This is a genomic window from Gilliamella sp. B2887 (assembly GCF_026537015.1).
Classification (GTDB): Bacteria; Pseudomonadota; Gammaproteobacteria; order Enterobacterales; family Orbaceae; genus Gilliamella.
In genome coordinates, this window is the sequence record NZ_JAFNMX010000007.1 from 1 (window position 1) to 57,671 (window position 57,671).

At 33.5% G+C, this 57,671-nt stretch carries 50 protein-coding genes and 1 pseudogene (1 of these 51 running past the window's edge); 22 read left to right on the forward strand and 29 right to left on the reverse strand.

All coding sequences use genetic code 11. The features are described from left to right. Nucleotides 1-183: 183 nt before the first annotated feature. The 10 genes and pseudogenes from purT to tsaE form a co-directional block, all read right to left on the reverse strand. Nucleotides 184-1,365, reverse strand: a complete 1,182-nt coding sequence (gene purT / locus J3U13_RS06785; RefSeq protein ID WP_267341014.1) for a formate-dependent phosphoribosylglycinamide formyltransferase — start codon at nt 1,363-1,365, stop codon at nt 184-186. Between the two features lie 92 nt (nt 1,366-1,457). Continuing rightward, entirely contained in the window at nt 1,458-2,756 is a 1,299-nt protein-coding gene (locus J3U13_RS06790; protein ID WP_324169963.1) for an adenylosuccinate synthase, read from the reverse strand. Between the two features lie 19 nt (nt 2,757-2,775). Further along, entirely contained in the window at nt 2,776-3,738 is a 963-nt protein-coding gene (gene hflC / locus J3U13_RS06795; RefSeq protein WP_416380654.1) for a protease modulator HflC, read from the reverse strand. A 17-nt stretch (nt 3,739-3,755) separates the two neighbouring features. Further along, on the reverse strand, nt 3,756-4,976 hold the full coding sequence (gene hflK, locus J3U13_RS06800; protein WP_267341017.1) for an FtsH protease activity modulator HflK: 1,221 nt from the start codon (nt 4,974-4,976) through the stop codon (nt 3,756-3,758). 23 nt (nt 4,977-4,999) lie between these two features. Continuing rightward, nucleotides 5,000-6,295 (reverse strand): ribosome rescue GTPase HflX, encoded by a 1,296-nt coding sequence (gene hflX / locus J3U13_RS06805; protein ID WP_267341018.1) that lies wholly within the window; start codon nt 6,293-6,295, stop codon nt 5,000-5,002. Between the two features lie 21 nt (nt 6,296-6,316). Then, on the reverse strand, nt 6,317-6,562 hold the full coding sequence (gene hfq / locus J3U13_RS06810; protein ID WP_267341019.1) for an RNA chaperone Hfq: 246 nt from the start codon (nt 6,560-6,562) through the stop codon (nt 6,317-6,319). 304 nt (nt 6,563-6,866) lie between these two features. Continuing rightward, nucleotides 6,867-7,778 (reverse strand): tRNA (adenosine(37)-N6)-dimethylallyltransferase MiaA, encoded by a 912-nt coding sequence (gene miaA, locus J3U13_RS06815; RefSeq protein WP_267341020.1) that lies wholly within the window; start codon nt 7,776-7,778, stop codon nt 6,867-6,869. Next, entirely contained in the window at nt 7,775-9,634 is a 1,860-nt protein-coding gene (mutL, locus tag J3U13_RS06820) for a DNA mismatch repair endonuclease MutL (protein WP_267341021.1), read from the reverse strand. Before mutL ends, miaA begins: the two co-directional genes overlap by 4 nt. 20 nt (nt 9,635-9,654) lie before the next feature. Next, nucleotides 9,655-10,359, reverse strand: a pseudogene (locus tag J3U13_RS06825) (N-acetylmuramoyl-L-alanine amidase); the annotation flags it as partial. 67 nt (nt 10,360-10,426) lie between these two features. Next, complete coding sequence (gene tsaE / locus J3U13_RS06830) at nt 10,427-10,894, reverse strand: tRNA (adenosine(37)-N6)-threonylcarbamoyltransferase complex ATPase subunit type 1 TsaE (protein ID WP_267341025.1); 468 nt, start codon at nt 10,892-10,894, stop codon at nt 10,427-10,429. Nucleotides 10,895-11,030: 136 nt separating this feature from the next. Between tsaE and tusB the strand changes: the two genes are divergently transcribed. From tusB to J3U13_RS06845, 3 genes are all read left to right on the forward strand, one after another. Beyond that, complete coding sequence (gene tusB, locus J3U13_RS06835; protein WP_267341027.1) at nt 11,031-11,312, forward strand: sulfurtransferase complex subunit TusB; 282 nt, start codon at nt 11,031-11,033, stop codon at nt 11,310-11,312. A 165-nt stretch (nt 11,313-11,477) separates the two neighbouring features. After that, nucleotides 11,478-12,041 carry a Sua5/YciO/YrdC/YwlC family protein gene (locus J3U13_RS06840; RefSeq protein WP_267341028.1) on the forward strand — a complete coding sequence of 188 codons (564 nt, stop codon included), beginning with the start codon at nt 11,478-11,480 and terminating at the stop codon, nt 12,039-12,041. Between the two features lie 4 nt (nt 12,042-12,045). Continuing rightward, a complete protein-coding gene (locus J3U13_RS06845; RefSeq protein WP_267341029.1) occupies nt 12,046-13,152 on the forward strand; it encodes an anhydro-N-acetylmuramic acid kinase in 1,107 nt (368 codons plus the stop codon). A 6-nt stretch (nt 13,153-13,158) separates the two neighbouring features. Here the strand turns inward: J3U13_RS06845 and kdgR are convergent, their stop codons facing one another. The 4 genes from kdgR to J3U13_RS06865 form a co-directional block, all read right to left on the reverse strand. Then, a complete protein-coding gene (gene kdgR, locus J3U13_RS06850; protein ID WP_267341031.1) occupies nt 13,159-13,953 on the reverse strand; it encodes a DNA-binding transcriptional regulator KdgR in 795 nt (264 codons plus the stop codon). 117 nt (nt 13,954-14,070) lie between these two features. After that, the gene (locus J3U13_RS06855; protein WP_065561895.1) at nt 14,071-14,391 is read right to left on the reverse strand and encodes a cupin domain-containing protein; all 321 of its coding nucleotides are present in this window, start codon (nt 14,389-14,391) and stop codon (nt 14,071-14,073) included. A gap of 96 nt (nt 14,392-14,487) precedes the next feature. Continuing rightward, complete coding sequence (locus J3U13_RS06860; protein ID WP_267341032.1) at nt 14,488-15,288, reverse strand: gluconate 5-dehydrogenase; 801 nt, start codon at nt 15,286-15,288, stop codon at nt 14,488-14,490. Between the two features lie 43 nt (nt 15,289-15,331). After that, nucleotides 15,332-16,504 carry an oligogalacturonate lyase family protein gene (locus tag J3U13_RS06865; RefSeq protein WP_267341033.1) on the reverse strand — a complete coding sequence of 391 codons (1,173 nt, stop codon included), beginning with the start codon at nt 16,502-16,504 and terminating at the stop codon, nt 15,332-15,334. Nucleotides 16,505-16,756: 252 nt separating this feature from the next. Here J3U13_RS06865 and J3U13_RS06870 point away from each other — a divergent pair, with 252 nt between their 5' ends. Then, the gene (locus tag J3U13_RS06870; protein ID WP_267341035.1) at nt 16,757-17,392 is read left to right on the forward strand and encodes an RpiB/LacA/LacB family sugar-phosphate isomerase; all 636 of its coding nucleotides are present in this window, start codon (nt 16,757-16,759) and stop codon (nt 17,390-17,392) included. Between the two features lie 273 nt (nt 17,393-17,665). On the opposite strand, the gene J3U13_RS06875 is transcribed toward J3U13_RS06870, so the two are convergent. Genes J3U13_RS06875 through J3U13_RS06890 form a run of 4 tightly spaced genes read right to left on the reverse strand, consistent with a single transcriptional unit; the run spans nt 17,666 to nt 24,301 of the window. Beyond that, nucleotides 17,666-19,909, reverse strand: coding sequence for a right-handed parallel beta-helix repeat-containing protein (locus J3U13_RS06875; protein ID WP_267341036.1), 2,244 nt, complete (start codon nt 19,907-19,909; stop codon nt 17,666-17,668). 35 nt (nt 19,910-19,944) lie between these two features. Further along, on the reverse strand, nt 19,945-21,111 hold the full coding sequence (locus tag J3U13_RS06880) for a pectate lyase family protein (protein ID WP_267341038.1): 1,167 nt from the start codon (nt 21,109-21,111) through the stop codon (nt 19,945-19,947). Between the two features lie 13 nt (nt 21,112-21,124). Further along, nucleotides 21,125-22,696 (reverse strand): SGNH/GDSL hydrolase family protein, encoded by a 1,572-nt coding sequence (locus J3U13_RS06885; protein ID WP_267341039.1) that lies wholly within the window; start codon nt 22,694-22,696, stop codon nt 21,125-21,127. 36 nt (nt 22,697-22,732) lie between these two features. Then, nucleotides 22,733-24,301 (reverse strand): oligogalacturonate-specific porin KdgM family protein, encoded by a 1,569-nt coding sequence (locus J3U13_RS06890; RefSeq protein ID WP_267341040.1) that lies wholly within the window; start codon nt 24,299-24,301, stop codon nt 22,733-22,735. A gap of 287 nt (nt 24,302-24,588) precedes the next feature. On the opposite strand from J3U13_RS06890, the gene J3U13_RS06895 reads away from it, so the two are divergent. Continuing rightward, nucleotides 24,589-26,094, forward strand: a complete 1,506-nt coding sequence (locus tag J3U13_RS06895; protein ID WP_267341041.1) for an MFS transporter — start codon at nt 24,589-24,591, stop codon at nt 26,092-26,094. A 72-nt stretch (nt 26,095-26,166) separates the two neighbouring features. Here J3U13_RS06895 and J3U13_RS06900 read toward each other — a convergent pair whose 3' ends face one another. After that, nucleotides 26,167-26,946 carry a Cof-type HAD-IIB family hydrolase gene (locus J3U13_RS06900; RefSeq protein WP_267341042.1) on the reverse strand — a complete coding sequence of 260 codons (780 nt, stop codon included), beginning with the start codon at nt 26,944-26,946 and terminating at the stop codon, nt 26,167-26,169. A gap of 1 nt (nt 26,947) precedes the next feature. Beyond that, nucleotides 26,948-27,631: a DnaA inactivator Hda gene (hda, locus tag J3U13_RS06905; RefSeq protein ID WP_267341172.1), complete on the reverse strand. Its 684-nt coding sequence runs from the start codon at nt 27,629-27,631 to the stop codon at nt 26,948-26,950. A 950-nt stretch (nt 27,632-28,581) separates the two neighbouring features. Between hda and mnmG the strand changes: the two genes are divergently transcribed. Both mnmG and rsmG read left to right on the forward strand, forming a co-directional pair. Beyond that, entirely contained in the window at nt 28,582-30,474 is a 1,893-nt protein-coding gene (mnmG, locus tag J3U13_RS06910) for a tRNA uridine-5-carboxymethylaminomethyl(34) synthesis enzyme MnmG (RefSeq protein WP_267341044.1), read from the forward strand. Beyond that, complete coding sequence (gene rsmG / locus J3U13_RS06915; RefSeq protein ID WP_267341045.1) at nt 30,452-31,051, forward strand: 16S rRNA (guanine(527)-N(7))-methyltransferase RsmG; 600 nt, start codon at nt 30,452-30,454, stop codon at nt 31,049-31,051. Before mnmG ends, rsmG begins: the two co-directional genes overlap by 23 nt. Nucleotides 31,052-31,095: 44 nt before the next feature. On the opposite strand, the gene J3U13_RS06920 is transcribed toward rsmG, so the two are convergent. Continuing rightward, on the reverse strand, nt 31,096-32,355 hold the full coding sequence (locus J3U13_RS06920; protein ID WP_267341046.1) for an N-acetylmuramoyl-L-alanine amidase: 1,260 nt from the start codon (nt 32,353-32,355) through the stop codon (nt 31,096-31,098). Nucleotides 32,356-32,963: 608 nt separating this feature from the next. On the opposite strand from J3U13_RS06920, the gene miaB reads away from it, so the two are divergent. From miaB to ispC, 12 genes are all read left to right on the forward strand, one after another. After that, nucleotides 32,964-34,391 (forward strand): tRNA (N6-isopentenyl adenosine(37)-C2)-methylthiotransferase MiaB, encoded by a 1,428-nt coding sequence (gene miaB, locus J3U13_RS06925; protein WP_267341048.1) that lies wholly within the window; start codon nt 32,964-32,966, stop codon nt 34,389-34,391. Between the two features lie 518 nt (nt 34,392-34,909). Then, entirely contained in the window at nt 34,910-35,926 is a 1,017-nt protein-coding gene (locus J3U13_RS06930) for a PhoH family protein (protein WP_267341049.1), read from the forward strand. Between the two features lie 18 nt (nt 35,927-35,944). Beyond that, the gene (gene mrdA / locus J3U13_RS06935) at nt 35,945-37,882 is read left to right on the forward strand and encodes a penicillin-binding protein 2 (RefSeq protein ID WP_416380287.1); all 1,938 of its coding nucleotides are present in this window, start codon (nt 35,945-35,947) and stop codon (nt 37,880-37,882) included. A 2-nt stretch (nt 37,883-37,884) separates the two neighbouring features. After that, nucleotides 37,885-38,991: a peptidoglycan glycosyltransferase MrdB gene (mrdB, locus tag J3U13_RS06940; protein WP_267341051.1), complete on the forward strand. Its 1,107-nt coding sequence runs from the start codon at nt 37,885-37,887 to the stop codon at nt 38,989-38,991. A 14-nt stretch (nt 38,992-39,005) separates the two neighbouring features. After that, the gene (locus J3U13_RS06945) at nt 39,006-40,187 is read left to right on the forward strand and encodes a serine hydrolase (protein WP_267341053.1); all 1,182 of its coding nucleotides are present in this window, start codon (nt 39,006-39,008) and stop codon (nt 40,185-40,187) included. 928 nt (nt 40,188-41,115) lie between these two features. Further along, the gene (gene rpsB, locus J3U13_RS06950) at nt 41,116-41,853 is read left to right on the forward strand and encodes a 30S ribosomal protein S2 (protein WP_267341054.1); all 738 of its coding nucleotides are present in this window, start codon (nt 41,116-41,118) and stop codon (nt 41,851-41,853) included. Between the two features lie 85 nt (nt 41,854-41,938). Continuing rightward, nucleotides 41,939-42,799: a translation elongation factor Ts gene (tsf, locus tag J3U13_RS06955; RefSeq protein WP_267341055.1), complete on the forward strand. Its 861-nt coding sequence runs from the start codon at nt 41,939-41,941 to the stop codon at nt 42,797-42,799. A 122-nt stretch (nt 42,800-42,921) separates the two neighbouring features. Next, the gene (pyrH, locus tag J3U13_RS06960) at nt 42,922-43,656 is read left to right on the forward strand and encodes a UMP kinase (RefSeq protein WP_267341057.1); all 735 of its coding nucleotides are present in this window, start codon (nt 42,922-42,924) and stop codon (nt 43,654-43,656) included. Nucleotides 43,657-43,686: 30 nt separating this feature from the next. Beyond that, nucleotides 43,687-44,244 carry a ribosome recycling factor gene (frr, locus tag J3U13_RS06965; RefSeq protein ID WP_324123795.1) on the forward strand — a complete coding sequence of 186 codons (558 nt, stop codon included), beginning with the start codon at nt 43,687-43,689 and terminating at the stop codon, nt 44,242-44,244. Nucleotides 44,245-44,817: 573 nt separating this feature from the next. Beyond that, the gene (gene deoC / locus J3U13_RS06970) at nt 44,818-45,483 is read left to right on the forward strand and encodes a deoxyribose-phosphate aldolase (protein WP_267341059.1); all 666 of its coding nucleotides are present in this window, start codon (nt 44,818-44,820) and stop codon (nt 45,481-45,483) included. A gap of 54 nt (nt 45,484-45,537) precedes the next feature. Continuing rightward, complete coding sequence (gene deoR, locus J3U13_RS06975; protein WP_267341060.1) at nt 45,538-46,299, forward strand: DNA-binding transcriptional repressor DeoR; 762 nt, start codon at nt 45,538-45,540, stop codon at nt 46,297-46,299. 2 nt (nt 46,300-46,301) lie between these two features. Next, nucleotides 46,302-47,486, forward strand: a complete 1,185-nt coding sequence (gene ispC, locus J3U13_RS06980; protein ID WP_267341061.1) for a 1-deoxy-D-xylulose-5-phosphate reductoisomerase — start codon at nt 46,302-46,304, stop codon at nt 47,484-47,486. A gap of 6 nt (nt 47,487-47,492) precedes the next feature. Here ispC and J3U13_RS06985 read toward each other — a convergent pair whose 3' ends face one another. Together J3U13_RS06985 and J3U13_RS06990 are read right to left on the reverse strand one after the other, a co-directional pair. Then, nucleotides 47,493-48,044 carry a sugar O-acetyltransferase gene (locus J3U13_RS06985; protein WP_267341062.1) on the reverse strand — a complete coding sequence of 184 codons (552 nt, stop codon included), beginning with the start codon at nt 48,042-48,044 and terminating at the stop codon, nt 47,493-47,495. A gap of 4 nt (nt 48,045-48,048) precedes the next feature. Continuing rightward, nucleotides 48,049-49,008: an aminoimidazole riboside kinase gene (locus tag J3U13_RS06990; protein WP_267341063.1), complete on the reverse strand. Its 960-nt coding sequence runs from the start codon at nt 49,006-49,008 to the stop codon at nt 48,049-48,051. A gap of 322 nt (nt 49,009-49,330) precedes the next feature. Here J3U13_RS06990 and J3U13_RS06995 point away from each other — a divergent pair, with 322 nt between their 5' ends. Continuing rightward, complete coding sequence (locus tag J3U13_RS06995; protein ID WP_267341064.1) at nt 49,331-50,800, forward strand: glycoside hydrolase family 32 protein; 1,470 nt, start codon at nt 49,331-49,333, stop codon at nt 50,798-50,800. 39 nt (nt 50,801-50,839) lie between these two features. Here J3U13_RS06995 and J3U13_RS07000 read toward each other — a convergent pair whose 3' ends face one another. Further along, on the reverse strand, nt 50,840-51,844 hold the full coding sequence (locus tag J3U13_RS07000) for a LacI family DNA-binding transcriptional regulator (protein ID WP_267341065.1): 1,005 nt from the start codon (nt 51,842-51,844) through the stop codon (nt 50,840-50,842). Between the two features lie 200 nt (nt 51,845-52,044). Between J3U13_RS07000 and J3U13_RS07005 the strand changes: the two genes are divergently transcribed. Both J3U13_RS07005 and cysE read left to right on the forward strand, forming a co-directional pair. Beyond that, entirely contained in the window at nt 52,045-53,280 is a 1,236-nt protein-coding gene (locus J3U13_RS07005; RefSeq protein WP_267341066.1) for an oligosaccharide MFS transporter, read from the forward strand. A gap of 174 nt (nt 53,281-53,454) precedes the next feature. Next, nucleotides 53,455-54,231 carry a serine O-acetyltransferase gene (cysE, locus tag J3U13_RS07010; RefSeq protein WP_416380286.1) on the forward strand — a complete coding sequence of 259 codons (777 nt, stop codon included), beginning with the start codon at nt 53,455-53,457 and terminating at the stop codon, nt 54,229-54,231. A gap of 59 nt (nt 54,232-54,290) precedes the next feature. On the opposite strand, the gene J3U13_RS07015 is transcribed toward cysE, so the two are convergent. The 5 genes in view from J3U13_RS07015 to recN are tightly spaced (at most 60 nt apart) and all read right to left on the reverse strand, a layout consistent with a single transcriptional unit that may run on beyond the window. Beyond that, nucleotides 54,291-55,127 (reverse strand): mechanosensitive ion channel domain-containing protein, encoded by an 837-nt coding sequence (locus J3U13_RS07015; RefSeq protein WP_267341068.1) that lies wholly within the window; start codon nt 55,125-55,127, stop codon nt 54,291-54,293. A gap of 60 nt (nt 55,128-55,187) precedes the next feature. Beyond that, nucleotides 55,188-55,775, reverse strand: a complete 588-nt coding sequence (slmA, locus tag J3U13_RS07020; RefSeq protein ID WP_267341069.1) for a nucleoid occlusion factor SlmA — start codon at nt 55,773-55,775, stop codon at nt 55,188-55,190. A gap of 2 nt (nt 55,776-55,777) precedes the next feature. Beyond that, a complete protein-coding gene (gene dut / locus J3U13_RS07025; protein ID WP_267341174.1) occupies nt 55,778-56,236 on the reverse strand; it encodes a dUTP diphosphatase in 459 nt (152 codons plus the stop codon). After that, complete coding sequence (gene coaBC, locus J3U13_RS07030) at nt 56,220-57,446, reverse strand: bifunctional phosphopantothenoylcysteine decarboxylase/phosphopantothenate--cysteine ligase CoaBC (RefSeq protein ID WP_267341070.1); 1,227 nt, start codon at nt 57,444-57,446, stop codon at nt 56,220-56,222. The genes dut and coaBC overlap by 17 nt, the downstream gene beginning before the upstream one ends. Nucleotides 57,447-57,499: 53 nt before the next feature. Continuing rightward, nucleotides 57,500-57,671: the 3' portion of a DNA repair protein RecN gene (recN, locus tag J3U13_RS07035; RefSeq protein ID WP_267341072.1), read on the reverse strand. It continues 1,490 nt past the right edge of the window; the window shows 172 of its 1,662 coding nt (coding positions 1,491-1,662); its start codon lies off the right edge, out of view; its stop codon occupies nt 57,500-57,502.

Consider the following 57,671-nt stretch of genomic DNA (forward strand, 5'->3'; position numbering starts at 1 on the left):
AGATTGTCTGTTTCTTCTTTTTAAAGAGCTGACAGCTATTTATCTTTCACTAAACATTTTGTTATTCAGTTTGCTGTCTCAAGGGTTGCGTATGTTACTCACTTCACTTGCTCTCGTCAACCCCTATTTAAGAAATTTTATTATTTTTAGATTGATTGACTGCTTTTTACTCAAAATGATGTGTTATAACGTTATTTGGAGTCGTTTAACCGCATTTACGGCTTTATTTACCGCTTCGGAGACCGTTTCGGCTTTTGCCAATGCGACTCCCATTCGCCTTACACCATCTACTTCAGGTTTACCAAATAAACGTATATCTGTATGTGACTCTTGTAATGCTTTTTCTAAATTAGCAAATGTAATTTGCTTTGAACAACCATTTACTAAAATAACCGCAGAAGCAGCAGCACTGTATTGTTCAATCATAGGAATTGGTAATCCCAGTATAGCTCTAGCATGTAATGCAAATTCGGTGAAATTTTGAGATATTAATGTTACCAACCCAGTATCATGCGGACGAGGAGAAACCTCACTAAACCAAACATGATCACCTTTTACAAATAATTCAACACCAAATATACCTCGTCCTCCTAGAGCATCAGTTATTTTAGTTGAAATTTCTTTTGCTAGATTTAAAGCTTGATTAGACATTTGTTGCGGTTGCCAAGATTCTCGATAATCCCCTTTTTCTTGACGATGACCAATAGGTTCACAGAATGAAATACCATTAATATGTTTGACAGTAAGTAAGGTAATTTCGTAATCAAAATTCACTAAGCCTTCTATTATTACTTTTCCTTCACCTGTACGTCCACCTTCTTGAGCATAGATCCATGAGGAATCTATATCAACTTCACTACGTAATAATGACTGACCTTTGCCGGAAGAACTCATAATCGGTTTGACAAAACAGGGAAAACCAATTTCTGTTATTGCTTGTTTAAATTCTGTTTTATTTGAAGCGAAACGGTAAGGTGAAGTAGGTAACTTTAATTTTTCAGCAGCTAGGCGACGAATACCTTCTCTATTCATTGTTAACGCTACTGCATTTGCAGTGGGAATGACCGTAAATCCTTCACTCTCTAATTCAACTAAAGTTTTTATTGCAATGGCTTCTATTTCAGGAACAATATAATCGGGTTTTTCAGTTTCAATGACGTTTCTTAGTTCATTACCATCTAACATATTGATAACATGAGAACGATGTGCAACTTGCATCGCTGGAGCATTAGCATAACGATCAACAGCAATCACTTCACAACCAAATCGCTGTAATTCAATCACAACTTCTTTTGCTAGTTCCCCTGCACCACAAAGTAAAACTTTTGTTGCGCTGGATGATAGTGGTGTCCCTATTTTTGTCATGATATTCTTCTTATATGTTTAATCATTTTATTTTGTTTATAAGCTTAAAATAAAAAATCGGGATAATTATCCCGATTTTTCTTAATTTAAAATTATACTGAATATGGATCACGTAAAATCATAGTTTCACTACGATCCGGACCCGTTGAAATAATATCAACTGGTGTTTCCGTTAATTCTTCAATCCGTTTGATATAAGCTTTTGCTGCTTTTGGTAATGCATCATAACTCTTGATACCAAACGTCGATTCACTCCAACCTGGCATTGTTTCGTAAACTGGTTTTACTAAACTCCAATCTTCAGCAGCAGCCGGTGCATTTTTGATGACATGACCATTTGGTAATTGATAACCAACACAAATTTTAACTTCGTTAAGACCATCGAGAACATCCAGTTTTGTAAGACAAAATCCAGAAACAGAATTTAGTTGTACGGCTTTTCGAACGGCAACTGCATCTAACCATCCTGTACGACGACGACGACCTGTTGTTGCACCGAATTCATTACCCTGTTTACAAAGGTACTCGCCAGTTTCATCAAATAATTCTGTAGGAAAAGGACCAGCTCCAACTCGTGTAGAGTAGGCTTTAACAATTCCTAATACATAACCGACATAACGGGGACCAAAACCAGAACCAGTTGCTACTCCACCAGCAGTCGTATTAGAAGATGTCACATAAGGATACGTACCATGGTCAATATCAAGCAATGTACCTTGTGCACCTTCGAACATAATCCTTTCACCTTTTTTTCGTGCATCTTCTAAAAGTGCAGGTATATCGGCAATCATAGATACTAAAATATCTGCAATTGCTAATGTGTCATTAAGGACTTTCTGATAATCAACAGCTTCAGCTTTATAGTAATTTACTAATTGAAAATTGTGGTATTCCATCACTTCTTTTAATTTTTCAGCAAATGCCAGTCTATCAAGTAAATCCCCAACACGAAGTCCACGACGTGCAACTTTATCTTCATAAGCAGGCCCAATACCTCGACCAGTAGTACCAATAGCTTTATTTCCACGAGCTTTTTCTCGAGCTTGGTCTAATGCAATATGGTAAGGCAAGATTAATGGGCACGATTCAGAGATAAGTAGTCTTTCTTGAACAGGTATACCTTTATTTTCAAGTTCTTTAATCTCTTTCATTAAAGCATCTGGACATAGCACTACACCGTTAGCAATAATACTCATAACATTATTATGTAGAATTCCTGATGGAATTAAGTGTAATACGGTTTTTTCGCCATCAATAACCAACGTGTGACCTGCATTATGCCCGCCTTGATAACGTACCACATATTTTGCTTTTTCAGTAAGTAAATCGACAACTTTACCTTTGCCTTCATCACCCCATTGTGTACCTAGTACAACAACATTATTACTCATAGACTGTTTACTCATTCTGTTATTTATTTGATTTTAATTTCATATACTGGAAAAACTCACTATCAGGACTAATGACCATCACATCATTACCAGTGAAACTTTGTTCATACGCTTTTAAACTACGAATAAAACTAAAAAACATCATATCTTTACCAAAGGCATCAGCGTATAGTTTAGCGGCATTAGCATCGCCTTCACCTCGGATTATACGAGATTGACGCTCTGCTTCTGATAATATTTTGGTTGCTTCTAGCGTAGCTGTCGCTCTTGTTTCTTCGGCTTTTCTAACACCTTCAAAACGTTTATCACGAGCGATCACTTCACGTTCTGCTCGCATTCTTGCATAGATAGAACCAGAAACTTCAGATGGGAAGTTAATCTGTTTAATTCGAACATCAATGACTTCAACACCAAATGCTCTTAAGCTGGTTTTATTGATTTCAGAATCTTTTTGGGTATCAGTAACCAATTTGTCAATTGGTGCAGTATCAATGGAGTCTTGATGATTTCCATTCAAAGCATCTTTAACTCGAATCATTAAAGAATTTCGTGATTTAGTATCAGCGTTAGAATCATTAATAATATCTTTATTGCTTAATTTACCAATTTCAGCTCTTAAACGACCATTTAGACGTGCTAAAAGTAAGTCTTCAACGTTATTTCCGCCAGCTACTGTTTCATAATAACGATTAAAATCAACAATTTTCCACTGTACAAAATAATCAACAATTAATTCTTTCTTTTGTACGTTAAAGAAACGTTGTTCTTTGCTATTATTAGAACTATTAGTTGTTTGAATTTTAGCATCAATAACTTTGATGCTATCCATACCAGGAACTTTAAAATGTAATCCTGGATCAGATAACCCAATAATTTTATTAAATCTTAAAACAACACCACGTGTTCCTTCTTCTATCACATAAGCGCTTGAAAAGAACATACCAATTAAAATTAAAACGATAGGAATCAATAATTTACGCATACTCATCTTTCTCCTTATTATTGTCCCATAGTTCTCATAGTTCTCGCTGTATTGCTAGTAGAAGAACTATTGTTACTTGTTGTGGCACTTTTTTGTGATTCACTTGCTGTTTGAGGTGTACTTTTCATTGCTTCAGAAGAATTTGGCATATTAAAATTATAATCACTACTTTGATTTACTGTTGATGTAGATACTTTTTCGCCTTTATTTTTTAATAAATGTTCTAATGGTAGAACCATTAGATTACCACTTTTATCATTAACGATGACTTTATGAGTCTTCTCTAATATTTTTTCCATCATTTCAATATATAAACGCTCTTTAGTTATTTCAGGAGCAGCTTTATATTGAGGTAAAATTTGCTCAAAACGTGCAACGTCACCTGCAGCTTCAAGCTCTACTCGGACTTTATAGGCATTAGCATCAGCTAAAATTCTTGCCGATTTACCTTCAGCTTGCTGAACTAATTGAACTTTATCTGCTTCTGCTTGCTTGATTTCACGTTCACTATCACCCTGAGCACGAATTGCATCATCGTAAGCATCTTGTACCTCATCCGGTGGACGAGCCACTTGGAAATTTAAATCAACAATATTAATTCCCATATCATAATGGGTGATTACATTAACAAGTTCATCCTTAGTGCTACTTTCAAGAATTGAACGACCATCGGAAATGATAGCATCAATATTAGAGCTACCCACAGCGGTTCTAAGAGCACTATCTGCGGCTTGGCGAAGGCTATCTTCAACATTAGTAACATTGAATAAATATTTTAAAGGATTGCTAATACGATACTGTACATTCATCTCAACAAAGACAAGGTTCTCACCTGTAGTAACAATAAAGCCTTGGACATTGAAATTTCGAGTTCCTTGAGTATCAACAATATAGACCTTATCAATTAAGGTAGGTTTCCAATTTAATCCAGGTTGAACAATTTCTGGTTGAACTTGACCAAAGCGAGTAATCACCCCTCTTTGGCTTTGATTAATGGTATAAAACCCACTTAAACCCCAGATAAATATTAAAGCAATAAATGCTATTACAATAATTTTGTAGGTATTCATCGGTAATTTAGTGTTTGATGAACCGCCATTGTTATTGCCTAACTTACCTTTTTTAAGTAAATTTTTAATTTTATCCAATATATCATTTGTTGAATTGGAAGGTTTTTTGTTATTACTTCCCCATGGATCGTTATCTTGTCCGTTATTTCCGGGCTGATTCCACGCCATATTTTATATGCTCCATTTAACGATTAGTTGTTATTTTGCGTATTAATTAAGTATAACAGATCTGGCTCCTGTTTACAGAGACGATTCCATTCAATGGAAGGCATTCTCACATCTAGTCGAAAACTACCGTCATCATTAATAAACTCACGTTCTACTGCATTTAACTGATAAAAACGACTTCTTAATTTTGCCAAATGAGCAGGTAAATTCAACTGACAAACTTGAATCTGTTTAGCAAGCCTTTCTTTTAATGCTATAAATAAGAGATCTAATCCTAAACCATTTTGAGCAGAAATCCAAACACGAATTGGAATTCCCTCTTCATTACGATCAATGCTCGGTTCTCTACCTTCGATTAAATCAATTTTATTCATTACTAATAGTGTTGGGATATCATGTGCATCAATTTCAAATAATACTTCTTCTACTGCATGTATATTCTCCAACATATTAGGATCAGCAGCATCAATAACATGTAATAATAAAGCTGCTTCTTGTGTTTCTAATAAAGTTGCTTTAAAAGCCGCAATCAGATCATGAGGTAAGTGACGAATAAAACCTACCGTATCAGCTAAAACAACTTCTCCAACATCATCAACTGTAATCCGCCTTAGTGTAGGATCGAGCGTAGCAAATAACTGATCAGCTGCATAAACATCGGCATGAGTTAGAACATTAAATAGTGTTGATTTACCTGCATTGGTATATCCAACTAAAGATGCAGTGGAGAGATCTGCTTTATTTCTTGATTGCCGATTTTGGTTACGCTGTTTTTCTACTTTAGCTAATCTTGATAAAATTAATTGAATTCTATGACGAATCAAACGTCTATCAGTTTCTAACTGTGTTTCCCCCGGTCCTCTTAAACCAATACCACCTTTTTGTCGTTCTAAATGTGTCCATCCACGAACCAAACGAGTAGATAAATATTGCAATTGTGCTAATTCAACTTGTAATTTACCTTCATGAGTTCTCGCTCGTTGTGCAAAAATATCTAAAATTAAACCAGTTCGATCAACAACGCGACATTCACATAGTTTTTCAAGGTTACGTTCTTGAGTAGGCGTCAATGTATGATTAACTAAAATAACGGAAGCTTGTAGTTCTTTAACTTTTTCAGCAATTTCTAGGGCTTTACCTTCACCAATAAAATATTTGGCTTGAGGTGTTTTTCTTGATGTTGTCACAATATCGAGAATCTCTATTTGAGCAGAAGCAACTAATACTTCAAACTCTTTTAGATCCTCGATATCGCTTTCTTGAGGAAGGAAAACATGGACTAATAAGGCAGATTCTCCGCCTTTATATCGATCAAACAATCAGATTCTCCGCTGATTTAATCAGTTTTCATTTTCCTCTTCTGGCTGAGATACTAATCCAGAAATTGATCTTGATGGTACAACTGTTGAGATAGCATGTTTATAAACCATTTGGCTTACAGTATTTTTTAGTAATATAACAAATTGATCAAATGATTCGATTTGACCTTGTAATTTAATACCATTAACCAAATAAATTGATACAGGAATATGCTCGCGACGAAGCAAATTCAAATAAGGATCTTGTAATGACTGCCCTTTTGACATGAGATTATCCTTTAAAATGAAATAATATGAAGATTGAAATTATATTTTCAAAAATAAATATCTATTGTAATTACAATTATAGAATATTTACGTAAGTAAATATCAAAATAACATAAAAAACACGGTACTTGAACCGATCAATTGCAATTTATGCACAAATAACTAAATTTTTAATAACTTTACATTAACTAGACAAAATAATATACGAAACCGCCTCATTAATCTAAAATATTTTAACAAAACTAAATAAACTATCAATAAATAAAAAGACCAAGTAATAAGCAATGAAAATATCTATTTGAAATTAAAAGAGATGATTTAAAATATTTTCCATATTATTTCTATTTAACCATGTGACAGGTTGCTTCCAACCACGAAGCCAGGTAATTTGCCGTTTTGCTAATTGACGAGTAGCACAAATACCTTTGAATACCATTTCATCATAACTGGTATCGCCACTTAAATATTCCCACATTTGGCGATAACCAACGCAGCGAATAGAAGGTAGATTTAAATGAAGATCGGAGCGCTGCATAAGTTTTTTCACTTCATCTTCAAAACCTTGATCTAACATCTGTAAAAAACGTTGCTCAATATGCTTATGAAGTTCAGCTCTATCATCTGGCATTATAGCAAATTGCATAATATCATATGGTAAAGCTTTACCACTTTCTTGAGTTAGCTCGGTTAAACTTTTACCTGTGATAAGATAAACTTCTAAAGCACGATTTAGACGCTGTGGATCATTAGGATGAATACGCTCAGCCGATATAGGATCAATTTTTTGCAATTCTTCATGAATCGCTTGCCACCCCATTTTATTAGCTTTTTCTTCTATTTGTTTACGTATTTCCATGTTGGCAACAGGAAGCGGAGATAGCCCTTCAATTAGCGCTTTAAAATATAACATGGTGCCACCTACTAACAATGGAATGCGTCCTTTGTTTAGGGTTTTTTCAATTTCGACAATCGCATCATGCCGAAAATTAGCTGCTGAATAACTTTGTGCTGGATCACAAATATCAATCAATTTATGCGGATATTTATGTTGTTCTTTTTTAGTTGGTTTTGCCGTCCCAATATCCATTCCGCGATAAATTAGTGCGGAATCAACACTAATGATATCAATAGGATAACGATCATAAAGAGCCATTGCAAATGCCGTTTTACCCGATGCTGTGGGTCCCATTAATGAAATAATTTTTGGTTTGTTCATGATAAAATCGATTGAGTAAATAATTGTATATCAATTGGATATAAAAAAGTTTGTTGCTGTAACAAATTAATATCTATCTGTTCTAACTGAGCCAATAACTGAATCACTTTAGCTACACTCCAACATACTGTATGACTGTCATCATACTGATTTGCTAACCAATTAGCTATCTGTGTTGGATTTAAAACTTCCTGTTCTGATTCTGATATAAAACTAATTAATGCTGGCAAAGTTTGTTGCCAATTCATAGCCCGCAACATTTTAGGCACATTTTCTAAGTACAATTTAGCTTTATCTATATAAAAATCAAAACCTAAAAATTGTAATTGTTTTTGATAATTAGTAATCACTTGCTGTTCTTTATGATCTATTAATATCGTTAAAGGTATCAATAATTTTTCCGATTCTTGAAATAATAATTTAATTGTGGTCACTTTTTTTTGGGCCACAGGTAATTTCATTAACATTAATTTTTGCTGATTATCTTCAAACTTTTCAAGCAACGCCATATCAGATTGAATGATAGTTAATACTCGACCAAATTGCACTAATGATGAACTATCAAGTTGCTGTTGTAATGATTGTAATGGCATATTTCGTTTAGGAAATAATGCTTCAATAACTGCTTGTTGAGGTGCAGTTATTAAACCATCATCTTCTGTTGGCTGAAATGATTGAGGCTGAGTTTTTTCTATTTCTGTTTTTGGATTAATTTCAACTAATTGACCATAAATTGCATTTTCTTTAATGTGATTGATCGGTTTTTTAGTTAACGAGCTCATTGTTGGATAATTTTTATGCTCAGTTTCTATTTGTTGATTAAAGATATTTTCACCGGCAGCTTGTCGATTCGGAGCCATTATCACTTTTTCTTTATATGTGAACGGTTGATTTGATTCAAGAGCCATGACAATTGCTTGATAAACAAAATCATGTACTAATCTCGCTTCATGAAAACGAACTTCGTGTTTCGCGGGATGCACATTAACATCAACTTGTTTAGGATCAATTTGTAAAAATACAACATAACTTTGTTGCTCATTAGTACGGCTATTGTATGCTTGTCGCAATGCATGATTGAGCAATTTGTCCTTGATGACACGGCCATTAACATAAAAGTATTGCAGTTCACTGCTTTCACTGCTGGTGACCCAACCTTGAATCACTAAATCATCGTGTTGCCAATCAAGTTTCACTGCTTTTTGCATAAATGCTCGACCGCAAACTAATTCCACTCTTTTTTTTAATTCAGATGCTCGATACTGTTTAACCAATTTACCATTATGTTGCAAATTAAATGAGACATCAGGACGAGCCAGCGCAATGCGTCGCACAAATTCCTCAATATGCATAAATTCGGTTTTTTCCGTTTTTAAAAAACGGCGCCTTGCAGGAGTATTATAGAATAGATCAAGAACTTCAACTGTTGAACCAATAGGATGCGCAGCGGGTTTAATAGTTGGCGTCATATCTCGACCTTCTGCATAAACTTGCCATGCTTCAGTCTGTTCTACTGTTCTCGAAGTTAAAGTTAATCTTGAAACAGAACTAATACTTGCTAGTGCTTCACCACGAAATCCGAGACTAATAATTGCATTGAGATCATCTAACGTACTGATTTTACTGGTTGCATGACGTGCTAAAGCAAGTGCTAATTCATCTTTAGTAATACCACAACCATTATCACGAATACGAATTAATTTACAGCCGCCTTGCTCAATATCTATATCAATTTGAGTACTACCCGCATCAAGGCTATTTTCAACTAATTCTTTAATAACTGATGCGGGGCGCTCTACTACCTCACCTGCCGCAATTTGATTCGCTAATTGGGGAGATAGAATATGGATTGCCATTAATGTTGTGCTCCAAATTTAGGATTCTGTTTTACATAGTTTTTTATACCTTGATAAATGGCTTTAGCAATCTTATCTTGATGGGCATTACTGCTTAACAGACGTTCTTCGTCTAAATTAGAAATAAAACCAACTTCAATCAAAATCGACGGAATATCAGGTGAACGTAAAACACCTAAACTTGCATATTCTGGCTGATTTTTATGAAGCTTAGTTACACTTTTTATTGACGTTAAAACTTGCATTGCTAATTCATAACCTACTCGCTGAGAATAAGAAAATTGTAAATCTAAGACCGCTTGACTTAAATGACGATTATTATCTTCAGCAAGAGCATCGCCAGCTCCGCCTAATAATTGAGATTGTTTTTCATCTTGTTCAAGCCAACGACCAAGCTCAGTATCAGCCCGTTTGGTCGATAAGACCCAAATTGACGCACCTGTTGCGTTACGATTTGGGGCTGCATCAGCATGAATAGAAACTAATAAATTAGCTTTATTTTTTCGAGCGATTTCTGAACGCTGTGGAACCGAGATAAAAGTATCACTACTACGGGTTAATACCCCTTTAAAACTAGGATCTTTATTTAACAAATTAGTTAATTTTTTGGCAATTGAAAATGTAACTGTCTTTTCATATAAATTGCTTTGACCTATTGCGCCAGAATCTTTACCACCATGTCCTGCATCAACGGCAATCACTACTTTAGCTGCATAAGCTGAGTTACAAAGCAATAATAACATTAAAAAAGTAAGTAATTTTTTCATCATCTTTTACCGTTAATGTGTATTGTTAAAAATTAATAATCGTTCGACCCTTTTGGCTTTTTGCTTGCACGCAAGCCGTACGTTCACAGGATAAATAAGCCAAATGAATTTCAATGTCAGCACTTGGTAATATACCTTTCGCTTGTTCAGGCCATTCAATTAAACAGATCGAACGCGAAGAAAAATATTCACGGATACCCATAAACTCAAGTTCCTCAGAATCAATTAATCTATATAAATCAAAATGATAAACAGAAAAGCCATCGAATTGATACGGTTCAACTAAAGTATATGTTGGACTTTTGACATTACCTGTATGACCTAATTGTTGTAAAAATCCACGACTAAAAGTAGTTTTACCAGCACCAAGATCACCAATTAAATAAAGAATTATCGTATCATCTTGATTCAATAAATAGTTTAAACATTGCTTAGCAAGTTTGCTACCCAATGAAATGGTTGCGTGCTCATCGGCTAAAATAATTGGTTTCATGAGGAATTCTTTGCTCAATAAATAGTCCTTATTATATACTAATAACCATTAAAGATGTACCAAACAAGATTAACTTGCTTTTCTGTCAAAAAGTTTCAGGTTAACTATACGTTTAAGTATAAAAAAAGTGAGAATTATGTTACATACTATTTCAACAGCCAACCAATCAACTGTAAATACACAATTCATATCACAACACGATGCCGTTTTATTCTGGCAAAATGGTGTGATTATTGCGCTAAAAAATAATCCATTATTAGATGATATTATCGAAAAAACTGCACATTGCTACATCATCGATAATGATATTCAAGCTCGTGGATTACTCCCATTTATTGATCCAAGAGTTAAAATTATCAATATGCAGCAAACCGTTGAATTAACGGCAATCAACTACCCACAAATGAATTGGCAATAATATGATTTTTCGTTGACATACCCAGCCTGTCAGTTTTAATTACCTTAATCATTGTGTTTTATTATAGATAATTATGATGTTTTAAAATAATCTCAGCTAATTTGCAAATCTAACTCTCTGGGTTTAATATAATTTTCAATCGTTTTAATGAATATTTAAATCTTAATGACAAATTTATTAACAGTATCAGAATGTATTGGTCGTTTAAAAAATGGTGATGTAATTGCTTACCCTACCGAAGCCGTTTTTGGATTGGGTTGTGATCCCAACAATGAAATTGCTGTATTAAACCTGCTACAGTTAAAGCAGCGATCAATTGATAAAGGGCTAATTTTAATTGCGAGTGATTATCAGCAACTGCTTCCTTATATTGATGATTCAACTCTCAATAAAGAGCAAAAGAGGTTAGCATTTACCAGCTGGCCTGGACCTGTCACTTGGATTTTTCCTAAAAATAAAACAACTCCCTATTTTTTAACAGGCAAATTTGACTCTATTGCAGTGCGAGTCACTAATCATCCTTTAGTTTGTCAGCTTTGTGATTTATTTGGTAAACCACTCATCTCATCAAGCGCTAATCTTTCAGGTCATAATCCCTGCCGAACAATTTTTGATGTAAAACAACAGTTTGGAGAATGTTTTCCTGTTTTAAGAGGTGAAACAGGTCATCGTTTACAACCTTCTGAAATTAGAGATATAAGAACAGGTAATATCATTCGAGAAGGATAACTTTATGCAAAATTTGTATATTGGTGTAATGTCAGGTACCAGTATGGATGGTATTGATATTGCTTTAGTAAATATAACAGATAGAAAAATTACCTCAATCGCTAGTAATTGCTACCCAATGCCAGCCAATTTAAAACAACTTCTACTTACTCTATGCGAAACCAAACAGACCACATTACAAAATTTAGGTGAAATTGATCACAGACTTGGCCAACTTTTTGCAGATAGTATAAATCAATTTTTAAAAGATAATCAGATTAAAAAACATCAAATTACAGCGATTGGATGTCACGGACAAACCATCTATCACGCACCAAATGGTGCTAATCCGTTCACCATGCAAATTGGAGATGCGAATATTATTGCGGCAAAAACAGGAATAACCACTATAGCAGATTTTCGACGTAAAGATATGGCTTATGGGGGACAAGGCGCACCACTCGTGCCAGCTTTTCATAACGCGGTATTGCAAGATCCGAATATCAATCGCGTGATACTTAATATTGGCGGAATAAGTAATATTACTGTATTAATTCCTCAATACCCTATTATAGGTTATGACACTGGTCCAGGTAATGTATTATTAGATGGATGGATTAAAGAGCAGTTAGGAAAAAACTATGATCAAGATGGACTATGGGCGAAAACAGGTAGCATTAATCCAGATTTATTAAATTATCTTTATAAGGAAAATTATTTTCAAATACCTGCTCCTAAAAGTACTGGACGAGAACTATTTAATTTATCTTGGTTACATAATAAATTAGTAGGAATGCATTTATCTGCGCAAGATATCCAAGCAACATTAGTCGAGTTTACTGTTTTATCTATTTCTGAAGAAATAAAAAAATTACCGATAAATAATAGATTATCTTGTGAGCTGTTAGTTTGTGGAGGTGGTGCAAAAAATCCTCTCATAATGGAACGATTATCAAGATTACTACCAAAATGGCAAGTTTTGATTACTGATGTGAAAGGCATAAACAGTGCTGATATGGAAGCGATTGCTTTTGCTTGGCTTGCTTATTGTAGGATGAATAATATTCCATCTAATATTCCAGAAGTAACTGGAGCAAACCAAGCAGTAAGCTTAGGGGTTATTTATCAATAATAACCTTTATTCTGACAATTTTGATTGCTTATTATAACCAATTAATTCAGATATTTTGGCGGCAGATTGGCTAATTTCACCGACAAGTTTAGCTTCATCTTCTGCTGTATTACATCTAAAGATAGAGGTTGATAAACTTAAGGCTGCAATAATATTACCTAAACGATTATAAATTGGCACTGCAAAACAACGTAAACCAAGCTCTGACTCTTCATCATCTTTGCCATAACCTAAACGTTTAACTTCATCGAGTTCAGCAAAAAATGCCTCTTTATTGGTGATTGTTTTAGGTGTGTATTGAACAAAATTAATACTATTAACTAAGCTTTTTTTACTTTCATCATCTAACCAAGCTAATAATACTTTACCTAATCCACTGGCATGCACAGTCGCTTGATTGCCTATTTTAGAAGTTAAACAAAGACTATATTGTTCTGATGCCACTTTATTAATGTAGATAATTTGGTCACCTTCACGAACAGCTAAATGAATCGTTTCTTTAGTTTTATCCCTTAACTTTCTCATTTCCAAATCAGCAATAGCTAAAAAGTTTTGGTGATAAAGCACTCGGTTGCCTAAATCAAGTAATTTCAAATTAAGAGAATATTTATCTGAATCTTCTTCTTGATTAACATAACCTAATGATTTCATGGTTTGTAAAAAACGATAGGCTGTGCTTTTGGGCATCATTACTTTTTGCGATAATTCTGATATAGCAATGTCTTTAGATTCGGATAAAGCTTCTAAAATTCCGAAAACTTTTAAAACCGAAGCAACCGATTCTGGTGAGCTATCATTCATTATTAGCACATCTCCTTACTAAAAATTAGTCATTATTCTATTATTAAATGATCAACTAGAACAAATCAAAACTATCGAAAGTATATCATAATTAATAATGAGTCGTTACTAGCTATTTTATAAAAAATCTAATCTTTGAGGAGTAAACATATCAAGCAAAACGCCAGCTTGTTTGCAAACACAACCATGTTCAATATTGGGTTTTTTATATAATGTATCACCAGCACGAACAATCTTAGTCTCATCACCGATAGTAAATTCAAATTCACCAGACAAAACATAGGTTAGTTGTTCATGTGGATGATGATGCATCGCACCAATTGCGCCAGTTTCAAAATGAACTTCAACCGCCATCATATTACCATCATGAGCTAAAATTTTACGTTTAACCCCATTTCCTAAATCAATTAATTCAATATCTGAATTAAAACAAAACATGACATTACTCCTAAATTTATAAAAAAAACAGAGATAATAAATAACATCCTTTTATTTTATTATCTCTTAAATTATCTAATTTTTAACCTTATTTTATTAAGGTTGCTTACCAATATAAGCTAAAATACCACCATCAACATAAAGAATATGCCCGTTAACAAAATTTGAAGCTTCTGATGCTAAAAATACGGCTGCTCCAGCCAAATCATCAGGAGTCCCCCATCGCCCTGCCGGTGTTTTAGCGATAATGAACTGATCAAATGGGTGACGAGAACCATCTGCTTGTTTTTCACGTAATGGCGCAGTTTGAGGAGTGGCAATATAACCTGGACCAATACCGTTACATTGAATATTGGCATGCCCAAATTCAGAACAGATATTTTTGGTTAACATTTTTAAGCCACCTTTAGCCGATGCATAACCAACAACTGTTTCACGACCAAGCTCGCTCATCATTGAACAGATGTTGATGATTTTGCCACTTCCTTTTTTGATCATTGAAGGAAGGACAGCTTTTGCCATAATAAATTGACCAGTCAGGTCGATATCAATAATTTTTCGATAATCTGCCGCACTTGTTTCAAGCATCGATTTGCGCTGTATAATACCTGCATTATTAACTAAAATATCAATCACACCATGTTCTTTTTCAATTTGAGCAATCGATTTTTCAACAGCATCTTCATCTGTAATATCAAATAGATAGCCATGGGCATCAATACCAGCAGCGTTATAAGCTTCAAGTCCTTTTTGCAAGTTTTCTGGTACCACATCATTAAATACGATTTTCGCTCCCGCACCAGCCAATGATTTTGCTATTTCAAAACCGATGCCGTAAGAAGCACCCGTTACCAGCGCTATTTTATTATTGAGTGAAAATTTATTTAAAATCGACATAATTTTATTCTCCGTTATAGTTATGATAGACAAAATGGGTCTATCACATTTCTTCTAATATGTTAGCGGGCACTTTAGTTAAATAAAGTGCGGGTTCATCTTGCGCATCACACGAATATAAAACGTATTTATTATCAGGTGAAAACGATGGATGGGGATGAGTAACTTGACGATCACCATCTAAAACACGCCATGTACTGTTATGCTTAACCAATTTATGTGCTGTTTTTGTTCTAGGTGCCAAAATATAAAGCCATGGATCATTTTCAATTTTATAGCCATTTGTATCAATTACGTCAACAGGACTGCCTGTTCCATCACCAATATAAAGTGTACCATCAAAATTACTCATTAAGTGTGAGCAAGCTGGCATTGCCATAATCTCTTTATCTTCATTTGTCATCGGATTATAAAGACGGATATATCGTTCTTGCTGTCCTTTCATATAAGACACATAGGCAAGTCCTGATCCATCTGGTACCCAAAATTCATGAGTGCAACTCTCACCAGGTAAATTATCATGCGCTTTTCGTTCATTTTGACCATCACGATCAACCAACCAAATTCTTGCATCAACTAAATCATGAGGCCCTTCATGGCAAAATGCGATAGTTTTATCATCAAAAGGTCTAAAAATTGGATGACCTAACCATACATTCTGATCAATAACTGTTTTGGCTACACCTGTTTTAATATCAATCTTGATTAAACGGCAGTGCGGGTTTTTATCATAAAATGCTTTAAATATTGTCCAGTCGGTAAGTGGCGTCCAATCTTTTTTATCAATTTCAATGCCTACAATTTCATTACAATCACTATTAGCAACCCATGTACCGTAACCAACCCATTCATCAGGTACTGTATAAATATTTTTTTCTTCTAACGTTTCAAGATTAACTTGTTGCAAGTTGCGTTCATTTTTCACATAGTACAAAAATTTATCGTCTGGCGATAAAAAACCACCAAAGGTATTATCACCAGGTCCTTCGGTAAGTTGTTTTGCTGTTTGGTTTTCAATATCAAGTAAATAATAGTTACGATGAGTATCAAATTCACCCGCAAAAAGTAGCTTTTGACCATCATTGGTAAAGCACTTTTGATAAAAATAATTACGATGGCATAAAATACCTTCTGGCGTTAACCGGATAATTTCATTTTTCGAATCTTCATCTGTAAATGATGAATATGACAGCCTTACGATATTCCCCTTAGCCATATAAACTCCCTGAATATGAATATACAAATGTTTAAAAGATGCTCATTTATAAAATATAGTAATATAAAAAGTGTGATGATTTTGTGACTTTCATCACATTGCAATAATTTTATTAAAACATCGTTTTATTTTACTTAAATAAATTGATATATTTTTTTGCGAGTTTATAATGAAAGTAAAAAGTACTTAGAACAAATTACTAAACTTTGTTATGTAACTGATTATTATTTCAATCAAAAATAGAGGGAAATCATGAAAATAGCATTAATGAACGAATTTAGCCAAGCAGCTAAAAATCCGATTATTTTAAATGAATTAAAAAACGCAACAGAGAAACATGGACATACAGTTTTTAATGTTGGTATGGATGGCGACAATGATAAAAAATTAACTTATGTTCATTTAGGTATTATTAGCGCTATTTTATTAAACAGCAAAGCCGTTGATTTTGTTATCACAGGATGTGGTACAGGACAAGGCGCATTAATGGCATTAAATGCATTTCCTGGTGTTAATTGTGGTTATTGTATTGAACCTACGGATGCTTATTTGTTTGCACAAGTAAATAATGGTAATGCATTATCACTCGCTTTTGCTAAAGGTTTTGGTTGGGGTGCTGAACTCAATGCTCGTTATATTTTTGAAAAAGCCTTTGATGGCGAAAAAGGATTAGGTTATCCGCCTGAACGTCGTGAATCTCAAAATGCTAATGCTGTAATTTTAAATGATATGAAAAATGCAGTAGGAAAAAGTTTAATTGAAGCATTGAAAGCAATTGATCAATCATTACTTAAAGATGCGATCAAAGGTGAACGATTCCAAAAATGTTTATTTGAAAACAGCAAAGATCCAGACATTACCGATTATATCAGAAGTTTACTAGATTAATTTAGAATTTATTATTTACTACATCCTACAATTTTGTGCCATTTCAACTTAATTGATGAAATGGCACATTTCATTATTTTTAATCGTTTATATTTAGTGAATATCTATAACGATATAATTTAAATATAAATTTTAATTTCCAATATATTTTCTTCAAAAAATAGTTAAACGCATTTAACAACATATTAGATAATAAGAATTAAAGAATGAGATGGATAATTGCAAAGATTAAAAGCGCTAAATCTTACTAGATCTAGCACTTTATTATTTTAATTATTTAGCTTTATTTTTTTCGATTAGCGTTTTTAGCTCTTTTGGTAACACTATATTACCGTTTTTATCTCGAGTGATTTTAAAGTCACTATTTCCTTTCCATAATTGATTGCTGGTTACAGATTTAAAATCTTTACTTTTAATCTTTGGTCCAAATGAATCTTTTATCGCTGATTGCCAGCTATCACGAATAGAATAATTGTGTTCAAAAATGACCACTGGTTTTAAAAATTCATAGGGATTAGCGCGTAAAATATAATTATACCTCGCACTATTGATCGAAAGATTATTCTTCATGATATAAGAACCAGTATTAAAATTATCAGTAAAGCCATCCATATTATTATTTAAGGAAATTGAATTGATAATTTTATGATTTACCGGTTGACCTTCTGCTCCTAATTTAAAGCCATTACCTATACTCCCTGTAGCAATATTGGGTTTTGAAAAAGGAAAACCGTTTGAATAAGTAACTGAACTGTCAATTAATACAGGTTCATTTGGGCCATCTTCAATCTTGTTATAAAGATCGAAACCATCATCAGTATTATTATGAGCAATACACCCTCTAAATACATTCCCTTTACCAACACCCAATTTAGCGGCAAAACCATCAGCATTTTTACCTGATTTATCCATATTATTATAAGAATCGGAGTTAAGAATTAGGTTATAAGATGGCCAATAAATTCGATTTTGATTTTTCTTTTTAGCTGAGATTGCCAAACCGGTATCACTATTATTACGTGTAATAACTTGATCAATCACATTATGACTACCCGAAATTCTTAAATAAGCTGGTTTATTGTCTTTATCATCAATATTTCCATCAAAGATAACCTGCTTAATAGCCCAATAGTTGCTATCTAAATTAAACGTAGTGTTAATAAAAATCGCTTTATGCTTATTAATGGCTTGTATGGTTTTTAATTTACCGGGTAATCCACTTAATTGAGCCGGAAGAGTCATGCCGTCATAATAACCATCCATCAAATGAATAACACCGCCCGGTTCAACGCTATTAACAGCCGTTTCGAAATCAACCGGTGATTGTTTGGTACCTTTATTATCCTTTTTACCTTCTGGCGACACAATAATATTAGATAAATTTTCAATCGATGATTTATTTAGATTAATTGTAAAAATTTGCGTATTATTTTTAGCATTATCAGTAAACTCAACAGTAAAGGTATTAGTTCCATCTTTTAGCTGAGCTGGAAACTGTAATAACTTACCAACTTCCGCATTCAACGTTTTATTAATTTCTTTAACAAATACGGTACCTGAAGTATTTGGAAAAAACTGTAGTGTATAATTTTTACTATATACATTTTGTGGTGATGATAAGATTAACGTTGGTTTAATATCAACAATTACCTCAGGTTTAGTGGGTAATTTATCATAGTCAACCATTTCATCATTAAGGGTTAATTTAGAATTTTTAAACTCAACTTTTGCGTTTCTAGAAGCAAAAAAGCCGACATAAATATTTTTGTTATCTTGTTGATTTAAGAATCCTGAATAATCATTGGTTGCCCACTGTTTCTCTTCACCAGTCGCATTATTTTTCATCGATAAGATAAATTGATCTGCCGTTCTGGTCATTGTTAAATGCATACTTTTAACGTCAACATAATTAACATGTTCAACATAACCAACTTTCTCAATTGATATGCCTTCATTACCCCATGCTTTTTTTACACCATCACGTACTAAGCCGGTTACTTTTACTAAATTATCATTTTTTTGATTTTGAGTAATTAATGCATTCATAATTACATTTGAAGCATTTGGAAACTCCTCATAACCAGCCGGCTGAGGATCACTTCTAGCAACCCCAATAGTATCACGAGCAAATAAACCAACCGCTTCTTGAGCGGCAGGCGTTTTTCCATCCACTTCAGGTCCTATTTGCTCTAAGGTAACATCACTTTCTAAAGTAAAAGTTTGATTAACGGGTAATTGAGTATAAAAAACCACCATTCCATCATGCGAGTTAGCAATTTTACCGCCTCGACTCTCTAAATAGAAATCTGACGGCAATTGATAAGGTTGATTTGGAACTAAATGATCTTTTTGACCAGCAATCCAGGCATTATTGGTTCCCACTTTTTCAGGCTTGATAAGTGAGGCAAAATTTAAGTCAGTCGATTGGCCAAATGCTATCGCTTTCCACTCTTGTGCAGAAGCTGAGCTAACATAAAGCGTAGACAGACAAAGTATTGAAGTTAATATTTTTTTCATTATGGGTCCTAACATTTTTGTTTATTTCAATAATTCTAAAGCTTTCCACTACCGACTAATCGATCAGAGTTTTTACTAAATTGCTTAATATCATCCACACTATATTGATAAGGCACAGACCAATACAAATTATCAACAAAACCGCATGACGCTAATTTCAACTTAGATTGATTAAATAAAGAATTTTTATCCCGAAGGTTATCGCCTTTAAACTGTTTAGCTACTTTGCAGTTATCTTTTAAACCATCAATCATAAAGTGATTATTTTCCGAAAGCACACTGCCTTTATAGCCTAAGCCAATAGAGTATTGATATGGGTATACAGTTTTAGATTTATTAACCGATCCTTTAAACAGGTTGTTATACATGTGGATTTTGCCGAACCTTACTCTTGGTGCGCGTTGAGTAATGTCTAAAAAAACATTATGATGAAGCGTGATATTTAACTTATTCTCATCCTGATCAGCATTTTTATCACTATGGCCAATTAACATAGTTTTATCATGATTTTCAAATAGACAATAAGAGATAGTAATAAAATTACTACCACGCTTAATATCCAATAAACCATCATGTTGTACATATTTCCAGCCATCTTTTTTCTGGTACATATTATCGGTAAATTTACCATCAGTTAGAGTAACATGATCAATCCAAACATAAGTTGAGGAAATAATGTTTATTCCATCCCATTCGGCATTCCATCCATCTCCCTCTTCAAATTTTGGTGCAACATCAATTGGTGCTTCAATTTTTAAATTTCGAATAATGACATTATTTACATTAGATAAAATAATAGAACCATTAATAAAACCCGCTTCTTTACCCACACCAATTAACGTAGTATTACTAGGAATTTTGATCAGCGAACGTGACTTTTGATCATCAAAGTCTTTGTAAGGTTTGTCTTCACTAATGTCTACAATCCCAGAGATTTGTATAATACGAGGTTCATCTTTATTTATTTTAATAGCTTCTAAAAGATCTTTCTTATTGTTAACTAAAAAGATCATTTCTTGTTTAGCTTTAGAACCTCCTGTTGTTCCAACATTTGTTACTGAATTGTATCCGCCAAAACCATTTTCAGGTGCAACATCAAGAGCCTGTTTAACTTTTATTGGCGCAGGTGATAAAGCATAACTGGTAAAACTATATGAGTTAATTGCTAATGGAATTAACACAGCTATTAGTCGTTTTTTCATTTTAATTGATACCCTAATTTTTTTGATTAATTTTATTAAGATCCACAACAGCATCTTGTTTTAATAGAGGATCGTTGTTAATAGCTGTTGCAATAATCTTAGCTATTGCTTGTGCACCTTTTTCTTGAAAATGCGTAGCATCCGGATTGTTAATCACGCCAGAAGTTTGATTTTTATAATAAGGATATTTAGGATCATTAGGATCTACAGCTAACCAGTAAGACTGCCAGTCATCCTTGTGTTGGTTCGCAAAATCAATACTAAATGACTCCAAATCAATTAAAGCTACTTGATTAACTTTAGCCGTATGTTTAATCGTATTCGAATAATCTCCCCAATATGCAAAACCAGGTTTATTGGCGGTATAATGCATATGACTAACAGGATTGGTACTTTGATTTTGATGAGCAATGTTATTATTTTTATCTTTATAACGGGTGACTGGTGTCATCAAAATTGGCGTCATATCCAACGCGTTTGCCACAGCGAGATAACCTTCTAAAGAGGATTGGAATGACATATTTTCTTGCATTGATGGATACTGTTTTTGGTTATTATCATCATTAGGATAAGTGCATAAATTAGCAACATCCACTTTACCTCGTTTCGGATTGTTGCCGTTACATTTTTCATCATTATGTCCAAAAGCGATGATCATATAATCGCCTTTTTTCATTAAAGGGATCAGTAAATCGAACCATCCTTCAGTTTTGAAACTACGGCTTGAACGGCCTGACTGTGCGCCATTGATGACAACCGTATCAGCCTTATCATCAATAAACTGATCAAAAACTTGGCCCCATCCCATTCTTGGATAAACTTTTTTATCATAGTTGGACGCAGTCGAATCACCTAAAATAAAAATACGTTGCTTAGCATTTATATTTCTTTCTTTTTGCTTAACTGCCTGATCATAATCAAAAGGTGAATCTTGGCTAATGGGTCTTAAACGCATATCAAACAATACAGTACCACTTACTTTACCAGTAGAAGAATCGTATCCACGATTAAAGTACATTACATTAAGTAGCTTGTTAATATCTGAATTTGCAGTAGTAAGTGGATCAAATAAATTAGCCATAATGCCTACTTGGCGTAATGCTTTATCAAACAGCAAATGATATTTTTTATAAGCATGGCTTAATGCAGCATCATCTATTGAAAAAGATAATTGATTATCAGTAAATTGTTCTGGGCCTAGAAGATTGATTTGTTTAGCTAGTTCACTAGTTAAAAAATCAGTTAATGGATTAATATTAACAGTATTTTTTTCATCTTTTTGTAAGGTATGAACGTATGAAACCAAACAATTACCGTTACACATTTGCCCTTCATCCGCTTTTCGGGCAAGTGAGTTTTCATTACTAAAAACAATTAGTGGTGGAGTCAGTTCAGAAACATCTTGTTGATAAAACCCATCGCTATTAGTCGCCGTTTTTAAAATTTTATTATTCACATCACGGACTATCACCGATGAAATAACTGGTTTATTAACATAAACATAACCTTGTATTACCGTACTTGCCAATACTTGATTGATTGAAGTGACAACCAATAAAAATCCGAAAAAAATTTTCTTTATCATTTTTTCACCACTAACTGTTTTTAACACTTTTATCGATTAAAATAAATAAGATAATCCTAGTGCTAACTTAGCTTCCCTTGCGTCAGAATGAACACTTTTTGCCACATCTTCTGCAGCAAAGTTAACTTGCCAAACTTTGGTTGCTTGCCAATTTATATCCAGTTCTTGTTGATAATCATTCTTTTTATCATTGTGTAATACATAGTTCCCTTTTAAGTATGAGAAGCGATAGCCAATGTTCCAATCAGGAGTTAGATTAATATCAGCACCGATATCAAAACGATTGCGCGCTCGATTATCGACATAACCTTGAACACTATCTTCGCGTTTACTTCTTGAAACTTTGCGATATTCAAATCGATATTGGCCATAAAAAGATAGATCATCACTTTGTAACCAAGTCAATTTTAAAGCGGGAGAATAACGAACACCTGGACGTTGTAAATCACTTACATCACCTAATTGATAATGAGGTAAGTTTTCTTCACTTTTAGCTTTATAACCACCACCAGAATAGAATCTAACTTCCATATTTGGTGTTAGTACCCAATTATCAGCCAAATAAAAATTGTAACCTCCATAAATTTGATAATGGCTAGAAACAATATCGTCAAAGAATAATCTATTTTTTAATTGGTTATAAGTATTTACACTTAGACCAACATAGCCTGTCTTATCAAAATCAGTATAAAGACCAAAACTATCACCATGATAATGTGAAGTTAAACCATAATGATGCGCATATTTAAAATAGGATTTATAAACAAAATCGGAATTTTTGCTATTTGATTGACCAAATGCGTAATTGAAACCAATTTTAAATTTAGCTTGTCGAGTATTAGTGGTTTTATTTTTCGATACATCAGAAATGGAAAAATAAGGACGGAACAATTTTGAATAATTATAGGTAATTTTAAATTCTTGCTCATAATCAGTTTTTTTATTGTTATAAGCTTTATATTCATTTTTAGAAAAACCGTTCTTTAAGGCTTTATAAGAATTGTTAGTATAATCACCAATATAATAGTTAAAGGTATAGGCAAAGTTAAATGCTTTTATACCCGAATACATTAATGCCCAATCTAAACGATTCCTTCCTGTATTACTACTAGCAACATATTTAACTTGTTTGCCAGCTATTTTTGCTCTTTTATAACGTTCAGCATGAGATATTTTCTTCCATTCATAACGATAGCGCAAACTTGCTGACCAATCACTATTAATTTTATAACTATATTTCAATCCTGGTTGATAAAGAGTTGAATCTTTGTTGAAACCTAATTCAAATGATGGAATAATCGATCCCCAGCCATCATCAAGCGTAAGTATTTTTTGAATAACAACACTACCCGATCCACCTTGCATATCATCATATAAAACATCACGTTTGTTTCCACCACCTTCAGTAACACCAAATTTAAATTCATATTGCCAACTATCGTCGGTTTTATGAATTAATTTAATAGTATCCCCATGAATCCTATCCATAGATTTCCAATTATGTTCATATTGAAAGATTGTTTGACCAGAACCAGCGAAGCTACAGATAGGAAAGGTTGATAGAAAAATTAAAAGCGGTATTTTCTTCAATTTAAAATTATTCATTATTGTTTTCCTATTTTTTAAAATGCTGTTTTATATTTTTTAGTATTTTATTAATGTTTTCTGTTAATAAGATCACAATTTAAAAAAACAGTTCAAAAAAATAATAAAAATATGAGATTTATCCTTTTTATTTTTAATACTATTCATATTTGAACTTTTCAAATTAAATAAAGTGTTACCAATATCACATTTCTAAAAAAAATTTTGAAATAAACTTGTACAAATTAAATATTATTCTAATAATATTTTTAAAACAGTATTTCATAATTATTAAGGAAAATAGATTTATGGCTGATAATCAGAAAAAAATAACCTTACTAACCCGATTTTCTTATGGTAGTGGTAATTTAATAGGAAGTGGTGCGTTAGCAATCAGTGCGGCTTGGTTATTATACTTTTATACAACATTTTGTGGACTTTCAGCATTTCAAGCAACGTTAATTTTTTCAATAGCTACCTATTTAGATGTAATTTTAAATCCACTAATGGGGTTTATTACTGATAACTTTAACCATACTAAACTTGGGCGTCGATTCGGACGTCGTCGATTCTTTATCCTATTTGCTATTCCATGTATGATTATTTACCCATTACTTTGGGTAGATGGGATGAATTTCTGGTATTACTTAACAACCTATATTTTATTTGAATTCATCTATACCATGATTATGATTCCATACAATACTTTACCGGTAGAGATGACTAAAAACTTCGATCAAAGAACTTACCTAGCAGGCTCCAAAGCAATGTTTGGTAAAGTTGCCAACTTCTTAGCCGCTGCTATCCCTGGTGTATTTTTCTATCTATTTGATGGTAAAGACTCTCCACTACCATTCTTATTAACAGGTATTACTTATGCATCTATTATGGCGATAGCACTAATTTTACTTTATTTTAATAGCTGGGAAAAATCAGTTGATGAAATTGAAGATGAAACAACTTCTGGCCTTTGGGAAAGTATTGTTAAATTATTTTCAGATGTTTTTTCAACTTTCCGTTTAAAAACCTTTAGAAACCATTTAGGTATGTATCTATTTGGCTTTGGTGCTGAATGGTTATTTGCGGCAACATTTACTTATTTTGTGGTATTTAACTTAGGTCAACCAAAAACCTTCGTTTCACAAATGAACAGTTTAAGCAGTATTTGTCAACTCATTTCTACCGCCTTCTTCATGGCTTGGTGTGTAAAACGTGGATTCAAAAGACCATTTGTCATTGCAATACTAATTGTAATATCTTCAGTAATCGGTTATATCGGTGTTTACTACTTTAACATGCCTTATGTTACATGGATTGTTATTGGTATTACTATTTGGTTTGGTTTAGGAACAGGGGGGGTTTATTACATTCCATGGAGCGTATACACCTTCTTAGCTGACATTGATGAAGTATTAACAGGCAGACGCCGTGAAGGTATTTATGCAGGTGCCATGACCATGGCGGGTAAACTAATGCGCGCAACAATTGTCTTTATTTTAGGTATAGTATTGAAATATTCCGGTTTTGTATCAGGCGTAGATGCTGTTCAACCAGAGAGTGCGGTTACAGCAATCAACTTAGTATTAGTCTTCGGTGTGTGTGGAATGGCACTATTAGGTATCTTCTTCACATATCGTATGAAATTAGATAAATCGACTCATGCACTTATTATTCAAGAGCTTGATAGATTAAAAAACGGTGGTAAAAAACAAGATGCAACACCAGAAATAAGAAGTTTAGTTAAAGAGTTAACTGGATTTGATTATGACAACTGTTTTGGTAATAATAATGTTGGCTTTAAACAACATCATTAAAAATAAGTAAAAATAATAATATCATCAATTGAAAATCATCTGATCTAATCCATTAGATGATTTTTTAATATTTTAAATTAAGCCAAAATTATCTAGTGCTTTAGCAATACCGTCATTATCATTAGTATCCGTAACGTATTGAGCTTTGTCTTTTAGCGTCTTAACTGCATTCCCCATAGCTATTGGATGATCAACGGTTAGGAACATTTCCAAATCATTCATACCATCACCAAAGGCATATGTAGGTACATCATCAAAACCTTTCATTTTTAATAGTTCACTGATACCTCTTCCTTTTGAACCACCATGATTAAAGACATCAACACAATAAGGAGTATTACGAATAAAAGTGAGTTCAGGAAATAGCTCACGATAAGATGATTCACCTTGCTCACAAAGCAATAACAACATTTGAATCGGTTCTTTTAAATAAATTTGATCATCAACAGAAGGAACATCTTGTTTTAAATAATGGTAAAATTTTTGTGCAGGTTGACTATTTTCACTAATTCGCATCGTCTGATAATTATAAAAAGACAACGGAATATTCGTTTTCTCCCTAGAAAATTCATATAAACGAGTAATGACATTTTTATCAATATTATTGGTAAATACGACCTCTTTTTCATAAACAACGACTTGTCCATTCATCCCTATAATCGAATTTATTCCCGTTTCTTTCATCAAATTAACTACTTCAAGTGGTGTTCTTCCTGTTGCTATTATAGGTATAATATTATTTTTTTTAAGTTTTTTTATTGCATTATAAGAACTCGGCAATAGATCTATATTACTATTAAATAAAGTACCATCTAAGTCAAAAAAAACGATAGCTTCGGGTTTTTTAATCATATTACAAATCCAAAATATTTTTAATAAAAGGAATAGTTAACTTACGTTGTTGAGCTAATGTAGCTACTTCAAATTTTTCTAATAATGAAAATAAGGTACGCATATCACGATTAACACGTTTTAATAAAAATAATCCAACTTCTGTTGATAATTCAAATCCACTTAATTGGGCTCTTAACTGTAAAGCTTTGAGTTTATCATCATCACTTAATTCTTTTAATTGATAAACTTGTCCCCAAGACAATCTAGAAACCAAATCTGGTAAGATAAAAGAAATTTGTTTAGGTGGCGCACTTGCAGTAATTAATAATTTAGAAATGTTCTTTTCCGTTAATCGATTAAATAAATCAAAAATAGCCTCTTCCCAATCTCTATGACCCGCTATCGCATCAATATCATCTAAACACACTAAATCATAATTATCTAATCCTTGTAGAATTTCAGGAACCAAATGATAGTATTGCTTTAAAGGAATATAACTGGCTAACTTATTTTGACTTGATGCATGTAATAAATGAGTACGACCAGAAACTGTTGCTGACCATATATAAAAGACATTAAAACTCTCTTTACCCAATAAAGTTTGTAAAGAATCAAACAATAATTGATTATCACCTACATAAAAACTATCAAAAGTTTCATTATTAGGTAATGAAAAAGGTAAAGGTAGCTGTGAAAGAGTAATAAAAAAACCTCACAATAAAAAAACGAATCGCATTAAGTATAAATTTGCTTTTACAAAAATCAATCACTTTTATAGAAAAGTAAATAAGATCCCATAAAGGCTTATTAAATATTTAATTTTAAAACAACAAAATACTTTGTAAACTTTTAAAGTTATAATATTAAATAATGATATATACAATTTGTATTGGTATAAAACTAACCATACTATTATTATTTATTAATAATAGAATAAATGATATCTATATAAATAAAAATATTTTGCATTATTCAAATATCATTAAACAATTTTAATCACATCAATTTTATCTTCTTATTATAAATAATTTAAGCACAAATCCTCTTTTATAGTATTATAAACGAACTTTAATATAGCATAAAATCATTGAATTAACTTAAGCGATATTTTTTGATCTAAAAGTATTTTTATTAAAAGTAAAAACGAAATATCTTTTCAAAGATCTTACCTGTTAATGTGATCCTCCACTCTTTTTCAAAAAATAGATCATATAATCAAGTATAAAATTAAATCAATAAAAGCTAAAAAATAAGCAAACAAATTTATTTTCTGTGGATAACTCTGTGCTAAAACTGGATAACAAGCTGTGATAAGCATATTAACAACCTAAAAAAATAAATTCTTTGTGGATAAGTAATCTATTTATCAACAATTTTAAACAAGAAAAGATCCGATCAATTAACAGAGTTAACTATTGTATAAGATCCTATAAAATAATTATAAATACCAGTTATCAACAGAAAAGATCCAACATAATAATAATAAAAATAAAAGATCATATAAAAGATCTTATTTAATTTAGATCGCGATCAAAATAGATCATTTGACGTAATGAAAAAGATGAGTAAAATTCCCTACGCTAAATAAATCCAAATCACATGATCAAAAAATATTTGATCGCCTATATATAAAATAACGTACGAGGCTTTTTTATGTTTTATCCAGATCTTTTTGATGTCATCATTGTAGGTGGTGGACATGCAGGAACCGAAGCCGCTATGGCATCAGCAAGAATGGGGCGAAAAACACTACTTTTAACCCATAATATCAATACATTAGGTAAAATGTCCTGTAATCCAGCTATCGGTGGTATAGGTAAAGGTCATTTGGTTAAAGAAATTGATGCTATGGGAGGATTAATGGCTCATGCTATTGATCTGGCAGGGATCCAATTTCGAATATTAAATAGTAGTAAAGGACCCGCGGTAAGAGCAACGCGCGCTCAAGCAGATCGATCTTTATATTGCAAAGTAATAAGAACAACCCTTGAAAACCAAGAAAACTTAATGTTATTTCAACAATCAGTTGAAGACGTGATCATCGAAAATGATCAGATCACAGGTGTTGTGACTCAAATGGGTGTTTCTTTCAAAGCAAAAGCAGTTGTATTAACCACAGGTACATTTTTAGATGGTAAGATCCACATAGGACTTGATAATTATAGTGGTGGACGGACAGGTGATCCTGCTGCAATTGGTTTATCTAAAGCATTACATCAATATCCATTTAGAATGGGGCGTTTAAAAACAGGTACTCCACCAAGGATTGATGCTAGAACAATTGATTTTTCACAATTAAATACCCAATATGGTGACGATCCTACACCAGTATTCTCATTTTTAGGTAAAGCCAGTGAACATCCTAGACAGATCCCATGCTATATTACCAGTACCAATGAAATAACACATGAGATCATTCGAAATAGTTTGGATCGTAGTCCTATGTATACTGGTATTATTGAAGGTGTTGGACCAAGATATTGTCCATCAATAGAAGATAAAATTATGCGTTTTGCGGATCGTAATTCGCATCAGATCTATTTAGAACCAGAAGGATTAAACTGTAATGAAATCTATCCGAATGGGATCTCAACGAGTTTACCATTTGATGTTCAACTAGCCTTTGTACGGAGTATGAAAGGATTAGAGAATGCTAATATTGTCAGACCTGGCTATGCGATCGAATATGATTATTTTGATCCTCGAGATCTCAAACCAACACTTGAAAGTAAAGTGATCAAAGGTTTATTTTTAGCTGGACAGATCAATGGTACTACAGGTTATGAAGAAGCCGCTGCTCAAGGTATGCTGGCAGGATTAAATGCAGCTCGTTTTGTTTATGATCAAGATCAATGGTATCCAACTCGTGATCAAGCTTATTTAGGAGTGTTAGTTGATGATCTTTGTACACTTGGTACCAATGAACCTTATCGCATGTTCACCTCGCGTGCTGAATATCGTTTAATGCTACGTGAAGATAATGCAGATATTCGCTTAACGGAAATTGGCCGTAAATTAGGTATGGTGGATGATTATCGTTGGCAACGTTTTAATGAAAAATTTGAAGCTATTGAGCAAGAAAGAGCGCGTTTACGTGATATTTGGGTTCATCCTCACATTGAAAAAATTGATGAAGTTAATGCGGTATTAAGCGCTAACCTTACCAAAGAAGCCAATGGCGAAGAGTTGCTTAAACGTCCTGAAATGAGTTATAAAACACTACAATCTTTGTCTCTATTTGCACCAGGGCTAAGTGATGATCAAGCAGCAGAACAAGTTGAAATACAAGTTAAATATGATGGTTATATAAAATTACAAATTGAAGAAATTGAACGCCAAAAACGTAATGAAGAAACTCTTATTCCAGAGCATATTGATTATGCGGAAATTTCAGGTTTATCAAATGAAGTTGTGGCTAAATTAAAGCAACATAAACCTGTGTCAATTGGACAAGCTTCACGTATATCGGGTATTACTCCGGCAGCGATTTCAATGCTATTAGTTTATTTAAAAAAGAAGAATTATGTTAAAAAAGAAACTCATTAATCTTATTGATCAAACGGATCTATCGATCACTGATCTACAAATTGATCAGCTGGTTGATTATGTTGAAATGCTTAATAAATGGAATAAGGCTTATAATTTAACTGCGGTGCGTGATCCAAAAGAAATGCTCATTAAACATATCATGGATAGCTTAGTTGTATCCCCTTATTTAATTGGTAAGTCCTTTATAGATGTGGGTACAGGTCCTGGGCTACCAGGTATACCACTAGCTATTATTAATCCTGATAAGCAATTTGATTTAGTTGATAGTTTAGGTAAACGTATTCGTTTTTTAAAACAGGTACAATTTGAATTAAAATTAAAAAATATCAATCCTGTACAAAATCGTATTGAAGAGTATATCGATAAAAAATTTGATGGAGTAATCAGTCGAGCCTTCGCTTCTTTGCAAGATATGCTTAGTTGGTGTAAACATCTTCCTAATCAACAAGGTGCTTTCTATGCCTTAAAAGGTAGCGATATTGATGTCATTCCTGAAGGTTTTATTCTTAAACAAAATATAAAACTGACTGTTCCAGAATTAGATGCAGAAAGAAGTTTAGTTATTATTCAATAGATTATATCTTAAACATATAGTTTACCTGAAACTTCTTAGAAAATTTATTTTTTACGTTTTTTCAGGTAATCTTTAATACCATTAACGATTGCGTTAGATATTTGGATCTGGAATGCAGCTGTATTTAATTTTTGTTCTTCATTAACATTGCTAATGAAGGCTGTTTCAACTAAAACAGAAGGTATATCAGGAGCTTTTAATACCGCAAAACCTGCTTTCTCAATTGATGGTTTACGTAATTTGTTGACGCTTTTCATGCGGTTTAAAATAGAACTGCCCAATATTACACCATTACTCAGCGTAGTTTTTTGTACTAAATCTAATATGGTATTATCTAAATATTTATCACCACTGCGACTTATACCACCAATTTGATCAGCTTCATTTTGAGTTTGTGCTAAATAGCTAGCAGCTGAACTACTTGCCCCTTTAGTTGAAAGGGCAAAAACAGATGATCCTTTTACAGATCGATCTATAAAAGCATCAGCATGAATGGAAATAAAAAGATCAGCTTGCAAAGAACGTGCTTTTGCCACTCGTACATTTAAAGGAATAAACACATCTTCATTACGAGTCATATAGACTTTTATATTAGGCTCTTTTTTAAGTAGACTGTAAGTACGACGAGCTATTTGTAAAACAATGTCTTTTTCTCGTGTTTTTTTAAAACCAATAGCGCCAGGATCTTCACCACCATGACCAGGATCAAGTACGACTACTACTGGTGGAGTTTGTGTGCTTTTCTTCTGTGAATTTTTCTTTTTATTGTTATCAATTTTGATTTCAGACTGTTTTTTACTAAGATCGCCTTCTTTATACTCTTCTAATAGAGCAAGTAAAGGATCATTATCTTCAGTTAAAGCTACTTTAGATGGATAAAGATCGATAACTAAACGATTTTTATATTTTCCAATTGGTGGAAGTGTAAAAGTATTTGGGTTAATATCCTGTTTTAATTCGATCATTATTCTTACTGTTTTGCTATTGAGCTGAATAACTTTCAACGATTTAATATAAGGATCACGACTTAATACTTTTGATGAAATTTTTTTTAAGGCTGTATCTAAATTAATATCATTGATATCAACAGCAAGCCTTTTTGGATTGTTTAGTAAAGAATGATTATATTTTAAACGTGTGTTTGTTTCTATTGTTATTCTTGTATAGGTTGATGAAGGCCAAATACGTACTGCAACCACTTTTGCTAATGTTGCGGCAAAACCAACACGCGTGACAGATAATAAACATGTCGCAATGATACCTTTAATTAATAGGCGCTTTGTTGGACTGAGTGTTTTGGGCATATCTAAACTATTTATTTACTAAGAGAATTAAGCGCGAATAATAACATAAAATATTTCTTTTTTAAAAAGAATGATTATCATCTTCGCTTGCTCTTTTTAATTGAGGATTTATCCATATTTGCTATTTTAAATAAATCTTTTTTGTAAATAGCCATTTTTTATTTATCTTATTAAATTATTCTATTTTTTATATAACTTACTCTACTTGTTAATTATCATCATGCAAGAGACGGGTTTAAATCCAATTTTGAATTAATGTTAATCTCATTTATTCTGATTATTTTCAATAACACATTATTTTAGTTATCAATATTTAATATATTGCAATAATTAAAAAGAGATTTATGTAAAATTTTATTATCAAATATAAAATAGATAATTAATCAGATATTAAGATTTATTTCGTGATTATAGAAATTTTAAATATGGTTAATTGATGATCTTCTATATGCCAGTAAAGTTTATTAGAAAATATACAATATTACATTGCATTAACGTTTTTTATTTTATTATAGACCCTACAATCACAAAGGATTACAATATGGGGCGCTAAAATCGCGGATTTAAACCCGTTTTCATTTTAACAATTAATTATAGCTGAGTTATTGATGAGCAAAAAATTACATATAAAAACATGGGGATGCCAAATGAATGAGTATGACTCAACCAAAATGGCTGATCTTCTTGAATCTACCCATGGTTTAACATTAACTGAAAATCCAGAAGAAGCAGATATTCTATTACTGAATACTTGCTCTATTCGAGAAAAAGCTCAAGAAAAAGTATTTCACCAATTAGGGCGTTGGAAAAATCTTAAACAACATAATCCTAATATTATTATAGGTGTAGGTGGTTGTGTAGCTTCTCAAGAAGGTGCGCATATTCGCAAACGTGCCCCTTTTGTTGATATCATTTTTGGACCGCAAACGTTTCACCGTCTACCTGAAATGATAGAGCAAATACGTAGTGGTAAGGGTAAACATGTGGTTGATGTCAGTTTTCCTGAAATTGAAAAATTTGACCGTTTACCAGAACCTCGTAGTGAAGGTCCAACAGCATTTGTCTCAATTATGGAAGGATGTAATAAATATTGTACTTATTGTGTGGTACCTTATACTCGTGGTGAAGAAGTAAGTCGACCTTGTGATGATGTTATTTATGAAATAGCACAACTTGCAGAACAAGGTGTACGTGAAGTGAATTTACTGGGTCAAAATGTTAATGCTTATCGCGGACCAACCTTTGATGGTGATATTTGTTCATTTGCTGAGTTATTACGTTTAGTTGCTGCTATTGATGGTATTGATCGTATTCGTTTTACTACTAGTCATCCAATCGAATTCACTGATGATATTATTGATGTATATCGTGATACCCCAGAACTGGTTAATTTCTTACATTTACCTGTACAAAGTGGGTCTGATCGAGTATTAAATTTAATGAAACGAACTCATACTGCAATTGAATATAAATCCATTATTCGCAAATTACGTAAAGTGCGTCCTGATATTCAAATTAGTTCGGATTTTATTGTAGGTTTTCCTGGAGAAACACAAGAAGATTTCGAACAAACCATGAAACTTATTGCTGATGTGAATTTTGATTTAAGTTACAGTTTTGTTTATTCCGCTCGCCCAGGTACGCCTGCTGCAGAAATGGAAGATAATGTATCAGAAGAAGAGAAAAAGCAGCGTCTGTATATTCTTCAAGAACGTATTAATCAACAAGCAATGCAATTTAGCCGTCGAATGTTAAATACGGTACAACGTATTTTAGTTGAAGGTCCGTCTAAAAAAGATTTGATGGAATTAACAGGTAGAACTGAAAACAATCGTATAGTTAATTTTGAGGGTTACCCTAATATGATTGGAAAATTTGTTGATGTTGAAATTACGGATGTTTATCCAAATTCATTACGTGGTAAAGTAATTCGAACCGAAGATGAAATGGATTTACGAGTAAGTCAATCACCAATGTCAGTGATATCTCGAACTCGTAAAGAAAATGATTTAGGGGTGGGAATTTATCATCCATAATAAAAAAGTAGATATTTAGCTGACTTATAATATTAAAATTATTATATACAATGAGATGAAAGGAAAATAATATGTTTGTCATATTGGAGACTTGTGGCGGTAAGCCAATAAACACAGTGGATAATGTCGCTATTCTCCCCTGAGGCAAAAAATTATTATTTATTAAAAAAAATAATAAGATAATTAAATAAAAGTCGCTAAAATTTTTACTTTTTTATCCCTATTTTTAGTAATAAAACGTTAGGGAAATATATAAAATATCATTACTGCGATTCTGATTATAATGAAAAAGTACTAGAATATATACTGCTAACATTTGAACAACAAACATTATGTTAAAAATAATAAAAAGCGCAATGATTTCATAAACAGTAATCTAAAAAAAGCATTTAATAATATAGTGTTATAAAATATTGTTAGCTGTAACCGTTGAAAAATGGATTTTAAAAGAGGTTGAAAAGTGCTCTTTATGTGAACAGCGTCTTAGTGATTAAATTATTATTAAGAGGGACTTAACTTTGGATATTATTACACACGAAACTGTACTTGAACCAGCAGATAATAAGAGGCTTAATAGTCTTTGTGGTCCTTATGATGACAATATTAAACAACTTGAAAGTCGATTAGGCATTGAAATTAATCATCGGGGAAATCTATTTGCTATAACAGGTAATGCTGTCTGTGTTAAAGCTGCAAAGGATATTTTACAGTCTCTTTATAAACATACCAAAAATAATAATAAAATTGTAGAAATAGAATCTGAGCATGTCCACTTGACAATAAAAGAGTCAGGTGCGCTTGAAAAAATAAGTGAACACTTACCAACATATGTTCATCATCCAGCGGGAAAGTTGGTGATGATAAAAACTAAACGTGGCGTTATAAAACCTCGAACCCCTAATCAATCACAATATATTGCGCATGTCTTGGATTATGATATCACTTTTGGTATTGGCCCTGCTGGAACCGGTAAAACTTATTTAGCCGTAGCTGCGGCTGTTGATGCATTGGAAAAACAACAAGTACGTCGAATTGTATTGACTCGTCCGGCTGTGGAAGCTGGTGAAAAACTTGGCTTTTTACCTGGCGATCTCAGTCAAAAAGTTGATCCTTACTTACGACCTCTTTATGATGCCTTGTTTGAAATGCTAGGTTTTGAAAAAGTGGAAAAACTCATTGAAAAAAGCATTATAGAAATTGCGCCACTTGCTTATATGCGTGGACGTACACTTAATGATGCTTTTATTATCCTTGATGAAAGTCAAAATACTACTATTGAGCAAATGAAGATGTTTTTAACTCGTATTGGTTTTAATTCTAAAGCGGTAATAACAGGTGATGTTACCCAAATAGATCTTCCTCGCAATCAAAAATCTGGCTTGCGTCATGCTATAGAAGTATTAAGTAAAGTTGACGAAATTAGTTTCAATTTTTTTAATAGTGATGATGTGGTTCGTCATCCTGTCGTTGCCAGAATTGTTAATGCTTATCAAAAATGGGAAGAACAGCAGCATCATGCTGTTAAAAGTATTTAGAGGAGTATTACTATCCCTATCTTAAGTAACAAAAAGAAAAGCAATATTCGTGATCACTCTGCAGAAACCAATTTATTTTTGCGACGAGCACTATTTGCTTTTATTGTCATTATTTTATTATTATTAGTTTTACTTGTTAATTTAGCTGATCTTCAGATTGCTAATTATGGTTATTACAGCACTAAATCTAATAATAATCGTATTGAAATCATTCCCATACCGCCGAGTCGTGGTATGATCTATGATCGTAATGGTACACCATTGGCCATTAACAATATCACTTATCAACTTAATATCATTCCTGATAAAATTAAAAACCTTAATGAACAATTTAATCAGTTAAAAACTATTGTTGATTTAACTGATGAAGATATCGAGAATTTTCAAAAGGAACGCCGAAATTATAAAGCTCATCGCCCTGTTCCATTAAAAGATAATTTAACCCAACAACAGATAGCCCGTTTTGTTGTTGACCAACATCGCTTTCCTTATGTTTCTATTGTTGGGATACAGCATCGTTATTACCCATATGAAGCATCATTGACTCATATTATTGGCTATATTTCAAAAATTAACGGTCAAGATAAACAACGCTTAGAAGATGAAAATAAAAGTAGCAATTATGTTGCGACGTTTAATATTGGAAAAATGGGGATTGAAAAATATTATGAAGATGTATTACATGGCATCCCTGGTTATGAAAAAGTAGAAGTTAACAGTAGAGGAAGAATCGTACGTCAACTTAATCAACATCCACCTCAAGCTGGTGAGGATATCTACTTATCTATCAATCTTAAGTTACAACGTTATATAGAACAATTGTTAGCTGGTCGTAAAGCAGCTGTAGTTGCTATTGACCCTAATAATGGTGAAATTTTAGCTTTGGTTTCAAGTCCTACCTATGATTCTAATCCATTTGTAGGGGGGATATCGAATGATAAATATAAAGCATTGCTTAATGATCCGAATAAACCTCTTTATAATCGAGCATTACTTGGTTCTTATCCACCTGCTTCAACGGTCAAACCTTATATTGCTATTGCTGCTTTAAGTGAAGGGGTTGTTACATCAAAAAGCGTCGTTAACGATCCAGGATGGTGGCAATTACCAGGAACCGAGCGACGCTATCGGGATTGGTTAAAATGGGGACATGGGCGAGTTGATGTATTAAGAGCAATAGAAGAATCTGTCGATACCTATTTTTATCAGGTTGCTTATGATATGGGCATTGATCGCTTAAAAGCATGGATGACTAAATTCGGCTTTGGTGAGAGAACAGGTATTGATATATCTTCCAATGAAGAGAGCCGTGCTGTTATGCCCAGCCGTGAATGGAAAATACAACGCCATAAAAAATCTTGGCTACAAGGAGATACGATTCCTGTTGGTATTGGACAAGGTTATTGGACGGCAACCCCAATACAAATGGCAAAAGCATTAACTATATTAATCAACAATGGTAAAACCTATACCCCACATTTTTTATTATATAAAAAGAGCGATATTTTAAATTCTAATGAGCAACAGCCAATAATTAATCCAGATAAATATTTGGAAAATAATAGTTTATCTGATGTTAATCCAAGTTATTGGGCGCTTGCTAAAGAAGGTATGTATCGTGTTATGTTTGGTTCGCGAGGAACGGCACGTAAAATTTATGCTGATGCCAAATATCAAGCAGCAGGTAAATCGGGGACGGCCCAAGTTTATGGATTAAAAGTAGATGAAGTCTACAATGCTCATAAGGTTCCTGAGCATTTACGTGATCATGCTTTGTTTGTTGCTTATGCACCTTATGATAAACCCAAAATTGCTTTAGCTATTGTTTTAGAAAATGGTGGAGGTGGAAGCTCAAACGGTGGTGCTGTAGCGCGAAAAATATTAGATTTTTACCTTCTTGGTAATAATTCAATGGAATTAAATGAATCATCACCAAATACGGGAATTGAAGATTAATTATGAATAATATAAAAAAATCTTTCTGGCAAAAGATACATATTGATCCACTATTTTTTCTATTTATTACTTTATTACTTGGTTATAGTCTTTATATTCTTTGGAGTGCAACTGGCCAAGATATCGATATGATTGAAAAACGCGTCATTCAAATTATGTTAGGTTTTATTGTGATGATTGTCTTTGCACAGTTTTCACCTAGAACATATGAAACATGGGCACCTACATTGTATATAATCTGCATTATAATATTACTATTAGTGGATATTTTTGGTTATACCAGTAAAGGTGCACAGCGTTGGCTAGATTTGGGTATTTTACGTTTTCAACCTTCTGAAATTGCCAAAATTGCAGTACCATTGATGGTAGCAAAATTTATCCATCGTGATGGCTGTCCTCCGACACTAAAAACAACGTTACAAACTTTGGCTATAATTGGTGTACCGACCTTACTTGTAGCAATGCAACCTGACTTAGGTACGGCTATTTTAATCGTTATGTCTGGCATTTTTATTATTTTTTTAGCCGGAATTGATTGGCGGTTTATTTTGATTGCTGTTGTTTTAATTGCTGCTTTTTTACCAATTATGTGGTTTTTCTTAATGCATGATTATCAGCGGCTTCGTGTTTTGATGTTATTCAATCCTGAACTCGATCCTAGTGGAGCTGGTTATCATATCATCCAATCAAAAATAGCGATTGGATCAGGTGGAATCTGGGGTAAAGGCTGGCTTAGTGGGACTCAATCACAATTAGAATTTTTACCAGAAAGGCACACCGATTTTATTTTTTCGGTTATTGCGGAAGAATTTGGTTTTGTAGGTACAATCGTTCTACTTATTCTATTTTTATGTTTAATTGTACGTGGATTAATTATTGCTTCACAAGCTCAAACAACTTTTGGCAGAATTTTATCTGGCGGGCTAATTTTAGTCTTTTTTGTGTATGTGTTTATTAATATTGGTATGGTCAGTGGAATCTTACCAGTAGTTGGTGTACCATTACCACTAATAAGTTATGGTGGCTCTTCTTTAGTCGTTTTAATGGCAAGTTTTGGCATTATGATGTCTATTCATACACATCGATACATGTTATCTAAAAACATTTAACGGAATTCAAATAAATGAAAAAGAAATTTAAATTATCTTTCGCGTTTTTAGCACTCGCGATTTGTTCAACTGCGTCAGCTGAAATGGCTTTTCCTATTCCTGCTATTCCACAATTAAATGCAGAGTCATATATTTTAATTGATGCCAAATCGGGGGAAATTTTAGCTCAATATAATGCGGAACAACAACGTGATCCGGCTAGTTTAACTAAAATGATGACTAGTTATGTTATAGGTCAAGCATTACAATCAGGCCGTATAAAAAATGATGATATGGTTGTCGTAAGTAAAGATGCTTGGGCAACTGGCAATCCTGCATTAAAAGGATCATCGCTAATGTTTTTAGAAGTGGGTAAAACAGTTTCAGTTGCTAATCTAAATAAAGGTATTATCATTCAATCTGGTAATGATGCATGTATTGCTATGGCTGAACATGTTGCTGGTAGTCAAGGTGCTTTTGTTAATTTAATGAATGAATATGCTAAAAAAATAGGTTTAGAGCATACGCATTTTGAAACTGTACACGGACTTGATGCACCAGGACAATATACAACCGCCAAAGATATGGCATTTTTAGGGCAAGCATTAATTCGTGATTTACCAAATGAATACGCAATCTATAAAGAAAAAGAATTTACTTATACCCTCTCTAAACCCCAATTAAATCGTAACGGTCTACTTTGGGATACAACATTAAATGTTGATGGGATCAAAACAGGACATACTAATGCGGCAGGTTATAATTTAGTTGCTTCTGCTGTAGATGGAAATACGCGTTTGATTTCAGTGGTGTTAGGAGGTCGAACTTTTAAAGGTCGTGAAGAAGAAAGTAAAAAATTATTAGTATGGGGATTTCGCTTTTTCGAAACGGCAAATCCTGTTAAAGCAGAGAGTTCATTAGTGAATGAAACAATTTGGTATGGAGATCAAAATAAAGTTCCATTAGGATCGGTTAATGGTGCTTTCGTTTCTGTACCAAAAGGACGTTCTGCTGATGTACAAGTACAATATATTATTGATGATTATATTTATGCGCCAATTACTAAAGGTACCAGTGTTGGTAAAATACAGTTTTTATTAGATGGCAAAGTGATTAATGAACAACCATTAGTAGCACTGCAAAATGTTGAAGAAACAGGATTATTTGGATCGATATGGGATTGGATTTGTTTGAAGTTCAATCAAATGTTCAACTAAATTTTATGAAACCATTTGATAAGTAAAACTTATTGAATGGTTTTTTTATAGCATAAAAAACTAAACTCATTTACTGCGCTAAAGTAACATTCTTACAACACTTTTTTACTTTGTTTGTCACACTACGATATTTATTCTAACTTGATCTATAATTATATCTTGTTTATTACTTATGACTTTTAAAAGAATAGATGATTAATATTTTACAATTATTTTTGCAAAAAAATTTTGGAATGTAAAAATATAACGATGTGGAACTGTATAAAAATTTACCTTATGTAAGACATTAGAATTTTCAAGTTGCGTAGAGACATTTAATTGTTCATACTTGTCACTTATTTTATATTAGGTGATAAAATCATTGAATCAGAAGACTCTCCAATATATATCTTATCTAAATTGATTTGTTCGGCAATCACCTCATTAGTTCCTGTTCTTTTAACTTTCTTTTGACATACATTTAATTTTGTTAGTGATAGTATCTCTTTATCAGTTGATATTTTAATACTATTTAGAGCAGAAGCATAATTAGAAGGTTAATTAACGATTAAAAACGTAGCATTAACAGGATCAACGTTTTTATTTCTTGATTGATAAAATACTTAGTAACTTCATAAGATTTGTTCGATTGTTATTTTTAATGTAATTTGCTTTTTTAAAGCACTACATTATTCTTTCTATTCTTTCTATTATTTTTATAAAAAATAACGCTGGCAAATTTTATCTAAATATGGTATAAAACGCGCGCTGCTTTTAACATTCATTTTTCAAAAAATCGTTGTAAGAGTAAGCACAAATTTTAATATTTAATTAACGTTATAACACACACATATCATTACTCTTTTCCGGGGTGCCTTTTGTTTTTTTCAATAAGGTCGGTTAAAGCGGATATGTGGAGGCATAACCCCAACGTCAAAATGAGGAAATCATGACTACAGTATCAATGCGCGATATGTTACAAGCGGGTGTACACTTTGGACACCAAACTCGTTATTGGAACCCAAAAATGAAACCATTTATTTTTGGTGCTCGTAACAAAGTTCACATCATCAATCTTGAAAAAACAGTTCCTTTATTTAACGAAGCATTAGCTGAATTAAACAAGATTGCCGCTCGTAAAGGTAAAATTTTATTTGTTGGTACAAAGCGTGCAGCTAGCGAAGCGATTAAACAAGCGGCTGAAAGCTGTGGGCAATACTACGTAAATCACCGTTGGTTAGGTGGTATGTTGACTAACTGGAAAACAGTACGTCAATCAATCAAACGTTTAAAAGATTTAGAAACACAAGCTAGTGATGGTACATTTGACAAATTAACCAAAAAAGAAGCATTAATGCGTGCTCGAGAAATGGCTAAATTAGAAAATAGCTTGGGTGGAATTAAAAATATGGGTGGCTTACCCGATGTGATTTTTGTTATTGGTGCAGACCACGAACATATCGCTATCAAAGAAGCTAACAATTTAGGTATTCCAGTCATTGCTGTTGTTGATACTAATTCAGATCCGGATGGTATTGATTACGTTGTTCCTGGTAATGATGATGCGATTCGTGCTATTCAACTATATGCAAATGCAGTAGCTGAAGCAGTACGTTCTGGTCGTGAGCAAAACCAATCTCCAGTATCTGAAGAAAGCTTCGTTGAAGAAGCTCCAGCAGCTGAGTAATAAACTCAAATATTTTCAAGGTCGATAATCAGTATCGACCTATTCTAATGACAATCATCACAATGGTTAACTAGAGGATTTAAAAATGGCTGAAATTACCGCTTCTATGGTAAAAGAACTGCGTGAAAGAACTGGCGCAGGTATGATGGAATGTAAAAAAGCATTAGTTGAAGCGAATGGCGATATCGATCTTGCTATCGACAACATGCGTAAATCTGGTCAAGCAAAAGCTGCTAAAAAAGCAGGTCGTGTTGCTGCTGAAGGTGTAATTATCTCTAAAATTGCTGCTGATAAAAAATCAGGTGTAATCTTAGAAATCAACTGTGAAACCGACTTTGTTGCTAAAGACGCTGGTTTCTTAGAATTTAGTGAAAAAGTTGCCACAGCCGCATTAAATGATGGTTTAACAGATCTTGCTGCTTTACAAGCAAAATTTGAAGAAGAACGTACAGCTTTAGTTGCTAAAATCGGTGAAAACATCGGTATTCGTCGTGTTCAAGAAATTACTGGTGAAGTTGTTGGTAGTTATCAACATGGTGCACGTATTGGCGTTTTAGTTGCTGCAAACAATGGCTGTGACGAAGAATTAGTGAAACATATTGCTATGCACATTGCAGCAAGTAAACCAGAATATGTCAGCCCAAGTGATGTACCTGCTGATGTGGTTGAACATGAACGTAATATCCAAATTGATATCGCTATGCAATCAGGTAAACCACGTGAAATCGCTGAAAAAATGGTTGAAGGTCGTATGCGTAAATTCACTGGTGAAGTTTCTCTTACTGGTCAACCATTTGTTATGGATCCAAGTAAAACAGTAGGTGATTTATTAGCAGAGAAAAAAGCGACAGTTGCTAAATTTATCCGCTTTGAAGTGGGTGAAGGCATCGAGAAAGTCGAAGTTGATTTTGCAGCAGAAGTTGCTGCGATGTCGAAACAATCTTAATTGTTTCATAAAAACCGCCGTCAAGGCGGTTTTGTTTATCTACAAAATATTTTTAAATTACTGTTAACAAGTATAGCTTGTCAGGTAATTAAGTAACGAAATAACGAATAGTGAGACTTCATATGGCAACCCCTTTCTATAAACGAATTTTACTTAAACTTAGTGGTGAAGCACTGCAAGGCGACGAAGGTTTTGGTATTGATCCAACCATTCTTGATCGTATGGCACAAGAAATTAAAGAACTGATTGAAATGAATGTTCAAGTTGCTGTCGTTATTGGAGGGGGAAATCTATTCCGGGGTGCTGGTCTTGCTAAAGCAGGAATGAACCGTGTTGTTGGCGATCATATGGGTATGTTGGCAACGGTAATGAATGGTCTTGCTATGCGTGATGCGTTGCATCGAATTGAAGTTAATGCTCGTTTAATGTCAGCCATTCCTTTAAATGGTGTATGTGATGATTATCGTTGGACTGAAGCGATTAGCTTGCTTCGTCATGGTAAAGTCGTTATTCTTTCTGCTGGTACAGGTAATCCATTTTTCACAACTGATTCTGCTGCATGTTTACGTGGTATTGAGATTGAAGCTGACGTAGTTTTAAAAGCAACTAAAGTTGACGGTGTTTACTCAGCTGATCCTGTTAAAGATCCAACGGCAACATTGTATAAAACATTAAATTATGGAAAAGTATTGGATGACGAATTAAAAGTGATGGACTTAGCAGCCTTCACCTTAGCGCGTGATCATAATTTACCTATTTGTGTATTTAATATGAACAAGCCAGGTGCGTTACGTCGGGTCATTTTAGGTGAACAAGAAGGAACATTAATTAATAATCAGGCAACAGTTAGCTGTTAGTCTTTTTTATTTCAATATAAGGTTTTTATTATGTTAAATGAGATTTTAAAAGAAGCGCAAACGCGCATGGAAAAAAGTATTGATGCGTTTCAAACTCATATTTCTAAAGTTAGAACAGGCCGTGCATCGCCAAGTTTATTAGATGGGATTATGGTTGAATATTATGGTAGCCCAACACCACTACGTCAGCTAGCTAACGTTGTCGCTGAAGATGCAAGAACTTTAGCCATTACGGTATTTGATAAATCATTAACACCAATGATTGAAAAGGCGATTTTAACCTCTGATTTAGGACTCAATCCTGCTTCAGCAGGGACAGTTATTCGAGTACCTCTGCCACCGTTAACTGAAGAACGTCGTCGTGATTTAACTAAAATAGTCCGTAATGAAGCAGAACAAGGTCGTGTGTCAATTCGTAATATTCGTCGTGATGCTAACGATCAAATCAAAGCTTTGTTAAAAGATAAAGAAATCTCAGAAGATGATGAACGTAAATCACAAGATTTAATTCAAAAAGCAACCGATGCAGCTATTAAAAAATTAGATGCAGTGCTTGCTGATAAAGAAAAAGAGTTAATGGAATTTTAATCTCTTGTCTAAAAAGCCTAGTTGATAAAACTAGGTTTTTTTGATTTTTACCAATCAATTATCAATCAGTTAATTACCGCTGAAAAATACAAAATATTAGTTTTATCAGTTAGCGAATAGATCAAAAATAAAAAATCACTCGATAAACAATTATCTTTCTATCTTAAGCGATAAAGTCTAACTGAGTTTATCTATAGTTACTCAATACAAATAATGCGCTTGTGCACAATTAAAGGGTAAACATTCTGTTTGTATTAGCGCATTATTTGCCACTAAAGATAATCAAGTTTCTTAAAATCATGGTTTCCAATTTGATTTAGTGAATCACGCATCATATCTTCAATTAATAGGTAATGTTAAATTGCACATTGCTTAGCTTTTTCATACCAATCACTTCAATTTGATTCAATTGTCTAAGTTTAGTAAATAGTTTAGTTTTTAATTATCAAAATTTAAGTATATAATGTTACGGAAATAACATTGTATGGCTATATATGTTATTTTTATAACATCATTTACTTAATACTAAAATCATTTACTAGACATTACTAACAAAAATTAAAGGACATCATTATGGATTATGCAAAGTATATTGATCATACTTTACTGGCGATGAATGCCACAGAAGATCAAATACGTAAACTTTGTGAAGAAGCAAAGCAGTATCATTTCTATTCTGTATGTGTTAATTCAGGCTATGTGCCTTTAGTCGCTAGCTTGCTTAAAGGTAGCGATGTAAAGGTTTGTTCAGTTGTTGGCTTTCCTTTAGGGGCTATGCTGACTTCTGCTAAAGCATTTGAGACTGAAATGGCAGTCAAAGCTGGCGCAGAAGAGATCGATATGGTTATCAATGTCGGCTGGCTAAAAAGCAATGATTTAACGGCGGTTAAAGAAGATATTCAAGCGGTATTTAATGCTTGTGGTTCAGTGCCGTTAAAAGTTATTTTAGAAACTTGCTTATTAACTAAAGAAGAAATCGTTACAGTTTGTACAATTTGTAAAGAAATTGGCGTTGCTTTTGTTAAAACTTCAACTGGTTTTAGCTTATCAGGGGCAACTGTTGAAGATGTTAAATTGATGCGCGAAACAGTCGGTGATAAAATGGGTGTCAAAGCATCAGGTGGCATTAGAGATCGTCAAACTGCTGAAAAAATGGTTCAAGCTGGTGCAACACGGTTAGGCGCTAGTGCTGGTATTGCAATTGTATCAGGCGATAACGCATCATCTAGCGGCTATTAATTCATCCTTTTATAAGCTACTGTATAGTAGCTTATTGCTATTTATGGAATGGCAATGGAAACGCAACCGCAAAAAAGAATTAATGCACTTATTGAGCAATTAAAAATTACCGATAAAATTCATTTAAAGCAAGCAGCGCAAATGCTTGCTGTTTCTGAAATGACAATTCGTCGAGATCTTAGTAATCAATCTTCATGTTTAGCTGTTTTAGGCGGTTATGTAGTTAACCAAGCACGCCATACCATATCGCAATATTTTGTTTCAGATCAAAAAGATAAACATGTAGATGAAAAGCGTTATATCGGCAAACTAGTTAGCCAATTTGTTGATGAGAACGATACTATTTTTTTTGATTGCGGTACAACCATGCAATTTATCATTGATGAAATTAGTGATGATATTGCTTTTACTGCAATCTGCTATTCACTCAATGCTTTTCTAGCGTTACAAAACAAACCAAAATGTAAAATCATTTTATGTGGTGGGCAATATCAGCTTAATAATGCAATTTTTACCGGCATTAGTTCCCATAATCCGCTCGATTTTATCTGTCCAAATAAAGCTTTTATTTCGGCAGCGGGTATTGATCTCACTCAAGGTGCAACTTGTTACCATTTTGATGAACTAAATATGAAGCATCAGGCGATGAAAAAATCGAATCAAAATATTTTAATTGCCGATCATACTAAGTTTAATCAAGTTAAACCGGCTTTTATTTGTAACCTTGATCAGTTTAATTTGGTGATGACCGATAGAGCACCGGATTTAAACTACGTCGCTTACTTTGAAGAAAATAACATTGGTTTAATTTATTAATTATGAAAAATATCGCAATTTTAGGTTCAACAGGATCGATCGGCTGTAGCACGTTAGCCGTCATTCGGCAAAATCCAACTTTATACAAAGCTTATGTGCTAGTAGGTGGCACTAATGTTGCAAAAATGACAGAGCAGTGTCAGGAGTTTAAACCAAAATATGTTGCTATGGCGAGCAAACAAGCAGCGCAGCAGCTTAAAGCAAATTTAGCTAACCTAAAATTGAATATAGAAGTACTGAGTGGTGAGCAAGCTATGTGTGATTTAGCACAGCTCCCCGAAGTTAACCAAGTTATGGCTGCAATTGTTGGTGCAGCAGGATTAAGGCCGACTCTTGCTGCAATTAAAAAAGGTAAACGCATTTTACTCGCTAATAAAGAGTCATTAGTCACTTGTGGGCATTTATTTATGCAAGCGGTGAAGCAATATGGCGCCGAGCTACTGCCGGTCGATAGTGAACATAATGCGATCTTTCAAAGTTTACCTACCGCAGTACAACATGATCTTGGATTTGCTAATCTGACTGATCATGGTATCGCCAAAATTGTGTTAACCGGATCTGGCGGACCTTTTCGGGAACTACCGTTAAATCAATTAACTTCAGTCACGCCTGCGCAAGCGACTTTACATCCTAACTGGTCAATGGGTAAAAAGATTTCAGTTGATTCGGCAACGATGATGAATAAAGGCTTAGAATACATTGAAGCACGCTGGTTGTTTAATGCTAGTTCTGAACAGATGGAGATTATAGTACATCCTCAATCGATTATTCACTCAATGGTACGTTATCTAGATGGCAGTATTATTGCAGAATTAGGCGTGCCAGATATGTGTACGCCAATTGCTTATTCAATGTCTTATCCATTACGTATTTCATCCGGTGTTTCTGCTTTAGATTTTACTCAAATCTCATCATTAACCTTCAATCAACCTGATTTTATTCGCTATCCATGCTTAAAATTAGCCATTGAGGCTTGCGGTGACGGGCAAACGGCAACAACAGCGCTTAACGCTGCTAACGAAGTGGCAGTTGAAGCATTTTTACAGCATAAAATTGGTTTTATGGATATTGCCAAACAAGTTGCAACCACGTTAGATCAACTTAATTTTCCGGAACCTGCCACTATTGATGATGTGTTCACTATTGATGCATGGGCTAGAGCACAATGTAGCAAACAGATAGTTTAAATGGCATTAAAGTGTTTTATACACTCGGCATGGCGTACCCATGGCAACGACATTTGAAGGAATATCTCGATCTACAATACTGCCAGCTGCAATAACCGTATTATCGCCGATAGTCACATTGGGTAGTACAATTACGTTACCACCGATCCAAACGTTATTACCGATCGTAATCGGTTTGGCAAACTCAAGTCCACTGTTGCGTATTTGGCTATCAAGTGGGTGACCTGAGGTATAAAAACCACAATTGGGTGCGACAAGGACATTATCTCCGAATGTAATTTTGGCCGCATCAAGCATGATGCAGTTAAAATTAGCAAAAAAATTCTCTCCAATTTCAATATTGTAGCCATAATCACATTGAAAACCGGGCATAATTGTAAATTGTTGTCCTGTTTTTCCTAATAATTTTTCAAAGAGATGTTGCCGTTGATTTACGGCTAATGGTGATAATTGATTTAATTGAAAACAAAGATCTTGCGCATAAAGTCGTTCATTAGTAAGTGAGTTGATACAAGGATCATACAACAAACCTGCTAACATTTTATCTTTTTCTGTCATTTTATTACGCCATTTGTTTAGCGCATAAAGCAGGGTTATCACTAATAAATGATTGCAAAAATGCGCTATCGGGAAGTGCTGTTAATGCCCCTTTTTTGGTAGTTGCTAAGGCGCCACAGGCACTGGCAATGGTCATCATACTTTCTAACATTAATTTATCTTCAGGCATTCCTGACGAAGCGATACTACTAAGTAAGCCGGCAATAAATGCATCACCAGCTCCAGTTGTATCAATGCTATTGACATGAAATGAGTCAAAAGTAAAAGTTTTACCTTGCCATAACACAATACTACCATCTCTACCTTTGGTAACTAACTTAAGTGGTGCATTATAATGTTGTTGCAATTTATCGAGTGCTACATGCCAATCTTGGCTCTCAGTTAACCAAAACAACTCTTCATCAGAGAGTTTAAGAATGTCAGCATCATGACAGAATTGAGTGATAATTGTGCGCATTTCATTTTTATCTTGCCACATTTGTTCACGTAAATTGATATCAAAACTAATTAAACCATTTTTATCATTAAGTTTCTCAATAGCTTGTTTGAGCGTTTGTCGACAAGTTGTTCCAACTAATGCTAGAGAACAAAAATGAAGAATATCTTGATTAAAATCAGGAAGTGCTTGTTCAGACAAAAATTGATCGGCAGAAGGTGAAACCAGAAAGGTAAAACTTCGTTCACCATTTTCACCTAAATCAACAACAACAGTGCTTGTTCTATGCTCCTCATCCTTTTCAAGACTTTGGCAATCAACATGATGCTCACAAAAAGTCTTTTCCATGAAGTGACCAAATGGATCATTACCAACTCTACCAATAAAACCAGAGGGCAGTCCTAACTTAGCAATACCAATAGCAACATTAGCCGGAGCACCTCCAGCGCAAGCTTGATAATTCATATCACCAAATGGCAACAAATCAATAACAGCATCCCCAAGAGACCAAATTTTTGTACTATTCATTTTTTTACTCGATCATAGTTAGTTACTACGGTAATTTAAGCTTAGTATAGATATTGGTTATTGCCAAATTTCGTAAAATAAGCCATTTTTATATTTTGTTAGCAAAACAGTGGATGTATAGTTTATTATTATAATTAATAAAAGTCTTTTTTTAAAATTAGTCATAGACTAAATCATTTGCCAAAAAATTCATTGTTAACGTTAAAAATGTGTGACTTCCATCACATATTTTATCTATTTTTTTATCAATAGTTAACGTTAACAGTTAATTTGGAGTAGTATGTAAATTATATATGTCATACTGGATAAAAAAGGGGTTATTATGTCTACTGCTATTGATGAAGCGAATCTAGCTGTGAAAAAGCTAGAGAAAGTGATGAACAAACAATATTATCCGCATTTTCATTTAGCGCCACAGTCTGGCTGGATGAATGATCCTAATGGTTTGATCTATTTTAAAGGTCAATATCATGCTTTTTACCAGCATCATCCTTATAATGAAAATTGGGGACCAATGCATTGGGGGCATGCTGTTAGCGATGATCTGGTAACATGGAGAAGGTTACCTATTGCTATTGCACCTGGCGATGATTACGATAAAAGTGGCTGTTTTTCTGGTTCAGCAGTCAATAATAATGGCGAGCTATGCTTAATCTATACAGGCCATATTTGGTTAGCCGGTCAAGGTAATGATGAAAAAATTTCTCAATCACAATGCTTAGCAACCAGTAAAGATGGTGTCCATTTTAAAAAACACGGTACCATACTTGCGCCAGAAGATGGTATTATGCACTTTCGTGATCCTAAGGTTTGGCTTCAAGATGATACATGGTGGATGGTTGTTGGGCAACGTGATACTGATGATGTTGGGCAAATTTTACTTTATCATTCAAAAGATCTTAAACGTTGGACATTTGACCATGTTATTGTTAGTAATATCGATCCTAATGTGTATATGCTAGAATGTCCGGACTTTTTCAAACTTGGTGATAAATGGATTTTAATGTTCTCGCCACAAGGTATGAAGGCTAAAGGCTATCAGTATCGAAATCGTTTTCAATCTGGTTATATTGTTGGTGATTGGCAGCCAGGTAAAAAGTTTTCAATAATCAAATCATTTCAAGAAATGGATTTTGGCCATGATTTTTATGCGCCACAATCGTTTCTTGCTGCTGATGGACGACGAATTGTGTTTGCTTGGATGGATATGTGGGAATCGACCATGCCAAGTAAACAAGATAAATGGATGGGTTCTTTTACACTTCCTCGTGAATTGATATTGGATCACAATAATAATGTTCGCAATCGTCCAATTAAAGAGTTGGCTGCGCTCCGTGAACAGTCACAATCATTAAGTGAAATAATTCTTAATAGTGAACTGAAAAATACTCATATTAAATCCATTAGCTGTGAACTGAATGTTGAGTTTGATTTATCACAAAGTACTGCAGAGCGATTTGGTTTGCAGCTATCGGCAACCAAAAATGGTGAACAAGCAACATTGTTATATGTGGATTTACAATCAAAACGTATTGTTCTTGATCGTAGTCTTTCTGGAATTGAATTAAAAGGTTATCGTAGTGTACCGCTACCAAAAACGAAAAAACTGTCGTTACATATTTATATTGATGCATCATCGGTTGAAGTATTTGTTAATGATGATTTGTATAGTCTTTCAAGTCGTATCTATCCTAAATTACCAGCAGAACGGCAGATAAATTTATTTGCTGAAAATGGTAGTGCCAAAATTATTCAGCTCGACAGTTGGCAATTAAAATCTATTTATGCTTAAGTTATGCTTGAATTGACCGCTATCAAGCGGTCAATTCATTTACAAAGAGTTTCTTTCTAAATAGGGCGAAGCCACATAGCTTATGTTTGTTTCTGTTTGACCATTGATGATATGTAACGCTGCTTGCTTGCCTATTTCATAATGCGGTAATTGAACTGTAGTAAGCGGTGGGTAAAATAATTCGCCAGTGCCCACCATATTGTCGTAACCTAATATGGCCACATCGTTGGGTATATGAAGTCCTTGACTGAGTAAAAATTGATAGGCAACAAAAGCAATGCGATCATTACCACAAATTAATACATCAAAATCAGGAGTGTTATTACAATGTTGTTTCAATATATCAATTGTCATCATGTATTCTTGAGTAATATTGTTTTCCAATATGGACATATGATAACTAATTATTTTTCTTAAATTTTTTCCTGCATCAAGCCATGCTTGTTCGGCACCCTTACGACGTGTTTTACCTGCCAATGTTTTTTCTGATAAATAAATGCATAGCGGTTTTTTATAGCCTTTTTGTATCACTTGTTGCATCGCTTGGTATTGACCTGTGTAGTCATCGGGAATATAGCAAGCTAGCTTTTCATTGTCAGTAACACAATTTGCCAAAACAATATTTTTGCCAAGCAGCTTTTCTGGAATATCAACTTTCCTTAGTCCCATAGTAGTGTAAATAATACCGTTAGGACGATAGGATAAAAGAGTATTAATTGCATGATCAGGATCTTTATCATCAAATAAATTAACAATAAAGGTATTCCAACCATGAGTTTGGGCAGTTTTTTCTATAGCTTGTAATAATTCTACTGAAAATGGTGTTATTGCCGTTTCTAAAGCTAAAACACCAATAGCACAAGGACCTGAGTTATCGCCACGAATTTTTCTGGCTGAGAGATCTGGCACATAATTGAGTTGCTCAATGGCTTGTTTTACACGTTCATATGTCTGTTTATTTAATTTTTCAGGATTATTAATTGCACGAGAAACTGTCATCAAAGACACCGATGCCAATTTTGCAACATCCTTAAGTGAAGCCATAGTTAGATCCTTTTACTCAATATAATAAAAATTGTTATCAATCATTGCTTATATGTGATGATACCACAAAAAGTAATGATAAAAAGTGTGAGCTAAGTAGCAATTATGATAATCGGATGTATCTATTTCATACTAAATATGACAATAATGTTAACATTAACATGTTAACGTTAAACTTCAACAATATAAGAGTAATAAATATGAATATGATGCAAAATAGAAATTATTGGTTCTCGTCAGGTTATCTTATTACCTTTTATGCTGCTTGGTCTCTTTGGTGGTCTTTTTATGCCATTTGGTTAAAAAGTAAAATCGGCTTATCCGGTGAGCAACTTGGTATTGTTTATGCCGCTAACTCTGCTGCTGCTATGTTTTTTATGATTTTTTATGGCATCATTCAAGATAAATTACAGATAGGCAAAGCGGTCATTACCTTTCAAAGTATCGTTATGATACTCATTGGACCGTTTTTAATTTATGTGTATGAACCGTTATTACGAAATGATTTTCTATTAGGTGTGTGTATTGGTGCGCCAGTTTTAAGTGCTGGCTTTATTTCTGGATGCGCATTGATTGATTCTTTTATTGAGCGAATTAGTCGATTGTTTGGTTTTGAATTTGGTCCTGCACGATTCTGGGGATCGTTTGGTTATGCGGCTGCAACTTTTATAGCCGGTATTTTATTTAGTATCGATCCACATATTAATTTTTGGATGGCATCTGTTGTTTCTGCTATCTATTTTATTATTAATTTAATTTTTAATCCTAAACAAGAATTTTTTGCCAACAGTGAAACACAAGCCGTAATACAAAAACCAACCATTCCAACCATGAGTGAAATTCTTTCATTATTTGCTATGAAAAAATTTTGGTTATTTGTCTTTTTTATAATTGGAACTAACAGCTTTTATACTATTTATGATCAACAACTTTTTCCAAATTTTTATACCAGCTTTTTTGATAAACCAGAGGATGGCTATCAAGTCTATGGTTATTTAAATTCATTCCAGGTATTTTTAGAAGCAACTTGTATGATTTTAGCACCTTTCTTTATTAATAAAATAGGAGCAAAAAAATCATTGTTAGTAGCGGCATTAGTAATGATTTGCCGGATTTCATTATCAGCAACCTTAGATAATATTTATCTGATTTCGCTAGTTAAACTATTCCATGCAATTGAAACACCACTATTCATATTAGCTGTGTTTAAATATGTGGTAAGTAATTTTGATGAAAGATTATCATCTACCTTATATTTAGTAGGCTTTAATATTTCATCTAATGTTGGTGTTATTGTTTTATCATGGTTAGTAGGTAAATTATTCGATAAAACAGGCTATTCGACAACATTTTATGTATTGGCAAGTATTGTGCTATTTATTTTGATTATTGCGATATTTACTTTAAGTGATGATAAAAAAAAGAAACAGCAATAATATTAAACCATACGATTTGCTGTTTTATGTAGTATCGAACTAGTTACCGTTGCTTTCCATGTTGATTTTTAAATAGGATAAATGAATACAAAACTTGCATCCTGCATAAGATTGAGAAACAATGTGAACAATACTATTTAAATATAAGGATTTATTGTGGAAGATGCAAAAACAATTATTAAGCCCGATTTGTTATGGCAAACCATAAGGCAAGAAGCATCAGAATTGGTAGAAAGTGAACCAATGCTTGCTAGTTATTTCCATGCTACTTTACTAAATCATGAAAACTTAGGTAGTGCTTTAAGCTATATTTTAGCAAATAAACTTGCAACGCAAGTTATGCCGGCTATTGAAATTCGCGAAATTGCTCGGCAAGCCTATCATGCGGATGAAAATATTATTCAGTCAACAATAGGTGATATTATTGCTGTTTATATTCGTGATCCCGCTACCAACCATTATTCTACCCCATTATTGTATTATAAAGGTTTTTTATCATTACAAGCCTATCGAATCGCACATTGGCTTTGGCGGCAAAATCGCAAGTCATTGGCAATTTTTTTACAAAGTCAGATTGCGATAGTGTTTGGTGTTGATATTCACCCAGCGGCTAAAATTGGCTGTGGGGTAATGTTTGATCATGCAACTGGTATTGTCATAGGTGAAACCGTTATTATTGAAAATGATGTTTCTATTTTACAATCAGTGACTTTAGGGGGTACAGGTAAGGAAAATGGTGATCGCCATCCTAAAATTCGTGAAGGGGTGATGATTGGTGCTCATTCGACTATTTTAGGTAATATTGAAATTGGAAAAGGGGCTAAAATTGGCGCAGGCTCAGTCGTTTTGGAATCTGTACCAAAACATACGACTGTAGCGGGTGTTCCTGCTAAAATTGTTGGTTGCCCTGATTGCGATAAACCAGCATTAAATATGGATCAAGATATCTAGTTTTTACAAAGTGATTTGCATTCCGTTGCTGATTAACAATGGAATGCAATAATTGAAAATTATGGTTGAGAAGTAAGATTTACATCCATAGTAGGATATGGAATATTAATACCATTTTCATTTAATCCATTTTTAATATTTTCAAGTAATTCAGCCTTAACCGGTCCATAATTGGCATTTGATGTCCAAACTAAAACATTGAAATTCATTGATGAAGCATCTAACTGATCCAAACGAATAGTCGGCTCTTTATTTGTTATAATATTGCTTGTTTTATCAACAGCTTGTTTTAATACTTGATAAACTTGTTGAATATCAGAATTATATCCAACATTAACAACTAAATCTAAACGTCTTTCTGGTAATCTTGTATAGTTAATAATATTAGCACCTACTACTTGACTATTGGGTATTACCACTAATTCGTTGGTTGGCGTAACAATTGATGTTGAAAAAATTTGAATAGAATCAATAATCCCTTTTTGATTATTAATAATAACGGTTTCTCCAACTTTAAACGGGCGAAAAATAATTAAAATAACGCCAGCAGCAAAATTAGACAGTGAACCTTGTAATGCCAAGCCAACAGCTAAACCTGCTGCACCAATAATGGCAACAATTGATGCTGTTTGAACGCCAAGTTGTCCTAAAACGGCCACCAGTGTCATTACAATTATAGCGTAATAGGATAAAGAACTTACAAATTTCACTACTGTTGGATCAACATGACGATTCGTTAATATTTTTCTGAATTGACGAGCTACAAATTTAGCAATGGTTCGTCCAATGATAAAAATGAGAATGGCAAAGCAAAAATGAGCAATATAACTAAATACTATGCCATCATATTTTTCTATAATAAAAATAGAATTATTTATTAAATCTCTAAAATTCATTTAATTATCCTTATTAATCGATAATCGGCATTATATGAAAATATCTCGCTATAAGACAGATCAAACGAGCTGCCTAGCTAATAATGTCCAGCGAGTATCAAAATTAGTTGTAGGTAGATATTTAAAACCTGAACGAGAATAACGAACCATCATACCCTCACAAAAAGCAAGTAATTGGCTAGCTAAAATGCGTTCATCCGTAGTAAAAGCAATACCTTCACGAATCTTCTTTTCTCGTATAACTTGCTTTATCTGTATTTCGATTCGCTCAAAGAGTTGACTAATACGTTCTTGCAATTGTTCTTGCTCAAACATCAAAGCATGTCCTGTCATAATTCTGGTTAATCCTGGGTTTTTTTCAGAAAAACCTAAAATTAATGCTAGGATAAGTTTTAAACGAGTAAAGGTATTTTGCTCATCTTGTATAATTATATTAATGCGTGATAATAAGATATCTTCAATATAAACAATTAAACTTTCAAACATTTTTGTTTTGCTTGGAAAATGTCTATACAGCGCCGCTTCAGAAACACCAACCGTCGCAGCTAATTTGGCGGTAGTTATTCGCTGTGTACCTTCATTGGATTCAAGCATGGTTGCTAATGCTTGTAAGATATCTTCTTTGCGATTTTTGTTTTTGTTGTTCACAATCATTTTTTACCTGAATGCCCAAATCCACCTTCGCCACGAGCTGACTGAGTAAATTCATTAACAATATTAAATTCTGCTTGTACAACAGGTACAATAATTAATTGGGCAATACGATCGCCAGCTTCAATAACAAAAGGTGTTTGACTGCGGTTCCAAACAGGAACAAACAATTGGCCTTGATAATCCGAATCAATTAAACCAACTAGATTACCAAGTACAATACCATTTTTTGATCCCAAGCCTGAACGAGGTAGCACCAATGCTGCTAAGTTTGGATCGGCAATATGCATTGATAAACCCGTTGGAGTTAAAATGGTTTCACCTGGTTTAATTTCAGTAGTTTCATCAAACATGGCTCGTAAATCAATACCTGCAGATCCTTCAGTTGCATATGTTGGCAGTGGAAATTGATTACCTAAACGTTTGTCTAATACTTTAATATCAATTTTTCTTTTCATCATGACTCGCTTTATATCGTGTTATCACTACTTCAAGTAGCTGTGATGCTAATTGTTGTTTATAGCTTAATGGTAACGTTTGCTCACCATTTTGCCAATAAAGAGTTAATGCATTTTGCTCAGAATTAAACCCGATCGTTTGATCTGAAACATCATTAGCACAGATCAAATCTAGGTTTTTGGTCGTTAATTTTTTTAGTGCATAATCTTTAATATTATTGGTTTCAGCAGCAAATCCGACTACAAAAGGTCTGTGATTCTTTAATGCAGCGACACTTGCAACAATATCAGGATTTTTAACCAATTTTATGACTAATTCATTATTATCATCAGTTTTTTTGATTTTTTGGGTAGCAATTGTTTTAACATGATAGTCTGCAACAGCGGCACAAGCGATAAAAATTGTTGATTTTTGGGCATGACTTAATGCTGCTTCGTACATCTGTTTAGCACTTTTCACATCGATACGATTGACATTATTGGGTGTATCTAGATGAACAGGGCCACTAATTAAGGTCACTTTTGCTCCCATTTGAGCTGCAGCCTTGGCAATAGCAAAGCCCATTTTACCCGAGCTATAGTTGCTAATATAACGTACAGGATCAATTTCTTCAATTGTTGGACCTGCGGTAATCGTTATTGAGAAATCGGTGAGTGTTGATGTTGTGGAAAAATAATTCTCAATTTTTTCTACAATAGCTTGGGGTTCAAGCATACGTCCTGGACCTACATCACCACAAGCCTGAAAGCCGCTATCAGGTCCTAAAATTAAGATATTTCTTGATGTAAGAACTGATAAATTATGCTGTGTTGCTGATGCTTTATACATTTGCTGATTCATAGCTGGAGCAATAGCTATCGGGGAAGATGTTGCTAAACATACCGTTGATAATAAATCATCAGCAATACCGTTAGCCATTTTAGCGATAATATTTGCTGTAGCTGGAGCAATTAATACTAAATCAGCCCATTTTGCCAATTCAATATGACCCATAGAAAGTTCTGCTGATGGATCAAAAAGATCATTGGATACCCGATTTCCTGAAACCGCTTGGAGTGTCATTGGCGTGACAAAATGGCTTGCAGAATCAGTCAGTACCACATGTACTTGTGCCCCTGCTTTTTTTAAATGACGGACAAGATCAGGACATTTATAGGCAGCAATGCCACCAGTTATCCCTAATAAAATATGTTTACCAGATAGACTCATGATCTCGCTATTCTCCCATCTAAATTTAAAGGCATTATATTACCATAATTAAATTAGATAATAAGTAACTCTTTCGCATTGGCAAGGGTTGCATCGGTAATTTTATTTCCACCTAATAATCGAGCAAGCTCATTTAAACGACCATTTTTATCTAATCTTTGCATATCAGTTGTGGTTTGTTTCCCACTCGTCTGTTTACTAACAAAGTAATGCTGATTTGCTTGC

What these genes read in the sequence shown, in the direction of transcription:
- purT (WP_267341014.1), bottom strand. Translation starts at nt 1,365, where the DNA reads ATGACAAAAATAGGGACACCACTATCATCCAGCGCAACAAAAGTTTTA.
- J3U13_RS06790 (WP_324169963.1), bottom strand. Translation starts at nt 2,756, where the DNA reads ATGAGTAATAATGTTGTTGTACTAGGTACACAATGGGGTGATGAAGGC.
- hflC (WP_416380654.1), bottom strand. Translation starts at nt 3,738, where the DNA reads ATGCGTAAATTATTGATTCCTATCGTTTTAATTTTAATTGGTATGTTC.
- hflK (WP_267341017.1), bottom strand. Translation starts at nt 4,976, where the DNA reads ATGGCGTGGAATCAGCCCGGAAATAACGGACAAGATAACGATCCATGG.
- hfq (WP_267341019.1), bottom strand. Translation starts at nt 6,562, where the DNA reads ATGTCAAAAGGGCAGTCATTACAAGATCCTTATTTGAATTTGCTTCGT.
- miaA (WP_267341020.1), bottom strand. Translation starts at nt 7,778, where the DNA reads ATGAACAAACCAAAAATTATTTCATTAATGGGACCCACAGCATCGGGT.
- mutL (WP_267341021.1), bottom strand. Translation starts at nt 9,634, where the DNA reads ATGGCAATCCATATTCTATCTCCCCAATTAGCGAATCAAATTGCGGCA.
- tsaE (WP_267341025.1), bottom strand. Translation starts at nt 10,894, where the DNA reads ATGAAACCAATTATTTTAGCCGATGAGCACGCAACCATTTCATTGGGT.
- tusB (WP_267341027.1), top strand. Translation starts at nt 11,031, where the DNA reads ATGTTACATACTATTTCAACAGCCAACCAATCAACTGTAAATACACAA.
- J3U13_RS06840 (WP_267341028.1), top strand. Translation starts at nt 11,478, where the DNA reads ATGACAAATTTATTAACAGTATCAGAATGTATTGGTCGTTTAAAAAAT.
- J3U13_RS06845 (WP_267341029.1), top strand. Translation starts at nt 12,046, where the DNA reads ATGCAAAATTTGTATATTGGTGTAATGTCAGGTACCAGTATGGATGGT.
- kdgR (WP_267341031.1), bottom strand. Translation starts at nt 13,953, where the DNA reads ATGAATGATAGCTCACCAGAATCGGTTGCTTCGGTTTTAAAAGTTTTC.
- J3U13_RS06855 (WP_065561895.1), bottom strand. Translation starts at nt 14,391, where the DNA reads ATGTTTTGTTTTAATTCAGATATTGAATTAATTGATTTAGGAAATGGG.
- J3U13_RS06860 (WP_267341032.1), bottom strand. Translation starts at nt 15,288, where the DNA reads ATGTCGATTTTAAATAAATTTTCACTCAATAATAAAATAGCGCTGGTA.
- J3U13_RS06865 (WP_267341033.1), bottom strand. Translation starts at nt 16,504, where the DNA reads ATGGCTAAGGGGAATATCGTAAGGCTGTCATATTCATCATTTACAGAT.
- J3U13_RS06870 (WP_267341035.1), top strand. Translation starts at nt 16,757, where the DNA reads ATGAAAATAGCATTAATGAACGAATTTAGCCAAGCAGCTAAAAATCCG.
- J3U13_RS06875 (WP_267341036.1), bottom strand. Translation starts at nt 19,909, where the DNA reads ATGAAAAAAATATTAACTTCAATACTTTGTCTGTCTACGCTTTATGTT.
- J3U13_RS06880 (WP_267341038.1), bottom strand. Translation starts at nt 21,111, where the DNA reads ATGAAAAAACGACTAATAGCTGTGTTAATTCCATTAGCAATTAACTCA.
- J3U13_RS06885 (WP_267341039.1), bottom strand. Translation starts at nt 22,696, where the DNA reads ATGATAAAGAAAATTTTTTTCGGATTTTTATTGGTTGTCACTTCAATC.
- J3U13_RS06890 (WP_267341040.1), bottom strand. Translation starts at nt 24,301, where the DNA reads ATGAATAATTTTAAATTGAAGAAAATACCGCTTTTAATTTTTCTATCA.
- J3U13_RS06895 (WP_267341041.1), top strand. Translation starts at nt 24,589, where the DNA reads ATGGCTGATAATCAGAAAAAAATAACCTTACTAACCCGATTTTCTTAT.
- J3U13_RS06900 (WP_267341042.1), bottom strand. Translation starts at nt 26,946, where the DNA reads ATGATTAAAAAACCCGAAGCTATCGTTTTTTTTGACTTAGATGGTACT.
- mnmG (WP_267341044.1), top strand. Translation starts at nt 28,582, where the DNA reads ATGTTTTATCCAGATCTTTTTGATGTCATCATTGTAGGTGGTGGACAT.
- rsmG (WP_267341045.1), top strand. Translation starts at nt 30,452, where the DNA reads ATGTTAAAAAAGAAACTCATTAATCTTATTGATCAAACGGATCTATCG.
- J3U13_RS06920 (WP_267341046.1), bottom strand. Translation starts at nt 32,355, where the DNA reads ATGCCCAAAACACTCAGTCCAACAAAGCGCCTATTAATTAAAGGTATC.
- miaB (WP_267341048.1), top strand. Translation starts at nt 32,964, where the DNA reads ATGAGCAAAAAATTACATATAAAAACATGGGGATGCCAAATGAATGAG.
- mrdB (WP_267341051.1), top strand. Translation starts at nt 37,885, where the DNA reads ATGAATAATATAAAAAAATCTTTCTGGCAAAAGATACATATTGATCCA.
- J3U13_RS06945 (WP_267341053.1), top strand. Translation starts at nt 39,006, where the DNA reads ATGAAAAAGAAATTTAAATTATCTTTCGCGTTTTTAGCACTCGCGATT.
- rpsB (WP_267341054.1), top strand. Translation starts at nt 41,116, where the DNA reads ATGACTACAGTATCAATGCGCGATATGTTACAAGCGGGTGTACACTTT.
- tsf (WP_267341055.1), top strand. Translation starts at nt 41,939, where the DNA reads ATGGCTGAAATTACCGCTTCTATGGTAAAAGAACTGCGTGAAAGAACT.
- pyrH (WP_267341057.1), top strand. Translation starts at nt 42,922, where the DNA reads ATGGCAACCCCTTTCTATAAACGAATTTTACTTAAACTTAGTGGTGAA.
- frr (WP_324123795.1), top strand. Translation starts at nt 43,687, where the DNA reads ATGTTAAATGAGATTTTAAAAGAAGCGCAAACGCGCATGGAAAAAAGT.
- deoC (WP_267341059.1), top strand. Translation starts at nt 44,818, where the DNA reads ATGGATTATGCAAAGTATATTGATCATACTTTACTGGCGATGAATGCC.
- deoR (WP_267341060.1), top strand. Translation starts at nt 45,538, where the DNA reads ATGGAAACGCAACCGCAAAAAAGAATTAATGCACTTATTGAGCAATTA.
- ispC (WP_267341061.1), top strand. Translation starts at nt 46,302, where the DNA reads ATGAAAAATATCGCAATTTTAGGTTCAACAGGATCGATCGGCTGTAGC.
- J3U13_RS06985 (WP_267341062.1), bottom strand. Translation starts at nt 48,044, where the DNA reads ATGACAGAAAAAGATAAAATGTTAGCAGGTTTGTTGTATGATCCTTGT.
- J3U13_RS06990 (WP_267341063.1), bottom strand. Translation starts at nt 49,008, where the DNA reads ATGAATAGTACAAAAATTTGGTCTCTTGGGGATGCTGTTATTGATTTG.
- J3U13_RS06995 (WP_267341064.1), top strand. Translation starts at nt 49,331, where the DNA reads ATGTCTACTGCTATTGATGAAGCGAATCTAGCTGTGAAAAAGCTAGAG.
- J3U13_RS07000 (WP_267341065.1), bottom strand. Translation starts at nt 51,844, where the DNA reads ATGGCTTCACTTAAGGATGTTGCAAAATTGGCATCGGTGTCTTTGATG.
- J3U13_RS07005 (WP_267341066.1), top strand. Translation starts at nt 52,045, where the DNA reads ATGAATATGATGCAAAATAGAAATTATTGGTTCTCGTCAGGTTATCTT.
- J3U13_RS07015 (WP_267341068.1), bottom strand. Translation starts at nt 55,127, where the DNA reads ATGAATTTTAGAGATTTAATAAATAATTCTATTTTTATTATAGAAAAA.
- dut (WP_267341174.1), bottom strand. Translation starts at nt 56,236, where the DNA reads ATGAAAAGAAAAATTGATATTAAAGTATTAGACAAACGTTTAGGTAAT.
- coaBC (WP_267341070.1), bottom strand. Translation starts at nt 57,446, where the DNA reads ATGAGTCTATCTGGTAAACATATTTTATTAGGGATAACTGGTGGCATT.